The organism is Ligilactobacillus sp. 110_WCHN (genome assembly GCF_030518115.1).
GTDB classification, from domain to species: domain Bacteria; phylum Bacillota; class Bacilli; order Lactobacillales; family Lactobacillaceae; genus Ligilactobacillus; species Ligilactobacillus aviarius_C.
In genome coordinates this window covers 1-54,422 of the sequence record NZ_JAULLI010000011.1, presented here as the reverse complement: position 1 = coordinate 54,422, position 54,422 = coordinate 1, and the positions used below count along the sequence as shown (strand labels likewise).

At 41.1% G+C, this 54,422-nt stretch carries 51 protein-coding genes and 3 pseudogenes; 15 read left to right on the top strand and 39 right to left on the bottom strand.

Translation table 11 applies throughout. The features are described 5' to 3' along the window. Both Q3C15_RS05315 and Q3C15_RS05310 read right to left on the bottom strand, forming a co-directional pair. Window positions 1-219, bottom strand: a 219-nt coding sequence (locus tag Q3C15_RS05315; RefSeq protein ID WP_302704575.1) for a PTS sugar transporter subunit IIB, incomplete at its 3' end; no start/stop codon positions are given. Between the two features lie 206 nt (window positions 220-425). Continuing rightward, on the bottom strand, window positions 426-3,245 hold the full coding sequence (locus Q3C15_RS05310; RefSeq protein ID WP_302704574.1) for a sigma 54-interacting transcriptional regulator: 2,820 nt from the start codon (window positions 3,243-3,245) through the stop codon (window positions 426-428). Window positions 3,246-3,448: 203 nt separating this feature from the next. On the opposite strand from Q3C15_RS05310, the gene Q3C15_RS05305 reads away from it, so the two are divergent. From Q3C15_RS05305 to Q3C15_RS05295, 3 genes are all read left to right on the top strand, one after another. Continuing rightward, window positions 3,449-5,212: an AarF/ABC1/UbiB kinase family protein gene (locus Q3C15_RS05305; protein WP_283577466.1), complete on the top strand. Its 1,764-nt coding sequence runs from the start codon at window positions 3,449-3,451 to the stop codon at window positions 5,210-5,212. A gap of 88 nt (window positions 5,213-5,300) precedes the next feature. Beyond that, window positions 5,301-5,732 carry an Hsp20/alpha crystallin family protein gene (locus tag Q3C15_RS05300; RefSeq protein ID WP_064208584.1) on the top strand — a complete coding sequence of 144 codons (432 nt, stop codon included), beginning with the start codon at window positions 5,301-5,303 and terminating at the stop codon, window positions 5,730-5,732. Window positions 5,733-5,967: 235 nt separating this feature from the next. Further along, window positions 5,968-7,500 (top strand): MFS transporter, encoded by a 1,533-nt coding sequence (locus tag Q3C15_RS05295; RefSeq protein ID WP_302704573.1) that lies wholly within the window; start codon window positions 5,968-5,970, stop codon window positions 7,498-7,500. A gap of 150 nt (window positions 7,501-7,650) precedes the next feature. On the opposite strand, the gene Q3C15_RS05290 is transcribed toward Q3C15_RS05295, so the two are convergent. The 5 genes and pseudogenes from Q3C15_RS05290 to Q3C15_RS05270 form a co-directional block, all read right to left on the bottom strand. After that, on the bottom strand, window positions 7,651-9,264 hold the full coding sequence (locus Q3C15_RS05290; protein WP_302704572.1) for a malonate decarboxylase subunit alpha: 1,614 nt from the start codon (window positions 9,262-9,264) through the stop codon (window positions 7,651-7,653). 2 nt (window positions 9,265-9,266) lie between these two features. Beyond that, entirely contained in the window at window positions 9,267-9,815 is a 549-nt protein-coding gene (locus tag Q3C15_RS05285) for a DMT family transporter (protein ID WP_302704576.1), read from the bottom strand. Next, window positions 9,813-10,229 (bottom strand): annotated as a pseudogene (locus tag Q3C15_RS05280) (DMT family transporter); the annotation flags it as partial. The gene Q3C15_RS05285 and the pseudogene Q3C15_RS05280, both read right to left, overlap by 3 nt. A 418-nt stretch (window positions 10,230-10,647) precedes the next feature. Then, window positions 10,648-10,995 carry a DsrE family protein gene (locus tag Q3C15_RS05275; protein WP_283577469.1) on the bottom strand — a complete coding sequence of 116 codons (348 nt, stop codon included), beginning with the start codon at window positions 10,993-10,995 and terminating at the stop codon, window positions 10,648-10,650. A 16-nt stretch (window positions 10,996-11,011) separates the two neighbouring features. After that, entirely contained in the window at window positions 11,012-11,803 is a 792-nt protein-coding gene (locus tag Q3C15_RS05270) for a sulfite exporter TauE/SafE family protein (protein WP_064212623.1), read from the bottom strand. 175 nt (window positions 11,804-11,978) lie between these two features. On the opposite strand from Q3C15_RS05270, the gene Q3C15_RS05265 reads away from it, so the two are divergent. After that, window positions 11,979-12,977, top strand: a complete 999-nt coding sequence (locus Q3C15_RS05265; protein ID WP_283577471.1) for a D-2-hydroxyacid dehydrogenase — start codon at window positions 11,979-11,981, stop codon at window positions 12,975-12,977. Between the two features lie 46 nt (window positions 12,978-13,023). On the opposite strand, the gene Q3C15_RS05260 is transcribed toward Q3C15_RS05265, so the two are convergent. Next, complete coding sequence (locus Q3C15_RS05260; RefSeq protein ID WP_302704570.1) at window positions 13,024-13,908, bottom strand: hypothetical protein; 885 nt, start codon at window positions 13,906-13,908, stop codon at window positions 13,024-13,026. Between the two features lie 182 nt (window positions 13,909-14,090). On the opposite strand from Q3C15_RS05260, the gene Q3C15_RS05255 reads away from it, so the two are divergent. Further along, complete coding sequence (locus Q3C15_RS05255; protein ID WP_302704569.1) at window positions 14,091-15,662, top strand: S8 family serine peptidase; 1,572 nt, start codon at window positions 14,091-14,093, stop codon at window positions 15,660-15,662. Window positions 15,663-16,034: 372 nt separating this feature from the next. Here the strand turns inward: Q3C15_RS05255 and Q3C15_RS05250 are convergent, their stop codons facing one another. The 10 genes and pseudogenes from Q3C15_RS05250 to Q3C15_RS05205 form a co-directional block, all read right to left on the bottom strand. Continuing rightward, window positions 16,035-16,394, bottom strand: coding sequence for an iron-sulfur cluster biosynthesis family protein (locus Q3C15_RS05250; protein WP_302704568.1), 360 nt, complete (start codon window positions 16,392-16,394; stop codon window positions 16,035-16,037). Between the two features lie 61 nt (window positions 16,395-16,455). After that, window positions 16,456-17,819: pseudogene (locus Q3C15_RS05245) on the bottom strand (MFS transporter). Between the two features lie 107 nt (window positions 17,820-17,926). Next, on the bottom strand, window positions 17,927-18,607 hold the full coding sequence (locus tag Q3C15_RS05240; RefSeq protein WP_302704567.1) for a hypothetical protein: 681 nt from the start codon (window positions 18,605-18,607) through the stop codon (window positions 17,927-17,929). Window positions 18,608-18,655: 48 nt separating this feature from the next. Beyond that, window positions 18,656-19,360: a YoaK family protein gene (locus Q3C15_RS05235; protein WP_282458933.1), complete on the bottom strand. Its 705-nt coding sequence runs from the start codon at window positions 19,358-19,360 to the stop codon at window positions 18,656-18,658. 96 nt (window positions 19,361-19,456) lie between these two features. Continuing rightward, entirely contained in the window at window positions 19,457-20,038 is a 582-nt protein-coding gene (locus tag Q3C15_RS05230) for a DJ-1 family glyoxalase III (RefSeq protein ID WP_282458960.1), read from the bottom strand. Window positions 20,039-20,155: 117 nt separating this feature from the next. After that, window positions 20,156-20,548 (bottom strand): annotated as a pseudogene (locus Q3C15_RS05225) (DUF805 domain-containing protein); the annotation flags it as partial. A 20-nt stretch (window positions 20,549-20,568) separates the two neighbouring features. Then, window positions 20,569-21,054: a DUF805 domain-containing protein gene (locus Q3C15_RS05220; RefSeq protein ID WP_302704566.1), complete on the bottom strand. Its 486-nt coding sequence runs from the start codon at window positions 21,052-21,054 to the stop codon at window positions 20,569-20,571. Between the two features lie 116 nt (window positions 21,055-21,170). Continuing rightward, window positions 21,171-21,800 (bottom strand): DUF805 domain-containing protein, encoded by a 630-nt coding sequence (locus Q3C15_RS05215; RefSeq protein ID WP_302704565.1) that lies wholly within the window; start codon window positions 21,798-21,800, stop codon window positions 21,171-21,173. An 18-nt stretch (window positions 21,801-21,818) separates the two neighbouring features. Continuing rightward, window positions 21,819-22,982 (bottom strand): DUF805 domain-containing protein, encoded by a 1,164-nt coding sequence (locus Q3C15_RS05210; RefSeq protein WP_302704564.1) that lies wholly within the window; start codon window positions 22,980-22,982, stop codon window positions 21,819-21,821. An 80-nt stretch (window positions 22,983-23,062) separates the two neighbouring features. After that, a complete protein-coding gene (locus tag Q3C15_RS05205; protein WP_302704563.1) occupies window positions 23,063-24,400 on the bottom strand; it encodes an MATE family efflux transporter in 1,338 nt (445 codons plus the stop codon). A 105-nt stretch (window positions 24,401-24,505) separates the two neighbouring features. On the opposite strand from Q3C15_RS05205, the gene Q3C15_RS05200 reads away from it, so the two are divergent. Together Q3C15_RS05200 and greA are read left to right on the top strand one after the other, a co-directional pair. Continuing rightward, window positions 24,506-24,886 carry a type II toxin-antitoxin system RelE/ParE family toxin gene (locus Q3C15_RS05200; protein WP_283602319.1) on the top strand — a complete coding sequence of 127 codons (381 nt, stop codon included), beginning with the start codon at window positions 24,506-24,508 and terminating at the stop codon, window positions 24,884-24,886. A 5-nt stretch (window positions 24,887-24,891) separates the two neighbouring features. Next, window positions 24,892-25,368, top strand: coding sequence for a transcription elongation factor GreA (gene greA, locus Q3C15_RS05195; RefSeq protein ID WP_302704557.1), 477 nt, complete (start codon window positions 24,892-24,894; stop codon window positions 25,366-25,368). A gap of 21 nt (window positions 25,369-25,389) precedes the next feature. Here the strand turns inward: greA and Q3C15_RS05190 are convergent, their stop codons facing one another. Further along, the gene (locus Q3C15_RS05190; protein ID WP_064208438.1) at window positions 25,390-25,932 is read right to left on the bottom strand and encodes a TetR/AcrR family transcriptional regulator; all 543 of its coding nucleotides are present in this window, start codon (window positions 25,930-25,932) and stop codon (window positions 25,390-25,392) included. 219 nt (window positions 25,933-26,151) lie between these two features. On the opposite strand from Q3C15_RS05190, the gene Q3C15_RS05185 reads away from it, so the two are divergent. From Q3C15_RS05185 to Q3C15_RS05175, 3 genes are all read left to right on the top strand, one after another. Beyond that, window positions 26,152-27,648, top strand: a complete 1,497-nt coding sequence (locus tag Q3C15_RS05185) for an MDR family MFS transporter (RefSeq protein WP_057827575.1) — start codon at window positions 26,152-26,154, stop codon at window positions 27,646-27,648. Between the two features lie 3 nt (window positions 27,649-27,651). Further along, window positions 27,652-28,419, top strand: coding sequence for a DUF4811 domain-containing protein (locus tag Q3C15_RS05180; RefSeq protein ID WP_057827576.1), 768 nt, complete (start codon window positions 27,652-27,654; stop codon window positions 28,417-28,419). Between the two features lie 229 nt (window positions 28,420-28,648). Beyond that, a complete protein-coding gene (locus Q3C15_RS05175; protein ID WP_204779186.1) occupies window positions 28,649-28,897 on the top strand; it encodes a hypothetical protein in 249 nt (82 codons plus the stop codon). A 40-nt stretch (window positions 28,898-28,937) separates the two neighbouring features. On the opposite strand, the gene Q3C15_RS05170 is transcribed toward Q3C15_RS05175, so the two are convergent. Together Q3C15_RS05170 and Q3C15_RS05165 are read right to left on the bottom strand one after the other, a co-directional pair. Next, window positions 28,938-29,429: a hypothetical protein gene (locus Q3C15_RS05170; protein ID WP_057827578.1), complete on the bottom strand. Its 492-nt coding sequence runs from the start codon at window positions 29,427-29,429 to the stop codon at window positions 28,938-28,940. 60 nt (window positions 29,430-29,489) lie between these two features. Beyond that, window positions 29,490-29,732 (bottom strand): PspC domain-containing protein, encoded by a 243-nt coding sequence (locus tag Q3C15_RS05165; RefSeq protein WP_057827579.1) that lies wholly within the window; start codon window positions 29,730-29,732, stop codon window positions 29,490-29,492. A gap of 204 nt (window positions 29,733-29,936) precedes the next feature. Between Q3C15_RS05165 and Q3C15_RS05160 the strand changes: the two genes are divergently transcribed. After that, entirely contained in the window at window positions 29,937-30,191 is a 255-nt protein-coding gene (locus tag Q3C15_RS05160) for a hypothetical protein (RefSeq protein WP_057827580.1), read from the top strand. Window positions 30,192-30,222: 31 nt separating this feature from the next. On the opposite strand, the gene Q3C15_RS05155 is transcribed toward Q3C15_RS05160, so the two are convergent. From Q3C15_RS05155 to pnuC, 6 genes are all read right to left on the bottom strand, one after another. Then, a complete protein-coding gene (locus Q3C15_RS05155; RefSeq protein ID WP_057827581.1) occupies window positions 30,223-30,687 on the bottom strand; it encodes a MarR family winged helix-turn-helix transcriptional regulator in 465 nt (154 codons plus the stop codon). Window positions 30,688-30,739: 52 nt separating this feature from the next. Then, window positions 30,740-31,486: an RNA-binding cell elongation regulator Jag/EloR gene (gene jag / locus Q3C15_RS05150; RefSeq protein ID WP_278852370.1), complete on the bottom strand. Its 747-nt coding sequence runs from the start codon at window positions 31,484-31,486 to the stop codon at window positions 30,740-30,742. Window positions 31,487-32,070: 584 nt separating this feature from the next. Then, window positions 32,071-33,462 carry a replicative DNA helicase gene (gene dnaB / locus Q3C15_RS05145; protein WP_302704550.1) on the bottom strand — a complete coding sequence of 464 codons (1,392 nt, stop codon included), beginning with the start codon at window positions 33,460-33,462 and terminating at the stop codon, window positions 32,071-32,073. A gap of 137 nt (window positions 33,463-33,599) precedes the next feature. Further along, window positions 33,600-34,049, bottom strand: a complete 450-nt coding sequence (gene rplI, locus Q3C15_RS05140; RefSeq protein WP_057827584.1) for a 50S ribosomal protein L9 — start codon at window positions 34,047-34,049, stop codon at window positions 33,600-33,602. Window positions 34,050-34,060: 11 nt separating this feature from the next. After that, window positions 34,061-36,085 (bottom strand): DHH family phosphoesterase, encoded by a 2,025-nt coding sequence (locus Q3C15_RS05135; RefSeq protein WP_057827585.1) that lies wholly within the window; start codon window positions 36,083-36,085, stop codon window positions 34,061-34,063. Between the two features lie 220 nt (window positions 36,086-36,305). Continuing rightward, entirely contained in the window at window positions 36,306-37,076 is a 771-nt protein-coding gene (gene pnuC, locus Q3C15_RS05130) for a nicotinamide riboside transporter PnuC (RefSeq protein ID WP_204779189.1), read from the bottom strand. A gap of 200 nt (window positions 37,077-37,276) precedes the next feature. Here pnuC and Q3C15_RS05125 point away from each other — a divergent pair, with 200 nt between their 5' ends. Continuing rightward, window positions 37,277-38,320: a DUF1002 domain-containing protein gene (locus Q3C15_RS05125; RefSeq protein ID WP_283613842.1), complete on the top strand. Its 1,044-nt coding sequence runs from the start codon at window positions 37,277-37,279 to the stop codon at window positions 38,318-38,320. A gap of 145 nt (window positions 38,321-38,465) precedes the next feature. Here the strand turns inward: Q3C15_RS05125 and Q3C15_RS05120 are convergent, their stop codons facing one another. The 4 genes from Q3C15_RS05120 to Q3C15_RS05105 form a co-directional block, all read right to left on the bottom strand. Then, window positions 38,466-40,430, bottom strand: a complete 1,965-nt coding sequence (locus Q3C15_RS05120) for a fructose-specific PTS transporter subunit EIIC (protein ID WP_057827588.1) — start codon at window positions 40,428-40,430, stop codon at window positions 38,466-38,468. Window positions 40,431-40,449: 19 nt separating this feature from the next. Then, window positions 40,450-41,361, bottom strand: a complete 912-nt coding sequence (pfkB, locus tag Q3C15_RS05115; protein ID WP_057827589.1) for a 1-phosphofructokinase — start codon at window positions 41,359-41,361, stop codon at window positions 40,450-40,452. Next, window positions 41,358-42,110, bottom strand: coding sequence for a DeoR/GlpR family DNA-binding transcription regulator (locus Q3C15_RS05110; RefSeq protein ID WP_204779192.1), 753 nt, complete (start codon window positions 42,108-42,110; stop codon window positions 41,358-41,360). Before Q3C15_RS05110 ends, pfkB begins: the two co-directional genes overlap by 4 nt. A gap of 272 nt (window positions 42,111-42,382) precedes the next feature. Further along, the gene (locus Q3C15_RS05105) at window positions 42,383-43,198 is read right to left on the bottom strand and encodes a Cof-type HAD-IIB family hydrolase (protein WP_235803895.1); all 816 of its coding nucleotides are present in this window, start codon (window positions 43,196-43,198) and stop codon (window positions 42,383-42,385) included. Between the two features lie 121 nt (window positions 43,199-43,319). On the opposite strand from Q3C15_RS05105, the gene Q3C15_RS05100 reads away from it, so the two are divergent. Both Q3C15_RS05100 and Q3C15_RS05095 read left to right on the top strand, forming a co-directional pair. Then, window positions 43,320-43,661, top strand: coding sequence for a hypothetical protein (locus tag Q3C15_RS05100; protein ID WP_064213185.1), 342 nt, complete (start codon window positions 43,320-43,322; stop codon window positions 43,659-43,661). A gap of 15 nt (window positions 43,662-43,676) precedes the next feature. Continuing rightward, window positions 43,677-43,916, top strand: coding sequence for a hypothetical protein (locus Q3C15_RS05095; RefSeq protein WP_057827592.1), 240 nt, complete (start codon window positions 43,677-43,679; stop codon window positions 43,914-43,916). 52 nt (window positions 43,917-43,968) lie between these two features. On the opposite strand, the gene yjeM is transcribed toward Q3C15_RS05095, so the two are convergent. The 3 genes from yjeM to Q3C15_RS05080 all read right to left on the bottom strand — a co-directional run bounded on the left by yjeM (window position 43,969) and on the right by Q3C15_RS05080 (window position 47,144). Next, a complete protein-coding gene (yjeM, locus tag Q3C15_RS05090; RefSeq protein ID WP_278852374.1) occupies window positions 43,969-45,471 on the bottom strand; it encodes a glutamate/gamma-aminobutyrate family transporter YjeM in 1,503 nt (500 codons plus the stop codon). A gap of 156 nt (window positions 45,472-45,627) precedes the next feature. After that, a complete protein-coding gene (locus Q3C15_RS05085; protein ID WP_302704536.1) occupies window positions 45,628-46,134 on the bottom strand; it encodes a universal stress protein in 507 nt (168 codons plus the stop codon). 266 nt (window positions 46,135-46,400) lie between these two features. After that, window positions 46,401-47,144, bottom strand: coding sequence for a deoxynucleoside kinase (locus Q3C15_RS05080; RefSeq protein WP_302704535.1), 744 nt, complete (start codon window positions 47,142-47,144; stop codon window positions 46,401-46,403). Window positions 47,145-47,432: 288 nt separating this feature from the next. On the opposite strand from Q3C15_RS05080, the gene Q3C15_RS05075 reads away from it, so the two are divergent. After that, window positions 47,433-48,098, top strand: coding sequence for an NAD(P)H-dependent oxidoreductase (locus tag Q3C15_RS05075; RefSeq protein WP_302704533.1), 666 nt, complete (start codon window positions 47,433-47,435; stop codon window positions 48,096-48,098). 52 nt (window positions 48,099-48,150) lie between these two features. On the opposite strand, the gene Q3C15_RS05070 is transcribed toward Q3C15_RS05075, so the two are convergent. The 5 genes from Q3C15_RS05070 to Q3C15_RS05050 all read right to left on the bottom strand — a co-directional run bounded on the left by Q3C15_RS05070 (window position 48,151) and on the right by Q3C15_RS05050 (window position 54,207). Then, complete coding sequence (locus Q3C15_RS05070; RefSeq protein ID WP_302704532.1) at window positions 48,151-49,926, bottom strand: DUF2207 domain-containing protein; 1,776 nt, start codon at window positions 49,924-49,926, stop codon at window positions 48,151-48,153. A 24-nt stretch (window positions 49,927-49,950) separates the two neighbouring features. Beyond that, window positions 49,951-50,385, bottom strand: a complete 435-nt coding sequence (locus Q3C15_RS05065) for a hypothetical protein (RefSeq protein WP_302704530.1) — start codon at window positions 50,383-50,385, stop codon at window positions 49,951-49,953. Next, complete coding sequence (locus Q3C15_RS05060; RefSeq protein WP_302704528.1) at window positions 50,375-51,556, bottom strand: DUF998 domain-containing protein; 1,182 nt, start codon at window positions 51,554-51,556, stop codon at window positions 50,375-50,377. Before Q3C15_RS05060 ends, Q3C15_RS05065 begins: the two co-directional genes overlap by 11 nt. Window positions 51,557-51,668: 112 nt before the next feature. Further along, window positions 51,669-53,840: an AAA family ATPase gene (locus tag Q3C15_RS05055; RefSeq protein ID WP_302704526.1), complete on the bottom strand. Its 2,172-nt coding sequence runs from the start codon at window positions 53,838-53,840 to the stop codon at window positions 51,669-51,671. Window positions 53,841-53,964: 124 nt separating this feature from the next. Then, the gene (locus tag Q3C15_RS05050) at window positions 53,965-54,207 is read right to left on the bottom strand and encodes a hypothetical protein (protein ID WP_057827599.1); all 243 of its coding nucleotides are present in this window, start codon (window positions 54,205-54,207) and stop codon (window positions 53,965-53,967) included. Window positions 54,208-54,422 lie beyond the last annotated feature (215 nt).

Genomic DNA, 54,422 nt, shown 5'->3' with positions numbered 1-54,422 from the left:
TGAGTCCTGATTAATCCGAATCACCTTCTGAATCGGAACGATATGGGTTCGCAGTCCAGGCGGTGAAGCCTGCTTAATCAGCGTTTTTCGAATCGCATCCTGAGCCACGCTATCAGACGCAACGATGATTCTGTCAATTTTCAGAACCCGTGCCCAATTCGTTGCAACCTGACCATGCAGCAACCGGCTATCAATTCGAAGCAATTGAACTTGAAGCATAAGGATCACACTTTCGTTATTGGAAACTGGCTTAATAATGAGTAAAATAATTGCTAATAATCAGCCATTCACCAAATTGTTTTGCCTTACACTAAACAATAAGCAAAAAGCGTGCCAACTTTGTGTATCTTTTGAAAACGCTTTTATATCAATGATAAAAAACGCTTGATACACTTCGGGTTGTGTATCAAGCAATTCATTAATCATTATTGTTTTTGTGTATCAATCAATTTGACAACATAATACACTTCTTCTTCAGGCAAAGTAATATTCAAACTTTCCGCTAGCATTTGGTTAGCCTTGACTACCATTGGATAAACCGGATCACCCCGAACCTCTTCAATTTGAATATCCTGTTGAACCGTCAATTCACTTTGAGTTAAAATCCGTTCGATTACCCCGGCCAAATGCATACTCAAATTAACCTTTAATGAATTTTTCAGTTTCACTGGGCCTTTTTCAACTACCTTACAGTATTCCCACAGAACCGCGGTAACTTTTTCCGGATTAAGAAAAGTAAAATACTGTCCCAAATAATGCTGAATTCTTTCCTTTGCCATTTCCTCCGAAGTTTCTAATTGATTTTCAGCTTCAATGTTATTCGTAAAATTCTCAATTGCGGTAATAAACTGTTCGCCGCCGCCTTGAAGCAGTTTTTCAAGCGAAACAAACGGAACGCTAAGGTGTGGCCGGGCAATTCCCGTAACCGCCACAATCCGGTAGTCCTTTTGGATCTTCGCAATCTGCTGCTCCATATCAACAACGGAAATCGGCAAGACAACAATATCATCAATCAAATGATCCACTAAAATACTATCCAGCATCTTTTTGATCTTGACTGCCGTCCCCTGACCAGTTGAACAAATTGCCAAAATGGCCTTCGGTTGTTGGTCAGTCATCACATCGGTCTGCTTTGGTAAATGTTGAACCCCAGTTTTTTCCCGTTCCGTCGTCCGTGAGTAACCACTGAATTCTGAAATTTCCCGATAAACGTTTTCCAAGTCACTATCGATCAGCGAAGTTTTTCGGGCCGTTTCTAAAACTAACGCCGTCGTTACCATATCAACAGATTTAACTTTGATCCCGGTATGCTCGCTGATTTTTTCGTCAAAGGTACTCAGCGACCCCATATCAACCAGCAAAATCACACCATTCCCCGAATCCACCTGGCGAACCTTCTCTTCGATTCCCTTTAACGCTTCTTGCGGACTCATATCAAGCGACATATCAAACGCCGTTAAGTTATCCGGATTCAGTAACTGGTCGACAACCTGAACCATTGAAGAAGCCGTGCTGTTTCCATGAGCGGCAACCACGACCCCGACTTTCCCGTTTTGCTTTTCAGCCTGAAGGGAAATCAGTAAAACTGCTAAATAGTACAGCTCCGAATCTGGAACCGGCAAATGATAATGGTTCTCAATTTCATCCTTGACAAGCTTGGCATATTCAAATTCTTGCGGATAGTCCTGAACCATCGAAATCATATTCGGGGCAACTTTCCGCAATGGCTTTCCTGATTCGACCCGCTTGATAAATGAACTGATATGCAGACTCATTGCATAAAGGAAATTCGTTGAAATCTGATAACCGGCATCCTTTAAAATCTGCTTTAACCGATTCGTCAAATCGACAACATCCTGATCCACGATTTCATACAGGTCATCTTGATCCCGCTCCAAATGCTTATCAGAATAGAACCCTTTAAGGTGAACATTGATGTCCGTCATAATGAAATTATTGATTGCCTCTTGGTCAAGCCCCTCTTTACTCAACAATGCTGCTTTATCGCCAATGATTTCGTACAGATTATATGGTAATTCATAGTTATCTTCATCATTGATCAACGCAGTCGAATCATCCGGCGCAACCGCCATTTGCGGATCCATCATTTTGGCCAAGTCGCCAAATTGTTCCCGATCATTTGCCAGGCGCGAAAGGCCATCTTTAATATTTGGCGGAAGCTGCTCAAAGTGCAGGTAAATGGCATCCTTTTCCTGAATATTATTCAAGAATCCTTGCGCACAAACTAATTGAACATTTGATTTTAATTGACCAACGTTCCCATAAGTTACACTGCCAATCAATGACCGGGCAACGTCTTCGTCAAAGTAAATTTTCTTATGGATTCGGTTAGCTTCAATCAACAACATTTGTTTCAACAAACCAAACCGTTCCCGCATTGTCCGGGAATTAAAGCTCGGCATTTGAACAACGATTGGAATCCGACGAACAAACGTCGCTAACAGTGAGCTTTCAGGATCTTCCGTCGTTGCACAGATCAGCCGCAAATTAGCGTGGTGGGCCTTGTCCGTTTCTCCTAAACGTGAATATGTTCCATGATCCATTAAATAAAAAATCATTTCTTGGCCTTCCGGTGGCAACCGGTGAACTTCATCTAAGAATAAAATTCCGCCATCGGCCTTTTGGATCAATCCTTCTTGATCCTCATTTGCCCCGGTAAATGCTCCCTTAACATACCCAAACAAATGTGACATTAAAAGTTGCGGGTTATGGGCGTAATCAGCACAGTTAAACGTTGTTAAGCGCGGATTACTGATCACTCCCTGGTTACATGCAAACTGGTTCATTGCATTCGCAAAGTACGTTTTCCCCGATCCAGTCGGCCCCGTAATCAACACATTCAAGCCATGTGGCGGGTATAAAATGGCTGCCTTCGCCTGTTCGATTTGATTTTTAAGACTGCTCGTTCTTCCAATTAAATGGTCAAAAATATCATCTTGATGATCTTTTTGATCTTTGTTCGCAATTTTCGGCGCCTGATCCTTGGCCTTCTTTTCTTTTGAAGTTGAAGCAATTGCCGGTTGAGCCTGATCAGCAAAAAAGTATTTGACCGGCCGGGTTGCCGTTTTCGCAAGTTTTCCTTCCTTTACCAAAACATTCAGTTCTTTACTGGCATTTGTCCGAACCAGATCTAAATCCATTGCGACCTTTGAAGTCGTTACTCCTTGAGGTGCATTCGGCAAGACGGTTTTCAAATACTCCCAAACCTTTTCTTTGCGTTTCAAAATTTTACCTCCTCATGACTCCTTTTTGTGTATTAAATTCATCGTTCTTTGCTATGATAGCGTTTACTATTTCAGTGTATCATCTTCATTATCAAAATTAAAGAACCGTTTTCATCTTTGTGTATCAAGCGTTTGCCTTTTCGCGGCTCTCAATTAAATGGTAAAATTAGTTTAACAAAATCGATCTTAAAGGGGTTTTAACAATGACCGAAACGGCAGTTACAATTACGCGCAAAGATAAACGGACCCGGCTTCTTCATATTATCCGGATCATGCGCAATTACAATATGCTTCATAACTTTGTCCATCAGACTCATCCGGCTGAATTTCGCGAAGCGCTTGAAGAACTTGGACCAACCTTTATCAAGGCCGGCCAGTTGCTTTCAACCCGGCCAGATTTAATTTCACCCGAATATATTCAAGAATTGCGGAAATTGCAGGATAACGTCCAAGTCGACGATTTTCAAACGGTTGCTGCAACCTTTAAAAAGCAAACTGGAAAATCGATTGCCGATACGTTTGCCTCATTTGATCAAAAGCCGTTTGCTTCCGCATCAATCGGCCAAACCCACCATGCAACCCTTAAAGATGGAACCGAAGTGGTGGTGAAGATCCAACATCCCGCCGTTGAAGAATTAGTTCGAACGGACCTGGCTCTTTTCCGCAAGGCCCTTTCGATTTTAAAATTCGTCCCCGATATTGAAGTCATTGACGTTCATGAAACCCTTGATGAAATTCGAATGGCATTACTGAATGAGATCAATACGCAGGTTGAAATCCAAAACGGAATTGAATTTTATAAGCTTAACAACCGGGATGGAATCATCCGCGTTCCAAAAGTGTATCAACAATATTCAACTTCAAAAATTCTGGTCAACGAAGCAATGCGCGGAAAAAGCATTAAGTATCTCATTCAACAAACGGCTGAACCCGAGACCCAGGCAGCAAAAGAACTGACAGCAACGAAAAAGTACGTTGCGAAAACGCTCGTTCAAAACTTTATTAAACAGGTTTTCGTTGATAATTTCTTTCATGCCGATCCACATCCCGGCAACATTCTTTTTCATCGTTTAAGTTATCGTGAAGAAATCAATGAAAAACAAAATTTCGAACCGCAGCACCACTATGCGAAGAAAATTGGTAAAAACGAAATTCAAGTTGAAACCGGCGAATCTCTTCCGCCATATCGGTTAACCTACCTTGATTTTGGAATGATGGGGCGGCTGACTCCAGCTCTAGTGGACGGAATCGCCAACATTATTTTGGCGTTGAATACTAAAAACTCGCGTAAAATCGGCGAAGCGGTTTTAAATGTTTGCAATCGGGTCGGCGACGTGGACGAAGAAAGCTTCTATGAAGACTTAGGGAACTTTATCACACCGTATTTGAAAATGGGCGTGGGGGAAATTGATTTTGCAACGACCCTGTACCAGATCATTACCCTTTGTCACCAAAATAACCTCCAAATGAAACCGGAAGTTACCCTTTTGTTCAAAGCCTTTGGAACCCTTGAAGGAATCGTTGCCCAACTTGATCCTGAATTATCGATCATGGATATTGCCCGGCCGTTTGGAGTCAAATATTTAAAACAAAAATTCAACCTTAAAAACTCCGTTGAAGACCTTGCATGGCAGACCCTGCAAACGGCTAAGGAACTTCCAACCGTTCCCCAAAAGTTAAACCAACTGCTTGACATTATGAATGCTAATCAAGCCCGGCTAACCCTTAAACTGAAAGATCAAAATAAAATTCTTTACCGGCTGGACCAAATCGTTAACCGCATCATGGTGACAATTATTCTTGCGGCCGTTATCCTCGGCTCATCAATGCTTGTTCAGGGAAGCCACGGAAACACCCCCGTCTATAACCTTGGAGTGACCGGTTTTATCGTCTCGCTGATCGTTATTATTCTAATGACCCTTGGGGGAATTCATCGGCATTTAAAAGATAAAAAGAAATTGAAGTAAAATAAATTGTGCCAGGCTGATTAATTGTATTCGCTTACGTTCCGCGGTATGATAAAGATGTAAGGGATATAGGAAAGGATGTAATCATATGAGTAATGATTTAATGAATCGGTTTAATCGGTTAGCAAACAGTGATGATTTCTTCAATAATTTCGGTCGTTCATTCTTTAACAGCTGGAACAATGAAATGAAATCATTAAAGAGTGATATTAAAGAAACAGATAAAGAATACATCGTTAAAATCGATATGCCAGGGGTTGACAAGAAAGACATCGCATTGAACTTTAAGGATGATGTCTTAACGGTTGATGCCAAACGTGACTCATTCAGTGATGAAAGTGATCCAAAAGGCAACATCATCACCAGTGAACGCGATTATGGAACTTACAGCCGTTCATACCGGTTGCCGCAAGTTGACGGCAAGGCAATCTCTGCCAAATATGAAGACGGTGTTTTGACGGTTACATTACCAAAAACCAAGGAAGAAATTGACAAGAATCACAACATTCAAATTGACTAGGTGGTTTGAAAATCCTCTAAGTTAGAATTAATCTACTAATAAGAAGGCTGGATCAAAATCCAGTCTTTTTATTTTTATCCATTTTTGTTGACAAGCAACATAATTAAAAATATAATAAGTTGCGTCAAATGTGATTCGATAACGTGAGCATTCTTCCATTTTGAAGAACGTTTCACTTATTAAAAATAAGGGCTATAATAACTTAGTCAAATTCATTATAGAAAGTGGGTAAAAGATGGCTGTAAAACAAAAACAAGAGAAGCAAACAAGTTGGCTTGTTTTGATCGCAATCGGCATGGGGATCTTAATGGCGATGCTTGATATTACGATCGTCAACGTTGCGCTTCCAACAATTCAACACGAATTTCACACAAGTTACGTTTCAACCCAATGGATCGTGAATGCCTATACTGCAACGTATGCCATTTCGATTCTTTTGATCAGTAAACTCGGCGATATGTATGGGAAGAAACTTTTCTTCCTGCTCTCAATGGGAATCTTTACCGCCGGATCATTATTATGCGCAATTGCCCCGAATAGTTTATTCTTAAATATTTCCCGGGGAATCGAAGGCGTCGGCGGTGCCGGAATCTTAGGGTTATCGATGGCGCTGATCGGTGATAACTATGAAGGAAAACAACGAGCATTTATCCTTGGAATCTGGGGAAGTATCGTTGGTTTCGGAACATCGATCGGGCCGCTTGTCGGCGGCTTGCTCGTTCAATATATCAACTGGCGTTCGATTTTCCTGATCAACGTTCCGATCGGAATCATTGCCATTGGGATCGGCATCAAGTTCATTACCGAAAAGCACCATGAAGTTGACCGCCACCTTGATCTACTAGGAATGGTCTTAAGTACCGCAATGGTCTTTTGCTTAGTTCTTGGATTATTAAATAAGGAAAATAACATTACTACAAGTTGGATGACCCCGAATATTATCGGATGGATCATCGCCGGAATCATTTTACTAATCGTCTTTATCTTATGGGAAAAACATGTTCCGCATCCAATGATGAACCTTGAACTTTTCAAAAACCCTTCATTCGTTGGATCATGCATTGCTGGGTTCACGATTGCGATCGGATTATTCTCATTCTTCACATACTTAACAATCTTGATGCAAGACTACATGGGATACTCTCCGCTTGAAGTTGGTCTCCAACGGTTGATCATCAGTGCGTTCCCGCTCGTTTTAGGAGCATTTGTCGGTTATGCAGTCGGCCAGATTGGAAGCCGGTTATTTGCCAGCGGATCATTGTTAATTGAAGCCGTCGGGGTTCTTACAATGAACTTAATGCTCGGCTATCATCTTAAGTGGACATTCTTAATTCCCGCATTCATCTTTATGGGATTAGGGAACGCCGGGATCAACCCTGCAATTTCAAACGCTGCCCTTCTTGGGGTTAAACCGCAAAATATGGGAATGGCATCTGGGATTAATAATGTTTGCCGGCAGTTCGGGAATTGCCTTGGTGTCGTTATTCTTGGCTTGGTAGTCGGTGATGGTTACCAACGCAGTTTAACTGCTCATCTTGGAAACACTGAAGCTGCCCGGATCATCATTAAAGCCGGCCCGTTTTCAGGAATGACAATGGTTCAAAAATTTCATCAGATTCCTCACATCACGACCATCATCAGACATGCATACTATAACGGAATTCACGAATTGCTCTGGTTAACATTTGGAATCTTCATTATTTCAGGAATTTTATGCTGGTTCTTAATTAAAAACGCACCAAAAAAAGATATTAATTCAGAAAATTAACCAAAAAAAAAGAGGTTGTGACCAAGTCGCAACCTCTTTGCTATATCCGCGTAATCGGGTTCCAAAACAAACGAGCTGCGTGGAAGGACGCAAACCTCCGAATCTATGCTCCGCGATTCGTTCGCTTTTCTACTTCCACCACGCTCGTTTTTACTGTTTTGTCACACCTTCTTTTTTCACCGGCCGGTAAAGCCCATGAGAAATTTTAACTAACTCATCAATCGATTGGGCCGCAAGTAAATCCCGGGTCGCTTCTTGACGATGAATTCCAAGATCTTGTGGTGTTTGAACAATCCCTCGTTCCCGCAGAACTTGCCGTTCCTCTTCGGAACATTTCTGACCAACCGTTGTATCCCCGGCAATTGCCGCGATTGCTTGCCGTCTTTCAGTCGGGCTGTCGGTTTTATACAGATTTGCAATTCCATTTTCAGAAACGATATGCGTTGTGTCTTCACTGTAAATCATAATTGGATCAATCGCTAACCGATTCTTTAATTTCCACGCATCCAACTGATCGACAATAACCGGCTCATGATTCCACCGGCGGGAAGTCGTTAATTGAACTACCAGTTTTCTTCCTTGCTTATGAGAACTTCCAATTTGTTGGTATGAATCAGTCAGGTGCCGCCGTCCGTGCGGATCAGATCCCATGTTCGGCGCTCCGCCAAATCCGCTTAAGCGTTTGGCCGTAATCGTTGAGGCATTCCCATTCGCATCGGTTTGCAGAGTTGCACCCACAAACATATCGATCGCATACTGTCCCGCAATTTGTGCATATACCCGGTTGGATTTTAAATTTTGGCAATGATCAACCGCAAAGATATCCGGACGTTGCTGAATATACTTTTCCATTCCGGCTTCCCCGCCAAAGCAATAAATTGACTTGACCCATCCGGCTTCGATTGCAGGAATCAAAGTCGGCGTTGGATTATTGACCCAGTTCGTCGCAACTTTGCCTTTCAATCCTAGCTGTTCGCCAAACGTCGGTAATAACAACTCGATTGCCGCTGTATTATACCCGATTCCGTGATTCAGCGTTTTTACCTGATATTTGCCATAGATTCCCTTGATTGCTAACATTCCTGCCATGATTTGGTTTTCAGTGATCTTTTGCGGATCCCGGGTAAACAACGGAAACGGCTTTTCTGCCTTCGGCACCTTTACGATCAAATCGACCTGTTCCGCCGGAATATCGATCCGCGGCACCCGATCAACGATTTCATTGACCTGGGCAACGACGATCCCCGATTTAACCGCGGTCGCTTCAACCAAAATCGGCGTTTCTTCTGTGTTTTGAGCCAAATATAAATTTCCGGCAGCATCTGCCTGTGCAGCCGTAATCAATGCAACATCTGGAATTAAATCGACAAACAACCGACCATAAAGTTCAATGTAGGTATGAATATTATTGACCGTGATCTTTCCCTGATCGATCAATTCAACCAGCGCATGGCTTTGCGGCCCAGCAAATGAAAAATCAATCGACGTTGCAATACCGCGTTTAAAAAGTTCAATTTGATTTTGATCTTCAATACTTGGGATCACCATCGCCAAATCATGAACCCACCGAACATCGACCATTCCTAACGCCTGAGCTAAAAAGTGCGCTTGCTTTTGATTATCGCCTTCAAGGATCACCCGGTTCCCCGGAGATAAAATTTGTTCAAGAACATCCACGATTTCGTCCGCAGCAACCTGTTTCCCATGACGTTTAATTCTGCTTAACCTACTATTTTTATTTTCTCTTCGTTGATTCCAATTCATTTTCAAGCCCCCTTCTTTTTAAAGACAAACGGCAATGCAAGGCCGATGATCACCAAAATAGTCCCAATAATCACCGTTAGTTTCATCTGCTCATGCAAAATAATAGTTGCCAAAATCGGTGCCAAAATTGATTTGATGAAAAACGATGACGAAGCCGGAAACGATCCGGCATTTTCAACGGCGTAAAAATAACAACCGTAGCCGACCGCGGTAATTACGATTCCAATAAACAGTAAGATTCCAACATTGGCTGGGGTCAAATTTCTAATCACCGGAACACTTGAAAACATTTGAAGACTTGGAATTGCCTTAAAGAAATTACTGATCACCGAAATATGAGTAAGACCAATCACGATCCACAGCTCTACTAAACCGCACAAGAAACTCATTCCTGAAATAATAAAGCCATTGGCCCCTGGATTTTCATTCAAATACCGTTTTGAAAGAACAGTATACAATCCAAATAATGCCGAACCACTAATTGAAATTAAGATTCCCTGCCAGTTATTCAACTGGGATAGCAATTCATGCGGGCTGACAACCAGAACCATCCCGGTCAACGCAAAAAACAGGGTCCCCTTTTCAATCCCGGTTAAACGCTTATGTAAAATTAATTTTGAAAACAGTAAAACAAAAACCGGATTGCAACTGAAGATAATGGCGGCAATTGCTGCCGGCTCTAACTTTCACGAAATTTGATACATTGACATGCAACAAACAACAAAAACAAATCCAAGAAGAATAAAGTTACGCCAATCCTTCCCCGTGAATGAAATTTTTTGTCGTTTGATTTGCCGCATCATAAACGGCAAAAAGCACGCAACGGCAATCACAAACCGCCAAAAGCTAATTTGAATCCCGTTTAATCCAGTTACCTGATTGCTTGCCAACTTCAACACGATCTCCATTAAACTGAAAACCAATGCAGTTGTTAAAATACAAACATATGAAATTCTCTTTTTCATAAAATCTCTCCTATCATTGTTAACTAAAATAAGATTTATTGTTAACAATGATATTAAACCTGATTTTATTTTGATTGTCAAAATATATTTTAAAAATAATTGGAAATTTATCAATTAAAGTATTGATATTATCGCTTTTGCTTTAACCAATTTATCAAACAATCATTTACTTATCAAAGCAAAAAAATAAACTGTGATTTTCTCACAGTTTAAAAAAAGATTAATTTAATGGTTGACAAATATTTCCGAATCCGATACACTCATTGCGTGGAAATACACTAACCCTTTTTTCCACAACACTTACACATGACCAAAAGCAAACCCTCTTTTGGTCCCATATAGTTATCTTACTCACTAAGACGCTTACCAGCTTCCACAATTTTAACGGTAAGCGTCTTCTTCGAGCAATCATTTCTGTTTACGGTTTAACGTATGCAAATCCTTCATTTTCCTTTTCAGCAACTTCAATCAATCCGGCAGGAACGACCCGGACAAATGAAAACAGATCTTCAGGAGCAATCTTAAACCGGTTCAACGAATTATTGCAGCCGGCAATCACAAAGCCCGCATCCGTTGCCTTCTTTAATGTTTCTTTCAACGCACGGTTATCATCGTTATCAATCAATTGTTGAATTGCTTCTCCAGTAACCACCACTTCAATGTCCAAATCTGGCCGCAAATTTTGCTTGGCGTTGGCTAAATTCGTTAAGTTTCCTTGAACGGCACCCCACCGTTCAGTTTGATCAATATGAAGTAAAATCTTCATAACTAAATCCTTCTTTCTAAATTACACCTGCATAGTGGAACGTATTAAACAGCGTTACCCCCACTAATGCACATAATAAAACATTGTAAATTTGATTAAGAACCTTACATGACGCATGCCGGTTGATCCATGTTCCCAAAAAGCCTCCGGTAACTGCTGCAACTACAACGACAGCAGCAACTATCAGGCTAATCGTCGGCTTAACCGGACTGACCGCAATCGTGACCATCTTGGTTAATTGGGAGAAGAAAATAATTCCCACCGAGTAAACGGCCGCTTCACGCAAACTAAATGAGAACAACAACATCGTCAAGGCCACGTTGATTGGGCCCCCGCCGATCCCCAAAAAGACTGAAAAAGTTCCTAATCCAATTCCAACAATCAAAATCACAAGAATGTTTTTCAAATGGAAGCTGACCAGTCGTTTTTTAACAAAGTTATAAATTAAAACCGAAACCAGCATGATAAAAAGCATCGCTGATTGCAAAACTTTCACGTGAGCTGCCGGCATGACCGTAACGGTTAGCCGCAGTAAGCGTTGACCAATAAATCCGCCGATCACTGAACCAACTGAAATCGTCAGTAATGATTTGACATCAAATTTAAACCGTTGCCGTAATTGTTTTCCCAACGCTACGATTGCCATAACAAAAACTGCCAACGACGAATAGAAATTAATCGTTGCAGTCGGTGCATTGCTGACAATATCAAACAGCGGTTTAATTACCACTCCGCCGCCTAAGCCGGTTGATGATCCTGAAGCGGTCGCCAACAGAACCACTAACGCGTAAATCAATAAATCTCCCATTTGAAACCCTTCTTTCACTATCAGTATACTTTTTCAAATTTGATTCTTCCTAATAATCTGCTTGACTTTATGTAAAAAAATTTATTCTTCATTTTACTAATTTCCATTTTCCAAAAAGTGTATAATTAAGCTACATGGAAATCCATGAATCATAACTATTTTGGAGGATTTACTTATGGCAAAAATTTTTGCATATAGTATTCGGAAAGATGAAGCTCCTTACGTTGAAGAATGGAAAAAAGCTCATCCCGATGTTGAAGTTGAATACACTGATGCCTTATTAACTCCCGAAAATGCTAACCTTGCAAAGGGAGCTGATGGAGTCGTTACTTACCAACAATTACCATACAAGGCTGACACCATTGAAGCTTTGCATGAAGCCGGCATCAGCAAATGGTCACTCCGGAACATCGGAATTGATAACATTGATTTAAAGAAAGCAAAAGAATTAGGATTTACATTAACAAACGTTCCGGTATATTCACCAAACGCAATTGCTGAACACGCAATCGTTCAAGCTGCACGGATCTTGCGGCAAGACAAGCGGATGGATGACAAGATGGCCCGGGGCGATATGCGGTGGGCTCCAACCATCGGCCGTGAAGTCCGTGACCAAACATTCGGAATCATCGGAACAGGCCACATCGGCCGCGTGTTCATGAACTTAGTTGAAGCCTTCGGAGCAAAGATCGTTGCTTACGACAAGTTCCACAACGATGAAGTTGAAAAGAAGGGTTACTACGTTGACTCATTAGATGAATTATATGCACAAGCAGATGTCATCTCATTGCATGTTCCATCTCTTCCAGAAAACATTCACATGATCAACGACGAATCAATCGCTAAAATGAAAGACGACGTTGTGATCATGAACGTTTCACGGGGCGATTTGATCGATACCGACGCTCTTCTTCGTGGATTAGACAGCGGCAAGGTCTTTGGGGCTGTTCTTGATACTTACGAAGATGAAGTTGGAATTTTCAACGCTAACTGGGATCGGAAAGGTGTTCCGGATGCTCGCTTAGATGATTTGATTCACCGGGACAATGTTTTGGTAACCCCACACACTGCCTTCTATACAACCCACGCTGTTCGTGAAATGGTGATGCAAGCATTTGACAACAACTTGTTGATGATTCAAGGCAAAGAACCAAATACACCAGTTAAATTATAAATTTGATACTCAAAAGGCTGCGGTTTTAAAATCGCAGCCTTTTTAATTATCCTTTTACATCCAGGTCATATTTTAAAATGATCTGATCTAAATACTGTTTTAAATTTTGATGATAGTCTTTCGCATTCAGAATCGATAATACTTCGAGCGCTTGCCTAACCTTAGTCATTCCAATCGAAATCCTTTGATTGATCAAATCCAAAATTCCGGTAAAGTAAAGACGCAGTGTTTCTTCAAACAACATATCTTCGTTTAGCTGATAATTGTTGATCAACCCCATCATAATACGAATATCCCGATGGCTTCGACTTTCAATAAAAACCATCAACATATTGATCAGTACCCGAAAACTTTCACTGCCATAAACTCTCAAATTCTGGTATTTTTCAAGGTTATGGATCACCTTTTCCCGAAACATGCGAATCTGATCAAGCGAAAAAGCAAACATTGCATTGTTAAACATCATCAGCTCATAATGAGTCCAAGTTTCGCATCTGATCAAATAGTTGGTAACCACTTGGCGCGCATTTTCATCAAGCTGATTGCCCTTCATCTTATCGATCGTTAACTGGGTTATGCATGCTAAATGACGGTACTTCTCATCATTTTTATAAATCGCACAGTAATTAAGCGTTCGCTGTAAAAGAGCATCCAACCGTTTAAGATTTCCCTGAGCGATCGCCTTTTGCAAATCAATTACAAACCGCTGTTCATAATCCGTTTCAAACCCATTCGCAATGTATTTGAACTCCGTGTAACTTACATGCAGCTTAGCAAGAAGCCGCATAAAATTATCGACCGACGTTCCCGTCTGGTTCATCACAAAATTCCGGTAAGCTGTTCGACTGCAAACGCCAGAGATCAGTTTACCGATCGGCACGCCCTTCGCAGTCCGAATATTTGAAACAATTTTGCCATAATTTTCTTCCAAAAAGCATCCTCCCTATGCACACAAAAGTGTCAAAATTCACTTTTTTGTGTGAATTTTTCCTTTCGCTAACCCTCAACCCTTAAATTAAGGTTAAGGGAGAAATCCATAAAAAGGAAGTGATTTTGGATGTTATTTTTACTTTTCTTCCTTTAATCAACTAATAATTTCAAAGAGAGGGTCATATGAAAAAAATCAAACTGTTTAACTTATTATCAACATCACTTGTTTGTTCATCACTCTTGATGACGGCGCCAGTTTCAGCAGCCGAAGCTCACCGTGGTCACCTTTCACCAAATTCGCAAATGCCAATTGAAAAGAAAGAATCGGTAATCCCGAATACAACGACCAGTTTTGTTTTGACGAAAAATAATCAAAAACAAACGGTCGATGACACGGTGAAATACATTGAAAACCAAGGAATCAAGGTCAAATCCGTGGTTCCTGAAATCGGCTGGATCGAAACTGATCGGACAAATCAACATCAAGAAAAGAAAATTAAAAAAGATACCCATGCTGATGTGCAAACGCCTGATAATCAAGCAAACAACTCGTATACCCCGACGGCCATTCCATCGCGATCAACCTTTAACAGTCCAGTAAATAAGTATTTCTGGAACCGGCAATGGAACATGCACATGATGACCAAAAATCCTGATAATTATGTCAATGATACTCAATCCCATGTCAAAATTGGAATCATTGACAGTGGCATTACTGATGAATACCGTCATCAGTTAGGTTCCCGAATCAGATATGCCGAAAATTTCGTTCCGCGCGGCGGATTCAATTATCAGGATTATGATGAATCCGGTAATCCGAGTGATACCAATGATCGAATCGGTCATGGAACATCTGTTACCAGTTTGATCGCCGGGACCGATAAGATGGTCGGCGTGAACTCCAATGCAACAATTGACGAATACCGGGTCTTCTCCCAGAAAGGCTGCAGCTCCTCATGGGTCTTAAAAGCACTAATCAAAGCTGTTAATAATGGTGACGATGTAATCAATTTAAGTTTAGGACGCTACGGTCTTTTAACAGGCGGTTACATGAATGGCCGGGCCAATAACGATATGCCTGAATACCAAGCATGGACCCGGGCCGTTCAATATGCTAAGCAACATGGGAGTACCGTCGTAGTCGCTGCGGGAAATGAAAGTATTAATTTAAACAATCCGCAAGCAATGACGGATTACATTAATAAAAATAATTCAAAATTACATGCCGTCGGCCAAGGAGTCAGTTTACCAGCAAGCGTTCCGGGAATTATCCAAGTAGCTGCCACTGGTAATCAAGGTGAACGGGCTGAATATTCATGCTACTCAAAAGATTCGGTATATGCACCCGGCGGCGATTCCAACCGAACAGGAATCCATAATCCAAATCAAGCCTTTATTCCAACAGATTGGTTATTAACATATGGCGGTCATGGAACCCAATATAACTTTGGAATCGGAACTTCTTTCGCGGCTCCTGAAGTAACCGGAATGATTGCCCATGAAATTTCAAAGAATAATTTATATGGTCAATCAGACGCAGTGATCGCTAAGTTACGCCAATCATTAGAAACCAACAATCACGGATTGCCATGCGTGATCTTAGATAAGTTGATCAACGATGACCATGCTCCGGCAACCAATGATCGCAGTCGGCATTCATCAAGTTCCAACGATAGTTCATCATCTTCAAGGAGTTTCGAACAACAAAAACAGCATGATTGGCAGCAACAGATCCAACAACAAATTGCTGAATAACAAAAATGAGGTTGCAAAGTTCAACCTCATTTTTTATGGAGCATTAACTGTGAAATTAACCTTTAGTCATTTTCGGGTAACAATCAGCGCAACGATTGGGCTGACTTCCATTTTTGCAATTTCAATTACTAAAATTACATGATTACCGGCTTTCATCCCACCGTTGAACATTTAAAAAATTGAAACTACCATACGATTAGAATAGTATTTAGTAATTAAGCTTTTCAATGGTGCTCAAGCGCGAATTAATCCAGCATCAACCTGAGCGGCGCGATTTATAACCCAATTGCTATTTTGGAGATCTCGATTCTTAATGAAAAATGGAAAAAACTAAAAAGAGATTGCGATTCTCCGTCACAATCTCTTTTTAATCTACTCATTTCTCAAATCAAGAACATTCAATGCCGGTGTCAATTGTCCCCGGTATTTGCCCTTTAACGTTAATTGCTGATATGAGTTAACCGCAATTGTCATTTCCTCATCCATAAACGATTTTGAGTAATCCTTGTAGTAAAAATCGCCTAAGACCGTTGACAATTTGGCATTATATTCATGATAATCACTGTCTTTGCGCACGACCAACAACCGAAATTCTTGGTTTAACGTGCATGAAATTGCTTCTTCTGGCCGGTAGCCAACGCCGTCATCAAAGTCTAATAAGACGACCGCGTTTGAATCTTCAAAATATGGTTTTAACTTTGCTTGAGCTTCATCTGTAATTTTTAATTCCATTATTCTTCCTCCTCACCACCTCTATTTTATCCTATCTTTTAGTAAGTGAGAAGATTTTTGACTATGCCCGTTTCTTCACATTTAAGTAGCGGACAAATAAAATTAAAACGAGCACCGTTAAAATCAATGTAACCCACATTGAACACCGCATTCCAATCACAAATGAATGCGGAATTTCACTGATTACAATCAATAATGTAACTGAAACCGAGCCAAATACTTGCCGAAGAGCATTATTCAAGGCCGTTGCATGGCTAACTTCTAACGATGCCAGATCCTTGAACGCTTCTGACATGACCGGTGTTCCCAATCATTCGAACGGCATACGCGGTCGTTATCAGCCAAACCGGCATCGTTGCCTTGATCATTACAAACGGAAAGGTTCCGAAAAGCATTAAAATCGTTCCGCCAAGGACTAACTGCTTCGGGCCAAATTCATCATATAAACGACCAACAATTGCCGCCGTGATTGCATTTAACGCGGCACCAGGAAGAAATACCATTCCGGCTTGCATACTTGTCAAATGCGTAACTCCTGGACAAAAATTGAAACCATTTGCTCCGTTCCTAACAGAACCATAAAGGCTGCAATTCCGATCAACGTCATTAACCGAAATGACTGAACTTTAAAAATCGAAACTTTCAGCATCGAATCAGCCAAGTGCAGTTGCCGCCGGACAAATAATGCGACTAAGATGCCACCCACAACGAGCATTCCGATTCCCATTGCGAATTGGGTCTGCATGACCATCAAACTTGCAAGGGCCAATCCCGAACCTAATAACGACATGGTAACTGATAACATGTCGATCTTAATTTCCCGCGGCTGTGAATAATTTGGAAAGACAAATGCGCCAATTCCAAGGATAATTACCATTACCGGAAGAATTAAGATAAATAAGTAACGCCAGCCAAGCCCGCTAAGAATGAACCCAGCTAACGTAGGACCAATTGCCGGGCCAAAAGCAACGACTAAGCTTGAAATTCCCATAATCGTTCCCCGTTTTTCAGGCGGGAAAATCGTCACCATCGTTGTCATTTGAAACGACATTAAAATTCCACCGGCAGCAGCTTGATCAGTCGGGCTAATAAAAGCATCCAGAAGTTCTGCGCCACACAGCCTAAAAGCGTTCCGACCGTAAAAATTCCAATCGTCCCTAAAAATACTTGCCGGTTAGTAAATTTTTCGTATAAGTTAGCTGCTAACGGGGTTACGATTCCGATCAAAAGAGTGTATCCGGTCGTTAACCACTGAACCGTCGTCATCGCTTGATGCATGTCTGATTGAATTACCGGTAATGCAGTCACCATCATCGTTTGACTCATCAAGCAAATAAAATCTGAAATTAGTAAAATTGCTGAAATTACAATCCGTTTTCGGGGATCAATCGTATGGGCAATATCGTTTGCGTTGTCCACATTCATTCCTCCTTCATTAAAATAGACTATTTGACCATTGTACATCTTTTCAGAAAATGTTTCATATAGAACGAAAAAAAGGTTGTGACCTTGGTCACAACCTCTACCCTAAATTATTCATTCTTACCAGCATTAACCGCCTTTGCGATTACATCACTTGGGCTGCTGCCGCTGACACTGTAAACCTTATTATTCTTTTGCCATGTTAACGTGTACGTGTTCGTTGCAATATCGAACGTTCCAACCCCGTGATTTTGCGGTGCTGGAAGGTAAACGGTTTGTAATTCATTCACGATCTGTTTAGCCGTTGGTGTCGGATCTTGCCCTTGAACAGCCGAAGCCCGTACCGTAAATGACCAGTTACCTTCATTCCATTGAAGCATCTGTTGCCCGGCACCAGAATTCAACGTTCCCGTAATGCCGTCCCCAAGGTTAACGGTTGGCAACCCTTGTTGATTGCCAGTCGTATAACCCGGTTGATTGGTAACATAGCTTGCTGCCTGGGCTTGGTTATTAAATTCTTTTGTTTGGGCGTTATTGGCATTCTGATTATTTTGCGCTGCTGCCTGTTGATTTGACTGCGAATTATTATCGGTTGCCGGCGTGTTGGCATTCGTCGTTGATTGATCATCAGCAGTTTGCGTTTGATCATTCTGACTGCGTTTAACTGCCTCCGTTTTCGGTGTGTTGTCCGTTTTCTTGCTATTCGTTGAAGTTGCTTGATTGCTGCATCCTGCAAGCAAAACCGCCATTCCAACAACGACTAATAAACTTGATTTCTTAATTTTCATCATTATCACCTCACGGCCTTTGATTACACCTTTATTATACCATTTTCCGGGTTAGAGTTTCTCTCCCGGATAAAAATTATCCCGGTGATAAACCATTAATCCATAGCAGAAATTAATGATTACTAACAATGAAGCCGCGATCCAAATCGTGTGAATTCCAAAGTAATTATCAAGCAACGCCGAAACGATTGCCCCGCAAATAAAACTAATTACCAGTAACAGGTAATTCGAAGCCGCTCGCGTTTGACTGCTGTCATGATTAACAAAATACTTCGTCCAGGCAATTACCGCTTTTTGTAAGTTTCCCGTTGAAACCGTGTTCCGGTAACCGAGGCCTTCGATCTTATTAAATGCGATCGTCTGCATTGCGATACCAAACGCCAGAAACGGAACAACAAAAACGTTTGGAACACTCGTTGGAACAAAGCCAACGACCAATGAAATAAACATGATCGGTAAAATGCAAAAAATCCGTTTATACTTCGACTTTACCTTCAACGCAATCGTCGTTACCACGATCAGTCCCAGAATATACGCCAAAAACGTTGCAACTTTGGTCGTTAATCCCGGGAGATTGTGCTTGGCAATATCCGTTCCAAAAAAGATAATGTTTCCGGTTTGCCCGGCAGCCAACGTGCCGCCGCGCTCCGTAAAAGTATATGCATCGATAAAACCGCCACAAAAGGTAAATGCTAATGCCAATTCTCGTAATTGATAAAGGTGCGGCCGCTTGATCTTTTCGCGATATGCGCGCAAAATCCTCTTCCTTTCTTAAAAAATGATACTTTCCATTATAATCCAAAAACGAGGTTATGACCCTTGCATAACCTCGTAATTATCAAAATTTAATTTTTATTTCCGCATTTCATCGCGTAAGTAGTTGTAAAGCATTGCTTCTTCTTGCGGAGCCGGATCAACGCCTAAGATTTCAGCAATCTTAAATGCGTAAGCCATTGCGGTTGCCGGGCCGCGGCTGGTAATAATTTTTCCCGCTTCGTCAACAACAACGATTTCATCTGAATGCGTGGCATTCTTAATGTCATTTTCAAATTGCTTTTCAACTCCTGGAAAACACGTATACGTGCAGTTATCCAGCAAGCCGTAACGGGCAAACGCAACCGGACCTGAACACATCGCAGCGTTCCATTTCCCAGCGGCGTGGCGTTGTTGGATCAAGTCCATTAATTGGTCACTGTCCCGTAAGTTATCAGCACCCTTTGAACCGCCTGGGAAAATAACGATGTCATAGTCCAATAAGCTTTCGTCCATTACCTTATCACAGGTCAGTTTGATGCCATGTGCTCCCATTACATCGGTGCTTTCCAAACCAACCATGTCAACTTCAACTCCTAACCGGCGCAAAGCATCGACTGGCGTTAACGCTTCGATTTCTTCACACCCCGGAGCAATCATTACTGCTGCTGTTTTTGTCATTTTATCGCTTCCTTGTAAATCTTCGTTTTCCTTTGCACGGGTAATCCAATTAGCTTTTTGACGAGCAAAATAATCCGTCGGCAAGCAACACAAAATTAATTGAATTGCTAACACTGCCAGTAAAATAATTCCAAATGGCATGCCAAAAAGTTTAACCATCAAGGCTGCCATCCACCGTAAAATGATCCAAACTACCACGGGAAAAGTTTGAAAACCAATGTCCCGCAGCCGCCGAGCCAAAATGGCGTATTCAGCAATGTATAGCATCAAGCCGCCAACTGAAACGACCAGGCTGCCGACCGCAATGATCGATTGATGGCCCGATGCCATTGACGATTCAAGGCTCCCATAAAAAATGGTATATAAGGCAAGGGCAAAAATCAGGCACACAACCTGTCCCCACCAATAACCTGCACGGGTCGACCGGCCGCCGTAACTTAAGATTCCCCGGCAATAATCGTGAAAAGCCTCTTCAAATGAAACCTTTCCCTTTTCATTAATTCGCCGCATCTTAAAATCCTTCTTTAGCCTTATTTTTCACGAAATACTTTCGTTTCCTTATCAACTGCCATTGCATCCGTTGGAATGCAGAATAATAAAATTAAGAATGCCTGACAAACCACTAATGCTGCAACGGCGATCGTTGAAGTAAACAAAACGTTCAATACCGCCAAAACAGCGTTAATAATTACCAAAATCGTAATCGGCAACGTTTTTAACCCTGCATCACGTAACCGGCGAAATGCAAGCGCCGTCAATGGAATCAACATTGCCAACAAGAAAATTGCCCGGACAACCAAAACGACGATTCCGCTTGTCCCGCCAGCATAGGCCGATGCAAAGTATCCTAAGACTAGTTGATCGATCACGATCATAATTGCCAAGTATTCAACGATGCCGATCCAAAATGACTTTCGAACCGAACGGCCGTTATAGCTGATAAATCCTTTCCAAAAGTTTAATAAGCTGTCTTTTAACGTGACATCTTGAGTTTCATTAACTTGTTTAAGCTTCATGTTCTCTTTCCTTTCAGTTCAATCCTCTTTATCTATTAATGATACCCCACTTAAAATGGAATGGTCAAAAAAAGAAGGTTGCGATGTAAATCACAGCCTTCTCATCTTCATTTTAACTATTTAATTTCTTGTTCCCGACCGTCTGGATAAAAGACAACGGTTGGAAGTGATGTGCTTGTCGTGGTTGCAGCTGGAGCCGCCTTTGCTAATTGCGGTTGGGCAGCTGCTGTTGGTTGCGTTTCATCAACGCTATCTTTGCCCCGCACTAACCAGTTTTCCTTTTCGGCAACGAATTGGTCAGTTGGAAGTAAGGTGAAAATAAAAACAATAATACTTAGTACCAACCCAGTTAAAGTACTTACATTAGCTAATGCAAGTGCTGAAACATGCATTTCGATTACTCCAATTATAAGTAAGGCGTAAATAAGAACGGTTAAAATAACAATTGGTGCCGTTTTTAATCCAACATCACGTAACCGTCGAAAAAGAACTGCCAAATTCCCAATTAGCATTGCAATCATACATCCAGTTAATCCGAGTACTACAATCATCAACGCTGCCCCAAAAGAAAGGCCGGTTAATAAAACCGCAGCTAACGCAAGAAAATAAATTGTCGCAAAGTAATTAAAAACTGACCACCAGTATCCCGAACGGGTTGACCGCCCACCAAAACTAAATAATCCATGCCAGTAATCTGATACGGCATCTTCAAACATTACTCTTCCTTTTTCTTCAATCTTTTTCATTTATAGTCCCTTTCTCATTTAAAATGTTGTTTTGTTTTCAAAGAATATTGAACTTTCTTTTTGAGTTGCCATCGCTCCGGTTGGAAGGCATAGGAAAACGATTTGAATAATTAAATCAATTCCAAATTCCCAAAGTAAAGCCCATAACATTCCTTGAGAGGAACCGTAACCTACCATAAAAATACCCCAAACGATACTATCCAGGATAGCCATGATTCCCCAACCAATAAACATCGTCTTCAATTTTAGACCGACATCCCTTAACCGCCGAACCATCACTGACCAGTTAGCAACTCCAATTGGAATCATTAACCCAGCAATCAAAAGTCCAGGTCCTAAAAACACAAGTAACACTATAAACATGATATACAAAAAGGCACCTAAGCCGTCACCAAAAGATAGATCAGGCATTGTCGTTAGTACATGACTAATCGTATTAAAAGTGAAAACTGTTAATGCGATGACGATCCCCATTACAACAATATTAATTGGAATAATTAATATCTGAGACTTCCAGTATCCTGCTCGGGTTGAACGACCGCCGAAACTCAACATTCCATGGAAAAAGTCATGAACTGCTTGTTTAAAACTAACTTTTCCGCGTTCCATAATTCGGCCCTTCACAACGGTTTCTTCTGTTCCGTCAGGTTCGAATTTAATAACTTGAAGGTCATCATGGAATTCAAAAGTATCCGGACTTTCAAAAAGGAATTTCATAAAACCATTTTGATATCCTTTGACGAAATGACCTGTTGGAACGGATAAAGCGTAAAGCAGCCATATATCAATTATCCGAATAACAAATCCTAAAAAAGGAACCCACAAAAATAATACTGTAATAACGATCCAAATTACTAATGGTGCGGTTTTAAAGCCCACATCCCGCATTCTCCGGAAGAATAAAGCAGTACTGCCAATCGATATTGTAATATATACAATTGTTTCAATTAGCAACGAAATAATTAAAAACGATCCTACTACTTTATTTAAAGTCATCGCTAAAATAATATTTAACGTTACAATTCCGCCAGTTACAACCATTAAGATCATTAATGGCATCATCAAAACTCCATACCAATAGCCCGTCCGCGTTGACCGGCCGCCAAAACTAAAAAGTCCGCGCCAAAAATCAACAAAAGCTTGCTTGAATGAAATTTCCCCAGATTCTTCGATCCGTTTCACCTATATCACCTTTCCAAACATTAATTCTTTTTTATTACGCACGAACAATATCTTAACATAAATTAGCCGGTTTCTCGAACTTATTTTTCATTTTGTTGCATCCATTTATGAAAATCACCACGATATAGCAGCAAACCGATTGCAAACGTAATGACATCGGCAACTGGTTGCGCCCAAACAACCCCGTGGAAGCCAAAGAATGCTGAACATGCAAGCATCGTGATCAGGTAAACAACTCCTTGCCGCGCAAACGACATTGTAAATGCACTCCAAGCCTTTCCAGCTGATTGGAAAACCGTTGTAAATACTAAGATTGCGCCGATAAATGGCGTGGTTGTCAAACATGCCCGCAACATGTAAGCTCCAAGGCTGACAATGATTGGCTTATTCATGAAAATCTTGATCAAAAATGGAGCAATGATCATCAAAATAATTGAGAAGATAATTGCGTAACCGACTTCGATCAGTAAATCAAAATCAAGAGCTTCCTTGAACCGTTTAACATTCTTAGCCCCGTAGTTATATCCGATCAACGGTTGGGCTCCAAAGGCAAAGCCGACCATTACTAAGGTAATGATCGATGCAATTTTTTGCGTAATCCCCATTGCAGCCACCTGATCTGCCCCGTAAGCTGCCAGGAAGTTGTTTAATAACGCAATTCCGAAACTTTGCATAAGGTTTGTAATTGAGCCTGGAATTCCGATTGCTAACACTTCGCGAAATTCTTTCCAATTAATATGCGCCTGCTTAATGTCAACGTTAATGTACTTGCAGTCGCGAACGGTGTAGTAAATCAATAACACCAATTCAAGGGCGTATCCAAGAAAATTTGATAAAGCAACACCGGCAGCGCCCCACTTTAATCCGAAAATGAAAATCGGATCAAGGATCAGGGAAACAACGATGCCATAAACCGTTGCTAACATACTTTGCTTGGCTAATCCTTCTGTCCGGATCAGGTTCGTTGGCGTCAATGAGGTGATGATAATTGGCGCACCGAAAACGTAGACCCGGTAAAAGGCAGCCGCATACTGATACGTTGCTGCCGTTGCCCCTAACATATGTAACAACGGTTTTTCAAAAATCAGCAATAAAACCGTTACGACAATTCCCAAGCCAATTGAATAGTAGAAACATGCACTGCTGGTCCGCGCACTGCGATCATGCTCCTTTTGACCAAACAACCGCGAAATCACGGAACTGCCGCCGATCCCAAAAATATCGCCTAAAGCTAACATAAACATGAACAGCGGAGTACAAACCGTAATTCCCGCAACTAGGTCCGTATTTCCCGTTTGCGCAACGAAAAAGGTGTCCGCCAAGTTATATACCATACTGGCGAGCATCCCCATTACGACCGGTAACGAGATCTTGAAATAGACCTGTTTAATTGGTGCTTTTTCAAATAGTTCTTCCACGATATTCTTCCCTTTCCGCGTCGTTTTCATTATTTTTCAACGACCATGATATAATTAAAATATATCATGCTATGTCAAGTTTCAATTTTAGAGAGGATCTTTGAAATGGCAATCTACCTGTATGAAGATAATCGCGGAAAAGTCCTATTTTTAGACTGGTATCGCAAAATTCGCGAAAAGGACCAAAGTATTTACCGCAAAGTCAATGACATGCTGACTCAAATGAACAAACAAACCTTGCCGCTTACCCGGCCAACGGTTAAGCGGATGATTTTACGGCTTCCTTACCGGCATTTATACAAAATTCGATTAGGCAAATACCGGTTGATGTTCATTGCCCAAGACGGGGATTACTTTATCATGCACGCTTTCCGGAAAACGACCCAGAAAACGCCGGATAAGGAGATCCACAAGGTCGATCGCGAAATCAAACAGCACCATTACATTCCGCTGAAGCGTAAAATGCTTGAAGAAAGTGAAGGTTAAAGTTTATGGCTGACGTATATTTTCAAAAAATGACGCCGGAAGGCCACCAGCAAATCGTTGATGAAATTGAAACCTTAAAAGCTGACCGGCCGGCTAAAATCAAACAATTACAAGAAGCCCGGGCACTTGGCGATCTATCTGAAAACGCCGAGTACAGTGCTGCTAAACGTGATTTACGCCACCTTGAAAGCCGGTTGCGTTATCTCAATAAGCAATTGCAATACGCTCAAGTAATTGAACCCGAAGATAACGGTGAAGTTGACATTGGAACTGACGTTGAACTTCGTTTTGAAGATGACAACGAGACCGAAACATATCATATTGTCGGTAAACAGGAAGCCAACGTTGACGAGCAAAAAATTTCATTCGATTCGCCGATTGGACGCGCAATCATGCATCAAAAAGCCGGCACGACCGTCGATGTCGTTGCTCCGGCTTCGTCATACCAAGTTACGATCATTAAAGTGAGTGTAAACAAATAGTGGATGAGTATTGCTCATCCACTATTTGTTTAAATTCTTCTTTAAATACTTTTTGGCTTGAACAACCATCCATGCCATGTCAGCGGCAATCTGTTCATCGCTGCCCTCAATCTCACCGTTAATGTATGATTCAAAAACGCCTCCGATCCCGGCCGCAATAAAATGCTGAATTGCCGGGTCAACGTCTGTTCCATACTCTAATTGCAATCGTTGCAAAACATAATATTGAATTCTCTTCCGAATTAATGCCGAGGCTTGACCATTATAAACGCGTTTAAAAAATTTCCGATGTCTCCCAAGCATTGCCAACGCTTCCCGGTAAAAGTCAATCGGTTTTGCGTCTGGAATCTGACGGACATTTTCACGAAACGCCTCAAAATGTTCCTTTAAAATTGCATCTAATAAGTCATACTTATCCTTGAAATGCAGGTAAAATGTCTTCCGTTCAACATCTGCTGCATCGCAGATCATCTTGACCGTAATGTCAGCAAACGCCTTTTCCTGAATCAATTCACCAAATACTTTTTTGATTCGTCCAGTTGTGCGTGCAACCCTTCGATCCATCTTATCCTTTTCTCCTTTTCAATTATTTTCATACCCTAATAATATCTTTTCAAAAATGTTGCAATTCTAATTTTCATGTTCTATTATATATAAGTGTAATAAGAAACACAAGTGTAATTATATACATGTGTTAATTAATTTTAAAGAATTTCGTTTTTTAACAAATTCTTCTTTAATTTAATAGATAATAAAAATATTAATCATATAGGAGGTCATTTTATGAGCAACGCAAAAAACAAGCGTGCCTTGGATATAAATGGCAAACCTTATAGCCGTGGTTTACTCATGTTGGTAATCATCATCGGGCTATTCGGAACATTCTTAGCCGGAACAATGCTTGCGACGGCATATCCAACTTTAATGCACGACTTTAACATTAAAGCCAGCACCGTTCAATGGTTATCAACCGGATTTATGCTGGTTACCGGAGTTATGATTCCAATCACTGCATGGATGATGAACCGGTTTAGTTCAAAGAAACTTTACATTATTGGAATGGGACTGTTCTTTATCGGAAATATTATTTGCTTCTGTGCAAACAGCTTCGCCATGCTTTTAACGGGCCGGATCGTTTCAGCCCTTGGAGGTGGAATTTTAACTCCATTAGGACAGTCAATTGCGATGTCAATTTTCCCACCTGAAAAACGGGGGACCATCATGGGAATGGTCGGAATCGCCATTGGGGTTGCCCCTGCAATTGGGCCGACCCTTTCAGGATGGATCATCGATAACGCTAACTGGCGGATGATTTTCGGGGTTACCCTTCCATTCATCGGATTAGACTTGTTATTAAGTTTCTTCTTTATGAAGAAGGTTTTGCCAACCAAGAAACTTAAACTGGATGTCCTTTCAGCAATTATGGCCGTAATTGGCTTTGGTTCATTGCTTTACGGAACATCTGAAGCCGGCAATGATGGTTGGGGATCAATGGTCGTTATTGTTTCGATCATCATTGGTGTAATCTTCATTGCATTATTCAGCTGGCGGCAATTTAAACTCGAAACGCCATTCTTGGATCTGCGTTTATTGAAGAACTGGCACTTCTCATTGGCTTCATTATTAGGTTCAATTGCCCGGATCGCCTTAGTTGGGGTTGAATTAGTTCTTCCGCTTTACATTCAAATCGTCCGGGGCGAATCAGCATTCCATTCAGGATTAATGCTTCTTCCCGGGGCCTTGTTAATGGGATTGATGAGCCCAATTTCAGGGATCTTATTCGATAAATTAGGTGCCCGGACATTAGCCATTACCGGATTGACCTTATTAACATTGGGAACATTCAATTTCACCACGTTAACAACTTCAACGCCAATTATTGAAATCGTTGTGTTATACGCCGTTCGGGTAATGGGAATTACCTTAGTGTTAATGCCATCAACAACGGCTGGTTTGAACTCATTGCCACTCAATAAGATGAATGACGGAACGGCCATCAACAACACGTTACGGCAGACTCTTGGGGCAATTGGAACGGCGATCTTTACAACGGTTTACTCAAATATTCAAAGTGCGCAAATGCCTGGCAAGTCATTGCTTCACAGTGCACCGCTTGAATACAAGCACCAAGCAATTACCGCTGCTTTAAATGGATATCACGGAGCATTCTTTACCGCCGTTGTCTTTGGGTTAATTGGATTAATCCTTGCATTCTGCCTTGAAAAGAACGCCGGATTAGTAAAAAAAGACGTTAATCAAAAAGTAACAAAGGAGGCTTAGAAAATGGTTTTATGGATATTACTTATCAGTATGGTGCTTTTTGCCGCAACCTTTATCGGATTAGTTAAAAAGCCAAAACTTCGTTATCCAATTTCGATTTTCTTCTTACTCCTTGCAGGTGCATGTTCAGTTTCATTGATGTTGAATGATTCGCATCACCTTGGAATGAAGAATATCACTGAAACGCAAACAAAAACTTTAGTTTCAACGACGGGTAACAACAGTCCGTTAAAACTGACCGTTTATAAAGCTCTTGGAAATGGCAAAGAAAAGGTCTTTGTTTATCGGACAGCTGATCAGCCAAATAAGAATCAAAAGACCAAGATCGATTACGATGTTACGACTAAGGTTGAACACAGCAATGTTCAAACCCCGCAAGTCGTCATCCAACGGAGTCGTTACACATATAAGAACGATTTTTGGAAGACCCTGTTTGCCGGCTTAGGCCTGAATAAGGAAACCCACCATTACACTTACATCTTTAAGGTTCCGCAAAATTGGCTTGTTTTGAGCACCAGTCAATTGCAGGCAATGAAAAGTCAGGAAACCACTGCAAAAGCCCAAATCAAAGATCAAGTGAAGGCGCAATTACCAAATCTGGTTAAAGCCCAAATGATGCAGGAATTGCAAAAGAATCCAACAATGAACGCTCAACAAAAAGCTCAATTGGAAAAACAAGTCACTGCGCAACAAGAAAAGCAACTCGTTGCTAAACTTGAACAGCAGATGATGGGCAAGTTGATGCCGCAGTTGGAAAAAGAATCATTATAAGATTAAAGGAAGTCGTGAATTGATCACGGTTTCCTTTTAATTTTATATTCGTTTACTCATTTTCATTTAACATCATTTTAATAATCAAATTCGAAACGTTACGAATGTTTAAAGTTATTAATATTTTTCTTAATATCGTCCTTTTAAAGGTGTTTAAAATAGTTTTATCTATATCTTTTTTGTACAATGGGAAAGTTGTTTAAATACTTACTGTCAAAGGGAGTTTACAATGTACGTTTTACTTGATGATCAAAGAAACGTTCTCATTGACGAAATTGATTATGTAACGGGAGAACATCATCAACTTTTCGTCGCACCTGAACGAATTGATGCGATCAATTCATACCGCAATAAGAAAGCGCGCATCAAGAAATTTTTCCCATGGTACTCATTTGAGGGCGATTATCATTTAGTAAAAAAGAGTAAGTGGCTTCGAAATTTAAACCATCGTTTATCTTTACATAAAAATGCGATTTAAAAAACGGCTGTGACTCACATCACAGCCGTTTTTGTTATATTTACATCGGCCGGTATGTCTTAACGACCGGCGTGGCATTGCCATCATGGCCAAATTGATTCATTTGATTTGAACGTTCATTATTCCATACCATAAAGGTATTTTCATCTTCCCATGCATTGATCAATAAAAATTCGAAATTATCTTTTTCAGAATGAACCATGACACTTGAATTCAAACCGGTTGGCCGTTTAGCTTCTGAAACCCATGACTTGAAAATTGATTTGAAGACCTTTTGTTCATCTTCGTTAAGGGTCACGTAACGGCATTCAATGTAGCCGCTTGGTTCATTTTGATCGCCAACGACCCCTTCGATCGTATAGTTTAATCCTGAATGGAAAATCGTCTTCTTGCCAGAATAATCAAGCAACATATATTCTGAATTACTGTCCGTTTCTAAAAACAATTTAAACTGCCGGTCCGGATGATCAGCGATGATCTTTTTTAATTCTTCCAATGGTCCAAATGTTAGACTAATTTCTTGTGTCATCATTTCTCAAGCTTCCTTTCACAAACCATTCGTTTTCATTATAGCATTCCTGCCAATTAAAATTTATCGATCTTTTTCACGAAATTCGCCCTCGATAATATTCGGGTCATTCGGACTAGGCATTACAAGCGCCGCAATTAAATACAGTAATGTTCCTGCAAATACCGTTCCCGGAAAAATAATCAAGAATGCGCCGATGATCCGCGTAATTGCCTTATCCCAGTTGAAGTATTCAGCAATTCCGCCAAAAACTCCAAGAAAAACCTTATCGTTTGATTTTGTTAGCCGTTTCCGTTTCTTTCGCATAACCTCTCCTCCTTGCTTCCATTATATGATTTTTGAAATTTAAAACTCAAATCTTTTTAGTCCTTCTTATTTTTCAAACAATCATAACTAATAATGGAGAATTTTTAATACATAACGCATATGTTCTTCACATCTTTTGAATACGATAAAAGTGTCGCAAAGGCGACCAGTTACTCATGGATTAAATAGAATTGAGATGTTAATATGGACAATCAAATGAATATTGAACACAACCAGGACATCGTATCAGCTCAAATCACTAAAATCTTAAAATCACGAATCTTTTTGAAGACCGAACACGGAAAAACGATCGTTGTTGAATATCCGCGGAAACAACGTAAAAATCATCAAACAAAACAGCTTTTTACCCAGATTTTAAAAGATATCTGGCATCACCACTTATGGATTCCGGTCAACCAGCGGACAAACCAAATTTTACAGTATGACTGGTTAAGCTAAATAAAAGGCTAGGACAACTCGTCCTAGCCTTTTATTTATGGTCTTCTAATGTATTATTCAAATCATCAAGTTTAGCCGCAATGCGGTGTAAAAGCCCCACACTGGTCGTATATTCATCCGAATCCATATCAATCAATCGGAATGAATACGAAACAGCTTCCTTGACGCTTTTTTCCTTTTCCTTTGCCATTGGAGTTAATTCCAAGTAGACCCGCCGGCCATCAACCCCTGACCGGGTCCGTGTTATCCACCCGTTATGTTCCAACCGTTTTAATAAGGGCGTCAGCGTCCCCGTATCAAGATTTAATCGTTTACCGATCTCCTTGATCATCATCGGCCGCCGTTCTTCCCACAAAACCAGCATCGTAATGTATTGCGGGTAAGTCAAACCGAATTGTCGTAACGCTTCGCTATAAAACTTATTGTAACTTTTCTGAGCTGAATAAATTGCAAAACACAATTCATCTTCAAGGTGATATGGTTTATGGTCTAACATGATAAATCCTCCAAATTATCCTCCAATATTTGAATTAATCCCTATAAATCATCTATTTAAATTTGGGTGCGATCACAATGTAACGGTATGGATCGTTTCCATGCGATTTCGCCTTAACATGTTTATTTGAAGCAAGCGTTTTGTGCACGATCTTGCGTTCCATTGCCGGCATCGGGCCTAACTTAAACGCCCGCCGTTCAACGATTGCCCGTTCTGCTAAATCGGCCGCGATCCGTTGCAATTCTTCGCGCCGCCGCTCACGGTAATCACCGACATCAAGGATCAACCGGTAACGTCGTTTGACCTGCTTATCAAAACAGGCTTGGGCCAAAATTTGCAAAGCATTCAATGTCCGCCCATGCTTGCCGATCAGCAATCCTTGCTGATCGGTATCAAAGTCAAAGTACACGTTGCGCCGGTCAACTGTCACTGAGATCTCAGTGTCGATTCCTAACTGACTGATAATGTCATCCAGGTAATTACCAACGGCTTGAACGGCATCGTCAACTGATTCGTCTTCCGTGGCAGTTTCATCCTTAGGTGAATCTTTTACCGGTTCATCTTCACTTTCATGAATCTCCGCCGTAATTTCATCTTCTAATTGATTTGAATATTGATCATCAATCTGATCATCGGATTCAAGAACCGTGATCTCAACTTCCGCTGGCTTTCTTCCAATTCCTAAAAAGCCCTTGCGTCCTTCGCTGATAACAGTCACTTCAACTTGATCACGGCCAACCTCTAAATCTGCTAAGCCTTTGCTTAAAGCTGCATCAACGGTTTCACCAGAGTATCTCATTGCGTTCCCTCCGTATGTAAATCTAATTCCATATTATAACCTAATCACGGGATTGTGCAAAATCATGGTCCGGTATTTTTTGATTGCTGAGGGTACAAAAAAAGGACCGTCATCCGTCCAGTCCTTGCCGCTATTTTTCCGTCAACTGTAATAGAATTGAGATTGCTTCTTGGTAGCTGACTTGGTTTTGGTTCATAACTTCCTTCACTAATTCTTCCGTTGACATTTTACTTGAAATCGTCACTTTCAAAGCCCCCACACTACGAACATTTGTTTGTTTTGATCACTACTTGATTTATTTTAGCGCGGTTTTTTCTAAAAAAAAAGCCCTAAAATTATTTAAAAAATTTTACTTGACAGGATTATCAGCGTAATTCTGCCCGTTTGCCCCTGGTAAAAAAATTTTTGCCAAAATAAATTTCTTAGTTTTTATTAATATTTGGTAAAATGCCGGTCTATCAACATTCAGCATTCAATTTATCTCAAAATTATTCATTTGAAAATCAGCGCGAAAACATAAAAAGCCTATCATTCAATAATCAATGATAAGCTTTAAGTTTGATTATAATTAAGATATTAATTAACTATGCCATTTCCTGCCGGGCGGAAAGGTTCGCAAATTTGTTGTGCGACTTAATGAACAGCAACTTAACCGTTCCCCGCGCTCCAGCCCGGTTCTTTTCAATGATCAATTCAACTTCACCTGCATCTGGATCATTATCTTCTGCCGGTGAATCAGCTTCATCGTCGTCGCCGGCATCCGCCCGTTCATAATAGTCATCCCGGTACAAGAACGCAACGATATCCGCATCCTGTTCAATTGAACCTGATTCCCGAATATCTGACAATACTGGCCGTTTATCCTGCCGTTGTTCAACCCCCCGGGAAAGTTGTGACAACGCTAAAATCGGCACATTTAATTCCTTTGCCAGCTTTTTCAACTGCCGGGAAATTTCAGAAACTTCCTGTTGCCGGCTTTCTTTATTCGAACCTTCGATCAGCTGCAGGTAGTCGACAACAATAAAGCCGATTCCGCCTTGTTCCTTGGCTAATCGCCGACATTTTGCCCGAATCTCTGACATTTTGATTCCGGGAGTATCGTCAATGAAAATGTTGGTGTTCGCTAACGTTCCAATTGCGACCGTCAAATCATTCCATTCATTGCCTTCAAGATTTCCATCCCGTAAATGGTTGGCATTGATTCCGCCTTCCGCACAAATCATCCGGTTAACCAACGATTCGGCACTCATTTCAAGGGAGAAGATCGCAACGTTGGTATTTGATGCCTTCCCGACATTTTGCGCAATATTTAACGCAAACGCCGTTTTCCCGACGGCTGGACGGGCAGCAAGAATAATCAAATTATCCGGTTGCAAGCCGGAGATCATCTTATCAAAGTCATGGTACCCCGTTGAAAGGCCCGTAATTTCATCATCGCTTTGGGCAAGATCCTGAACCTTGACTAACGCTTGGTCTAAAACTTGACTGATTGGTTTAAAGCCGGCACTATTCCGATTTTCAGAAACATCCATGATCTGCCGTTCAGCACTTGCTAAAATATCGTCGACTTCTTCATCGCCGTTTTGGGCTTCATTTTTAATGTTATTAGCCGTATTGATCAACCGCCGTAAAGCCGCTTTGCCTTGAACGATTTTCGCGTATTCCCGCACGTGACTGCTTGATGGAATGTTGCTTAATAATTCATCAAGGTAAACTGCTCCGCCGGCATCCTCAAATTGATTTGACCGTTTCAATTCGTTTGAGACCGTCAACGGATCGATCTTATCGCCGGCATCATCCACGGCGATCATTGCTTTAAAAATCACTTGGTTTGCACGGTTATAGAAGTCATCGGGAGTCACAAACTCAATTGCTTCAGCCAACGCATTTTCATCAAGAAAAATTGACCCTAAAACCGCTTGTTCTGCCTGAGCATCGTGCGGCATCACATTTTCGATTTCTGAATTATTATCCACCGAACTGTTTCCTTTCTTTTTAAGTCGTTATCAAAATCATAACGCAAATTTGATTTCGCGCCAATCCATTTCATTCAAATAAAAAAGAAGGCGTGACCCACGTCACAACCTCCTCATAATCCAATTTCAAAGCCTTTTTACTGTTCGGCAATGTGAACCCGAATCTTAGCTGAAACTTCATTATGAAGCTTAACTGGAACATTAACGTAACCCATTGAACGAATTGGTTGAGCAAGTTCCATTTTGCGCTTATCAATTTTAATATCATATTGCTTTTGCAATGCTTGAGAGATTTGCTTTGAAGTTACTGAACCGAATAAGCGGCCGTCTTCACCGGCTTTGGCCTTCAATTCAACAACGTATTTTCCTGATTCAAGCTTTTCTTTCAATGCCTTTGCTTCGGCTAAAATTTCAGCTTCCTTTTTAGCTTCGGCTTTTTGTTGTGCGCGTAGTTGACTCATTGCAGCTGCATCAGCCTGTTTAGCCTTTCCGCTCTTAATTAAGAAGTTGGCGTAACCGTCTGCCATGTTTTTAACTTCACCGCGTTTTCCTTTACCGCGAACATCTTGTGTAAAAATTACCTTCATTGTGATTCCTCCTAGTCTTCCGTTTCAGGTTGAGGTTCTTCGTCTTTATTTAAAATTTCAAGCACCTTTTCACGCGCGTCAAGCACACTAATGTCTTTGATCTGGGTCGCAGCGTTCGCAAGGTGCCCGCCGCCGCCCAGTTCTTCCATGATGACCTGGACATTGATCGTCCCGTCACTGCGGGCTGAAATTCCAACGGTGTGTTCATCGCGCCGGGTAATCGCAAACGTTGCTTGAATCCCGCTGACTTGTAAAAGCGAATCGGCAGCTTGGGCAGCAATTACTGAATCGTAGATCTTGTCATCTTCACCAACACATAACGCAACATTATCAATAAATTCAGTCCGATCGATCAAATGGTTCCGTTGCATGTAGCTTGATTCGCTTTCCTTCATGAAGTGCCGGGCCATTGTCAGGTCAGCCCCCATTGACCGCAAATAACTTGCGGCATCAAAGGTTCGGGTCCCGGTTCCTTGAGAGAACGATTGTGTATCAACAATGATTCCCGTCAGCATCGCCGTTGCTTCCAACGAATTGATTGGTTCACTATCCCGTGACTGATATTCAAACATTTCAGCGATCAACTCGCACGTTGAACTGGCATACGGTTCAATGTATACCAAGATCGGATTTTCAGGGAATTCTTCCCCCCGCCGGTGATGGTCAATGATTACGACCCGGTTTGAAAGCCGATCATACAGTTCTTGACTGATTGAAATCGACGGCTTTGAATGATCCGCCAAAACAAGCAAGCTGCTTGGCGTGATCTTTTCCAACGCCTCAGCCGGTGAGATAATACTTTCCTTAATTTCAGGATACTTTCCAAGTTCATCGACCAGCCGCTGAACATCTGAATGAATGTTATCTTGATTCAAAATGATCCAGCATTTCTTGCCATTCATCGCTGCGATCCGGCGAATTCCGAGACAAGCCCCAATCGCATCCATATCCGGCCGTTTGTGGCCCATTACAAAGACTTGATCAGACTGCTTCAACAATTCGCTCAAGGCTTGGGAAATCACCCGCGCCCGAACCCGCGTCCGTTTAGCCATCGGGTTCGTCTTTCCGCCATAGAACCGGGCTTCGCCATCCGATTCCCGGACAACAACCTGGTCACCACCCCGTCCAAGGGCAAGGTCCAAGTTGGATTGCGATAATTCGGTCAATTCGTTTAAGTCGTCTTCACCATATGCAATCCCGATACTCAACGTAATCGGCGAATTACTCTTAAAAGTCCGTTCCCGAATCTTATCAAGAATCGAGAATTTTTGATGCTCAAGTTTTCGCAATGTTCCCGTATAACCGATCATAACGTAATGATCTTCATCAACGCGTTTCAAAAACATTCCAAACTTTTTGGCCCAGTCTGAAAGCGCACTGGTAACAAAGTTGCTCAGGTTTGAAATATCCTTATCGCTCATCGCCTTTGAAATTTCGTCGTAGTTATCCAGGAAAATCTGCCCGATCATAACGTGTGAATCGTCATACCGGCGCTGAATCTCAGCGTAATGGGTAATATCCATCATATAAGCCACGCCAATGTCTTTTTGAATCAATAAATCAAAATCATGGTCATGCCAGTGAATCCGGTGGCGTTCCTTATCATCATAGTGATCCTGTAAAATCGTAGCAAGAGCTTCATCCAGGTCACTGATCTTCTTGCCCAAAACATCTTCTTTGCCGAAATACCGTTGCATGTACGGATTGATCCATTCGATCTCATACTTATCATTAAAGAAAATCGTTCCGATCGGCATCCGGATCAAACTGTCTTGGCCACCACGTTTTAAACGATAAGACAGATCTGAAATATATTCACTTGTTTCTTCCTGTAAGTGTTGCAACATTGTATATGCAACTGCCATCGCAGCAATTGCTAAAACTAAAACAATTATCCCAACGATTGGACTTATAAAAAATGCCAGTCCATCACTTACAATTGCTAGTCCGAGAATAAAGAGTGCAATCAGCCGCATCCGTCTGTCTTGCATAAATCCCGGGATTCGCCAAAGTTTTTTTGACTTTCGCTTTTCCATAATTTCCCTCGTTTTAATTCATAATCAAAAATTAGCAATAAACTTCCATTAAGTATTTTACCACATTCTGGAATTCCATCAGAATCTCCCGGCCAAAAGCCTTAAACTACAAGAAAAAGCCCCGAATAGTCGGAGCTTCTTCTTGGTTATGAGTTATTTGATTGTTCTTAGTATACAATTCATTAATTCGTTTGTCATTGAATTTAATAAATTTTTATGATTAATTTTCATGCGCCTTTTCTGTCCGGAACCAGCCTTTGCGACTAAAGAAAGCATACATGTCATTCAAGAAGAAAATTGAATAACTGAAGATCAACGCAAAATTGCCGGCGCCTTGAAGCATCGTTTGGATCCACAATGCAATCGTGATCACCGATGATAACGTCCAAACAAAATATTGTTCCCGCTTCCGGTTAAGTTCAAGCAGGGATCCAGTAACCGACATTGCTAAACTCATACTATCAAGGAAGACCCGCGGATCATTGGTTAAACTGAAAATATAATGCAAAACCGCCCACGCAATCAAGAAGAAGATGCCATACTTGATCCAGTCAAACCAACTATCAAATTTTTCAGCTTTAATATCATCATTCCATTTCGGATCTAAGATACAAAAAATATCAAGGAATAAAATGTAACCGATCTGTTCCCACGCATTAGCATAGTTATGTGCAATGAAGGCGGTCGTTGCAATGCAGATCGCACTTGTTAATCCCGCCCAGCCTTGAATTCCTGAACGGTTTGAAATTCCGATAACACATGCAACTGAAAGGTTCCCGCCAATAAACGCAATGATTGAAGTTACTGGGTGGGCACTAAATGACTGAACCATTGACCATACTTGTAAAATAAAGTTAAAGATCAAAAGACCGTAACTGAACCAGCCCCAACCACGGCACTGATCGATCAACCATTTAAAATAACCTTTCCGAAAAATATTTTTTGAATACTCTGGTAAGTGCGTTAGCACATCTTTATAACGACTAAACATCGAATCAACTTCCTTTCCGTTTTTAAACAACGTTCCCCATTATACATACATGTTGTGGTTTAATCAACTAAAAATTCTATATATTGTGTTAATCATTCTTCGGCTCTTTCCCAATTTTTATTCTTGAAATGGCCTTCAAAATTCGTCCGTTCAATGTCAAAAAGTGATAAAATCAAACTATATTTGAAAGGAGAAGCGCAATGAAAAAGAAAACAATCTGGAAAACAATTGTAACTGCCAGTGCGGCAATTACCTTAATGGGGACTGCGCCAACGGTTCTTAACCAAATTCAAGCTGCGCAAACCGAACAAACCGACTCAAACACGAACACTAACAGTCAATCAAATAATGATAAAACTTTAAGCTCAGCATACGTTGTTTATGGGGCCGGAACTTCAAGTGAAGTCCGCTCACAATTAAATAAGATTTTTGGCGTTGACTCGTCATTTAAACAATTGACCGCAACGGCTGCCGACTACAACAAATACATTGCTAACGGAACATCTGACACGACGAACGCCGCAATGATCAGTTCCGTTGCGATTGCGCCAAGTGATCCTGGTTCAGGGGTCAAAGTCAATATCAAAAATTATCAAGGTGATAACAACATCACTGAAGTAACGGCCCAACAATATGCCATGGTTGCTCAAATGGCCGGGGTAACTGACGTAACAATCGTCGTAACTGCCAACCGGCCCGTTTCTGGGGAATCAGCTTTGACTGGGGTTTACGAAGCCCTTGCCGCTAACGGAATTCAATTGAATACCCAAAACACTGCCAGTGCCAATCAAATGCTGAACGCGACCCAATCAGCGATCGATGCCAACAAGAATAATACTAAGTACCCTGGCCAGTTAATGGCTGCCGTTGGTGAAGTTTCAAAACAAATTTCACAACAAAAACAACAAAATAACGGTCAAGATCTTGCAACTAAGCAGGATATTCAAGCCATGTTAAATAAGGCTTTAGCTGAACATGGAATCGCAAATGAAACAACGAATAACCAAAAGGACCAGATCACCAATGCGTTGATCAATTTCCAAAATTCACCAATTTCAGCTGACAAATCGTACACCAAGAACGTTGATAACACGATTCAAAACGTTAAAAATTCAACCGGGAACTTGATGAATAAAGCTAAAAATTGGATGAACAGTAAGCAAGGTCAAGCTGCTGCCCAAGAAGCCAAGAACTGGTTTGAACGGTTCATTGACTGGATCAAGAGTTTGTTTGGTTGGAATTAATGTATTCATTTAATTAAACACAAAAAGAGGATGTGGCCATCAAGTCACATCCTCTTTTTATTCGCTTTTCATATCATCGGGTTCCAAAACAAACGAGTTACTTGCGATACGAAGCTCGCCTTGAGCGTTTTGTCACCCTTTCTTTTTATTCATACGGATCTTCTGAAACTTTCTTCTTGATCAAGCCCATAATGATTCCGGCAACAATTGAACCGATTACGGTTGCTAAGATGTATGCCCACCAGTTAGTTGCTAATGGAGTTACCCATAAACCACCGTGCGGAGCCGGAACACCGATCTTCATCCAGCCGACAATTGCGCCGCCGACTGCTGAACCGACAATACATGATGGGATAACATGCAATGGATCAGCCGTTGCGAATGGAATTGCCCCTTCAGTAATGAATGAGAATCCAAGAACCCAGTTGGTTACCCCAGCTTGACGTTCTTGCTTAGTGAACTTGTTCTTGAACAAGACCGTTCCGATTGCAGTTGCAAATGGCGGAACCATTCCCCCAACCATAACGGCAGCCATTAAAATGGCAGCAGTTGTTGAGTGCGGGTCGTTAGCAAACGCACCTGAAGCAAACACATAAGCAGCCTTGTTGAATGGGCCACCCATATCGATCGACATCATTCCTGCAAGGATCATCGTCAATAGAACAAGGTTCCCGGTCCCCATGCTGTTCAAGAAGTGCGTAATTACCAAGTTAATGCCTGAGAAGATTGGGTTGATGATGAAGAACATGATCAAAGCAATCAACAGTAACCCAAGAATTGGGTAAATCAGCATTGGTTTCATTCCTTCAACTGATTTTGGTAATTTGGCAAATAACTTCTTCAAGCCAACCATGATGTATCCAGCAATGAAGCCGGCTGCGATTCCGCCTAAGAATCCAGCACATGCGCCGGCGTTGGCATGGAAGTTAGCCTGGTAAACGCCACCAAATGAGCCCTTGTAGACCATTGCCATGAAACCACCGACAAACCCTGGCATCAAGGCTGGTTGATCGCCGATTGCTTCAGCAATGTATCCGGCAAGAACCGGAACCATGAAGGCAAAGGCCATGTTTCCGGCATTGTTCAAGAACTTGAATGCCAAACTGTGGCTTCCGCCCATGTAGTTTTCAACAACAAATGAAAGGGCCATTAAGATCCCACCGCCGATAACGAACGGTAACATGTGTGAAATCCCGTTCATTAACTGCTTGTAAATGTTAGCCCATACGCCGCCATTTGATGATTCTTCGGCAGTTTCACCTTCATCACCAGTTGCATGGAAGACCGGAGCTTTTTCATCCAAGATTTCTTGAATCAATGCTTCCGGTTCTTTAATTCCGGCAGTAACTGGCTTGTTAACTAAGTGCTTGCCATCAAACCGGGCCATCTTAACCTTCTTGTCGGCTGCAATGATAACCCCCTTGGCACGCTTGATTTCATCAGCGGTTAATTCATGCTTAACCCCTTCTGAACCATTTGTTTCAATCTTGATGTCAACGCCCATCTTCTTGGCCGTTTTCTTCAAGTTTTCTTCAGCCATGTAAGTGTGGGCAATTCCGTTTGGACATGCTGTTACCCCAACGATGTATGGCTTATCGCTTGAAGCCGGAGCTTGTTTTTCAGCCTCTTCTTCCGCTTTGTTTTCAGCTTCCTTTTCGGCAACGGCCTTAGCAAAGATGTCTTGAACTTTGTCCGGCGTATCAGCTTTCTTCAAGGCTGCAACAACGTCCGGATTCATCAAAACTTGGGATAATGCAGCTAAAGCTTGCAAGTGAGTGTTGTCGCCGCCTTCAGGAGCAGCAATCATGAAGAAGAGGTGGGCAGGTTGACCATCCATTGAGTCATAGTCGACCCCTTCAACACTGCGCGCAAACATTACGGCTGGTTTATTAACTGCTTTATCGTGAGCGTGCGGAATGGCAATTCCATCGCCCATTCCGGTTGAGCCTTCTTCTTCACGCTTTAAAATATCTTTTTTGTAAAGTTCTTCATCATTGATGATTCCCTTTTCGTAGTAGTGATGAACCATTTCATCAATGACCCCGGCCTTCGTTGTGGCTTTCAGGTTCATGATCATGATGTCCTTCATCAATAACTTGCGAATATCCATGATGTTTTCCCTCCTTTAATTAGTATTCTGTAATTTTGATTTGTGGCAAAATTTCATCAATTTTGGCACGGGTTGCTAAATCTTCAGAGAATGCAGTGGCTGATCCGCTTGCAAGGCCATACCGAAATGCTTCAACCGGATCCTTGGTTTCAGCAAACGTCCCGGTGAAACCAGCAAGCATTGAATCGCCGGCTCCAACAGAATTAATGACCGTTCCCTTGGGTGCCAATGAGCGGTAAACCTTGTCCTTCGTAACCATTAAGCCGCCATCGCCCGCCATTGAGATCAATACGTGTTGGGCACCCATTTCAAGCAACTTCTTAGCATATTTAACAATGTCATCCATGCCGTTGAATTTCACGTGAAACATTTCAGCTAATTCATGGTTATTCGGTTTAACAACTAATGGGTGTTCCGGTAAGGTCTTCAACAAGCTGTCACCCGTTGTATCAATTACAAATTGAGCGCCCTTTGACCGGATGATCTTGATCAAATCAAAGTAAAAATCATCACCCAATCCTGGAAGCAAACTTCCGGCAAAAACAACCGTGTCATCCGCCGTTAAATTATCAAACTTTGCCTTGAACTGGTCAAGTTCGTCAGCTGATAATTGCGGCCCCTTACCGTTAATTTCGGTTTCTTCTTGGGCCTTGATCTTAACGTTGATCCGGGTATTGCCCTTAATTGAAGTGAAGTCAGACTTTAAGCCCACCTTCTTTAACGCGTCTTCAACAAAGTTCCCCGTAAAGCCGCCTAAGAAGCCCCAGGCAACACTTTCGTGACCTAGTTCTTGAAGAATCCGCGAAACATTGATTCCCTTACCGCCAGGAAGCATGTTGTCATAATCCATCCGGTTGACTTCGCCAAGCGTTAAATTTTGTAACTGAACGATGTAATCAATTGACGGATTGACCGTAACTGTGTAAATCATTCTTGAACCTCCTCAACTCTCGTTTGACTCTTAAAAGAATGAAGCAGCTTTGCGGGAAGCTTTTCAACAATGATCGTTGCGGCATTTAATGGGGCAACGTTCACAAAGGATACCTTGTTAAACTTCGATGAATCAGCAAGGACAAACGTTGCCTGCGATTTGGTCAATGCGTATTCCTTGATTGCGGCTTCATCTGGATCCGGTGTTGTATAACCATCCTGATCAATGCCGTTAATTCCAAGGAATGCTTTATTGAACCGTAATTTGCTTAACTGATTCAGTGCATCGACCCCCACAATCGCTTTGGTCGTCTCTTTCAAAAGGCCGCCCACCATGATCGTTTTAATGTGCCGTTCCGCTAAGGCTGAAGCATGCAAGATTCCGTTCGTTACCACCGTGATTCCTTGATTCTGCGGTAAATAATCGACCATTGCAAGGGTCGTTGTCCCGGCATCAAGGAAAATCACGTCTTCAGGTTTAACATGCTGCGCTGCTTGTTTACCAATCAGTTCCTTCGCATGCGGATGTTGGGACGCCTTGCCAAACATATCAGGTTCATTTTGCAAGGTATAATTGATCTTTGCGCCGCCGTGGACCCGTTCTAACAATCCCTTTTCTTCAAGCGTTTGTAAGTCACGCCGGACTGATGATTCTGACCCATGGGTTTGGTCGCAAATTTCCTGAACCTTAACAAATTGATTGGTTTTCAGCATCTCCAAAATCATTTGTTGCCGTTCTTCTGCAAGCATTTTCATTCCCTCCACGTCAATAGTTTAGCATTATTAATGGTCAAATTCAATCACATTCGATCAAATTCAATCATTTTTATTCAAAAGATGAGCAAAAGTGAGCAAAAAAAGAGAAGGTGTGACAAAACGTTCAAAACGAGCGTGGTGGAAGCAGAAAAGCGAACGAATCGCGCAGCATAGATTCGGAGGTTTTCGAACTTCCACTCAGCTCGTTTGTTTTGGAACCCGATTATGCGAAGATAGCAAAAAGGTTGCGACTTATATCACACCTTCTAACTCAACACATACTTTTCAACCGCTAATCCCAAGCCATCATGGTTGTTATCTTCCGTAATCACTGAAGAAACTTCCTTAACATGCGGGTTTCCATTTCCCATTGCAACGCTGAACGGAATCTGTTCAAGCATTGAAAGGTCGTTGTTTTCGTCCCCCGCAACCATGATTTCATCTGGTTTGATTCCAAGATGGGCTGCCAGTTCCAACACCGCGTGTCCCTTTGTCGCGTTCACGTTGTTAAATTCCAAGAACCACGGTGCACTTCTGACGATTGCATACTTTTGATAAAGCTCTTCCGGAATCTGATCAAGTTGCGCCGCAATCTTTTCCGCCTGGTCGACCCACATAAATTTCGCGGCATCCATTCCCGTCGGTAAATCTTCAAGCCGCCGGTATCTCAATGGCATGTGAGTATAAAAGGCATCTTCAACTGAATACTTGCTGATGTCTTGATTCGTAACGTAAATTTCAGAGTTCAGCGTCACGACTTGACTTTTGATTCCGCAATCATCCGCCATTTTAATGAAATCAATGCATTCTAAATCAGTTAACCCATTTTCAAATACAACTTCGTGCTTTCCAACATTCATTGCTTGGGCTCCGTTGAACGTGATCGCATAATCATCATTTCCGGTTAATCCTAATTCTTCCAGGTAATCTTGAATTCCTGAAACCGGCCGGCCGCTGCATAATACAACATAAATTCCACGCTTCCGGGCTTCTTTAAGAGCAGCAACGGTCCGCGGCATGATCCGCTTATCATCTGTCACCAGTGTTCCGTCAATATCCGTCGCAATCATTTTAATTTTCATCAGAAAGCCTCCCTGCGATTTTTGAAATCGTTTTCTAATTAATTTTAGCTTACCATATAATCTTTCACTCTTTAAGATTTTTTTGTAAAATGAAAACAGATATTCTAGAGGAGGGATATTTATGTTTACAATGATTCCTGACGATTATCCTGAAGCAATTGCCAAGTTATCTTGGCTTAAAGCTCACGGATATCCAGATGCAACTGAAGAAGGCGTTTTACGCGATACGGTTCTTTTAGGAACGCAAGATCTTTTTAACGAAGCTCTTGAAGAATCCTACTGGACTGTTTTGTGGGATGTTCAAGACAAAAAAATGTGGGTGCGCGGCGTTCAAAGTGAACGGGTCGGTGAACTCGTTCCCCGGAAGGGATTTGAAACCTTTGAAGATGACTTTAAAGATGATGCATATCAATTCTGGGAAAATCTTGGAACCCAAGTCCGTAGCATCGTCGGCAGCGAATAAAAAGCAGGTGCAATAATGAAACATCTTAAACGTAATTTAATCCTGGTTTTCATTGCTGATACCCTGTTATTGATTGCTTGCCTCGCATTTACGGTTCAAAAATTCATTCACCATCCGCAAATGTCGCTGGAACTGATCATTTTACTGATCTTTGATTTTATCGTGTTAAGTACGTTCTGCTCGTTGTTAACGATTGCTGTTCAGTACATTATTCGCAAAATCAAAGCACGGAAAAAGCAAAAAGAAGAACAATAGAAAAAAACGGTTATGGTTTGAAAGCCATAACCGTTTTTCTTTCATTTATTTTCTAATTTTTCTTTTCCCTTTTCCGGCTTGAAACTTCATAGAAGATCAACGCAACGGCCCCGAAGAAGATCGGCCCGATTGCTGTCCAGAACGCTGTACTGTACTGATGAACAAGGATTGGCTGAATAATCGTAAACAAGATTCCACCTGAAAGAACGATCAAGCACAATGCAACGATCAGATTTGTCCAGAACTTATTCTTAAAGAATTCAAATGGACGGTCAATGTCCTTCAACTTCTTAAAGAATGGAAAAGCCCCAACTAAGAACAAGTATGGGAACGTTGTTGAGACGTTTGACATGTTTGTCAAAATCGTAAAGAACTTGCTTGCAGCTGAACCCCCAAATGAAATGAAGAAGATAAAGACGCAAACAACGATTGCTTGAATCCACATTGCAAATGCCGGCATTCCTGCTTTGTTCAACTTCGTAACCTTTTCAGGCCATAAATCTGGGTCTGAACCCATAATGAATGACTTGATCGGTGAGTAAGTCATAATGAAGAAACTTCCGATAACGGCAAGTAAAATACTGAAACCAGTAAACCGAGTCATTAAGCTTCCGAATAACAATGCGGTGTGATGTGAAACGCCGATCGCATTTCCGAATGCAACCCCTAAGTTCCCCATCAAAACATATGTAACATTTCCAAGGGTTACTTGGCCACCACCAAAGACGTGCCGCCAGTTTGTACTAAAGCCCCACATGAAGATCGTTAAGGCGTAACCAACTGCAATGATTGCCGTTGCAAACAAGATTCCGCGTGGGAATGTCTTTTCCGGTTCATCCAAACTATCCATGATTCCGCCCATGGTTTCCATTCCGCCGTATGCAAAAATCGCATAAACGATGAATGAAATCATCGCGATTGGCGTTGTAAATTGGGCGTTTGGTGAGTGAATGAATGAACTCATTCCGCTAACCGGTTGTGCTAAGTGGCCGTGGTTGAAGACCAAAATTAAAATACTAATGATCAAAAACAGACCGTTAACAGCAAGGTTAAAGGCGCCGCCGACCGTTGAGACCTTGGCGATCGCATCCATTCCGCGTGATGAGAAGAACGTTACGATCAAGACCCCAACAATTCCGATTACCCCTAAAGTTTCAACTGAAGATAAGCCGAATAAGTGCCATGATGAAGTTGTATCTTTCCCAAAGATCACTGATGACAATGGGATACAGAAACTTGAAGCCGTTTGAACAAGCCAAACAATCCAGGCTGCCAACCAAATGAAAGTCCCAACAAAGGCCCATTTTTCACCGATTGACCCTTCAAGCCATGAATAAATTCCACCTTTTGCTTCTTTAAAAGATGATCCGTATTCGGCTAACATCAAGCTAACTGGTAAGAAGAATACCAACGCCGCTAAAATATACCAAATAATACTTGCATACCCCATTTGCATAAATGCCCGGGGCGTGTTTGCGAACCCGTAGATTGATGAAATGATCATCATTACCAGGGTCGCCAAACCAATTTTTTTCGTTTTCGATGATGATTCCACGAATTAAAATTCCCTTCAAATTAAAATATACAGTTAAAATTATAGCACTCTAAGAAAAGATGACAAAATTCATTGACAATTTTAATTTTTATTGATAAAAAAGCGAGGCTGGAGCTTATGATCCAGTCTCGCTTAAATGTTTATTATTCTTTAATGTTATTCGTCTTCAATGTCTTCCATATCTTCTTGGATTTCTTTAGCCGTCGATTCTGGCGTCCGGGCGATCATGATATCGCACTTCGCGGTCCGCATTACGTATGATGCAACGGAGCCAACGATGATCCGCTTAAAGAAGTTCTTTCCGGTTTCACCAACGATGATCAAATCGTTTTTATATTCCGGTTGGAAATCTTCAACAATAACGGTTTTCGGATTTCCGAACCGCAAGTGAACGGAAACTTTATCCTTTGGCAACCCTTCTTCAATCAGGTGCTCTTTCAAATCATTGATGTATTGTTCACATTCTTGTTCCTCTTTATAGATGCGTTCGCCATCAAGGGTAATTCCTGCATTGCCGTATTCCAGCGAATTCATATCAAGCACCCATAAAACATCAAGGTGAGCATCATTCCGCTTAGCAATGTTTAACGCATCCATCAATGCAACCTCTGATCCCTTTGAGCCGTCGATTCCAACTAAAATATTTTTGTAGCCTAATGCCATGACCAACACTCCCATCCACTTATCTATTTTTATGATAACTTTATCATATTGAGTTTTCAAGTAAAGGTTTTCATTTATTTAAATATAGTAAAAGAGGTTGAGTAAATGCTCAACCTCTTTATCATAATCGGGTTCCAAAACAAACGAGCTGCGACGCGGAGCTAGGGTGACGCGCAGCTAAGCCGCAAACCTCCGAATCTATGCTGGCGCGATTCGTTCATTTTTCTACTTCCACCACGTTCGTTTTTGGTGTTTTGTCACACCTTCTATTCTTCATCCAACAAAATCTTGTGCTTTTCCTTTAATTTAGCAGCCTTTTCCGCTGTTAAATTACCAAGTTCAACTAACTTGTCTTCGATCATTTCTAAGACTTCTACCCGGTCTTCCATGTTCGTAACAAAGTCATACTTGTCACCGTCGATCACTAACATTGGTGATGCATCATATTCATCACGCCAAATATCGTATTGCTTAAGCAACCGGTGATAGTAGTCAACCAATGACGGATCGTTTTCAACCAATTCATATTCCCGGCCGCGCTTTTCGATTCGTTTGAGCATCGTATCATATGAAACCTTGATCGTAATCATCAAGTCCGGTGATTTTTTGTGCGAAGCAAATGGAAGTTCTTCCATCATGTTTGCAAGCAAGCTCTTATAAATATCATATTCAACTTCCGTTGCGTTACCCATTTCGGTGTTCATCCGCATGAAGATTTCGTCCTCATAGATCGAACGGTCAAGAATGTTGTTGTCTTCTTGCATTGCCTGCTTGATCATTGCAAACCGCCGATTCAAGAAGAACGTTTGCAACAAGTATGCATATGGGTTAGTTGCTTCTTCATCGCCGGCTGCCCGTTTCTTAGCGGCAATTTCGTTTCCTTTATAAAAAAGCGGTAATACCGGATTGTCCTTTACCGGTTCATAAAATGCCTTGGTTCCTAATTCATCTGATAAAATTTCCGTTAAACTTGATTTACCAGACCCAATAATTCCTGAAAGTGTAATCAAAATGATAGATGCATCCTTTCTTCCGGGTTCATTGTCTCCCTTGATTTTCTTGTTTGCGATTCATAATTCCGTTAACAAGCACTCTTAATCATACGCCGATTCCCCCGAAAAATAAAGCTACATTTTGGGGATCATGATTTACCCAATCACTAGATATGGTAAGTAAGAAAGCGGATTTTTCGGAAATCCCGTTAGCAAATTTTAAAAATTTATTCGCAGTTTTTTTGCATTCATTGCTGATTCAATATGGTAAAATAACTCTAATAAAAAGTAAGTGAGGTAATTATTATGAGTATACAAGAAGAACGTCAACACATTCTTGATGTTTTTCACCGGCGGTATGCAACCAAAAAATTCGACCCGAATAAAAAAATCAGTGACGCTGATTGGCAAACGATTATTGAGGCCGGCCGGTTATCCCCAAGTTCCTTTGGCTATGAACCATGGAAGTTTCTTTTAATTGAAAATCCTGAAATCAAGGAAGACTTGAAAAAAATCTGCTGGGGCGCAGTTAATAGTCTGAACGGGGCAAACCACTTCGTAATCATCCTTGCTCGAAAGAACGTTACGATCACCAGCCCGCATGTTAAACACATGGTTGAAGATGTAATGGGCGTTGATTTCGACGTTCACTCACCCCGCAGTGAAAAATTCAAAAGTTTCCAGGAAAACGACTTTGACTTAAACAGCGACCGGGCATTATTTGACTGGGCAAGCAAACAAACTTACATTCCACTGACCAACATGATGACGGTCGCCGCTGAACTTGGAATTGACAGTTGTCCAATTGAAGGCTTCAACCGGGCAAAGGTCGATAAGTATTTAGCTGATAAAGGAATCATTGATCCAAATGAATTCGGCGTTTCCGTGATGCTTGGCCTGGGCTACCGTGATCAGGAACAGCCAAAGAAGACCCGGCAACCGTTAGATAAAGTGTTGGAAGTTATTAAATAGTTTTATTGATAAAAAAAGATTGGGTTTCGTTTTGAAATCCAATCTTTTTTCGTTAAAACGCTCCGCCGCCAGAGCCACCACCGAAGCCGCCGGAACTTCCGGAAGAATTTAAAGTTGATGATATTGTAGATGCTGCACTTAGGTCAAGAGATTCATAAAAAGTAACATTGAAATTATCACAAAAATCTAACGCCAATAATTCTTGTTCCATATATCCTTTTTCAAAATTCGTCCCTAACTTTTTAGCAACTTGCTTTGCACAGCCAAATGAAACAGCATATGGTAAAACATCTTCCCATATACTCATTGAATCTACATCTGCTGTATTTAAATTACTAATATCCTTAAGCATTTTCTTAAAACCTACAATTTTCTTATATTGTTCAATCCCGGTCGATGTTAATTCATGCTTAAAGAAATGGAAATAACAATAATATCCTAATAAAACTGGGATTGGCGTCAATACCAATTCCCATTCAGGCAAAGTATTGAAGCAAAAAATTCCGATTATAAAATCACATGCTAAGTAAAAAATCATTAGCCATAAGAAAATTTGTTCGATTATCGCCTTATTTTTATCAAAAATACCTAAATCCTTTACTTGTTTCATAATTACATGTTTCCATTTCCTAAATTCCCAGTTCAACATCTGATCTTCACCAGCTGTTTTTCGAATTTCTGAAACATTAACTTCGTTATTTTTACCAACTATAAGAATTATATTCTTTAAAAATAAATCCTCTTCTCGCGGATTATTAAACCAATTTTGATCTTCAACCTTTAACTTATAATCTTCATTTTCTGTTTTGGAAATTGATATTTTCTTATCTCTAACTAAAGAAAGAATATATCCTGTAAATGCCTCAACATTTGGCAAACTCCCCTTTCTTGAAATTGACTGAACTATCGGAACAGATAATTTCGGAATATCAAAATTATGTTCAATGTCTTTAGGATATCTGAAGTATTTCTTTCCCTTATACATTAACTGGACGACGATTATAAGAATAATAACAACCATCCACATAATAACAGATACAACAATTGACGCTGTATTAATTCCTAATTTTCTTTTTAAAGCAATCCATCTTTCTTGTGATAATACTTTCTTTACAATATTTTCATCAACTTTATTCGTATTATTCTTAGTTATAGATGTAGGAAAAAGGGTATCTACCTCTACAAAGTTACCCTTAGATACCTTAGGAATGTGAATCTTTATTGATTTTAAAGCTGGGTCGAATGTCAATTTGTAATTTTCTGAACTATGACACCAAGTATATTTTCTTAAATTTGATATCTTATCTGGAAAAGATATTTTTATATTTACATTATGTAAATCTTGCTGCCATTGCGTCCCAATTAATTGCCAATTCAATCGTGCTGCATCTTTATAATTCGTAACACCTGCATGAATTATATAACGATAGTTAAATGTTGCTTTTGAATCTTCTGGAGCGTAAACTTTAAATTTTAACTCTCCAAAATTCTTTGTTACTTTACACGTTCCATCTTCTTTTGAATTATTTATTGGGATCGAATTTGAATTATAATAACCATCTTTTATCCCTACACCAACAACTGATGCACCTTCTCCTGGCAATTCCTGAGTATAGTAAACACCATTATGATATGCATCAGTAAAGTCATACGTAATAGTCCGTTTAACGTATAAATCTCCATCTGACAAAACTTTAACGTCAACGTCCATCTGATCGATTTTATAATCATCATCGTCGTCGGCATGAATATGTCCAAAATTCAATCCGATTATTCCTAAAAAGGCCACGATCAAAATCGTGAACCATCGCCTACTCTTCTTTTTCAACTAACTTACTCCTTGCTTTCCAAGTTACTTTCGAACCTTTTTAACTATTAACACGATTACTAACAGCGGCGCATAGCCAATCAAAATAATTGGCAGCAGCACCGCAAAAATGGCGGGTAAGATTGCAATCCATAATGCTCGCTGCCACATTTTTTGGTTAGCCTTTATCAACGTTTCCTGATCATTTCCCGGGTGATGTTGAACGACCGTTTGCCATTCTGTTTGATGGCAATGCGGGCATTTGCACTGATATGCTAGCTGGTTATCAACTAACTGGTATTGGAACTTTTCAATCTCTTTTTTCGTTTTTGAAAATTCTTGACCGCAGTGCTTGCACTTCAGCCACACCTTGACAGCCTTTGATTGGGCGTTCATTACGACTCCTAAATACAGCATCCAGCCAAAAAGGTTAATAAACGCAATGATCCTTAAAACACTGGCGATTTGATTAATCAGCATTCTTCTTCACCTGCTCATCAATTTCAATTTTGACGTCATACTTATCATCTTCGTCTTCAACGATCCCGATCATCGTATCAAAAAGGATTAAGATCCAGCCAAATGCCAGGATAAACGCAATTAATTCAAAGGCGGTCAACGAAATGATATGCAGCGGTTTGAACATTAAATCAATAATTACCAGACCAACGCACATTCCATATGACAACGCCAAGAACCGTTTACCAACTTCCGGCAATAACCAGCGGATTCCAACAATTAAAATAATAATCAAGTAAACTAGATACCCCGCAACTTTGTCGTGTAAAACGTGGAAGTTTGCGTTGTTGGGGAATAATCCGACTGCACCAACATCAAGGGCAGTAACGGTCAAAATGATCCGTAAAGTGATCGTCCGCCATGTATTTTTCACAACCGCCCGCAACGAAACAAAAATATAATCAACCAGTGCAACCATCAATAATGATGAGAAGACCAGCGTTAAGTTAAATTGCCAGCTGTTATTAGCGTGTTTGGTTCCTAAAAAACTGAGGTTGTGCTGCCACCAATTCCGGCCATTTGACGCCATTGACATGACCGCGCCACTAGTAATTACTAAAATCATGATCGTTGTCAGCATGCCATAATTAACTGCCAACCCGATCCGAACCATGATGTAATTGATTGCCGTTACAAAGACAAAAAACAGCATCATTGCGACCACGTGGCCAAAGGTGATCCCGGTAAATAACCGGCTTAAGCCCCACGCAATTCCCATTAATGCCAAGGATAAAATCAACACAAATGAAATTACAATGACCGGGAACGTCCGCCAAAAGGTCTTTGCCGAATACGCGACCGTGATTTTCTTCCGGTTGGAAATGAAATACGCACTAAATAAAATCATTCCTGACAGTCCACCAAAAACGATCAGCCCACTGGCAATTGAATTCGTTCCAACCAACGGAACCTGGTGCAAATGCACCGCGTTAATGAAGATCCAAAAAGCAATGCTTGTTAAAATCGAAGCAATTAAGATCCAAATCACATTAAATTGCCGCTTGTTACTGTCATGATTTTTCTTTTTTAACCGAATTTCGCCATTTCGCGCCGTAATTTTAAAATCATCATCGTTATGCAAGTCATATTTCTTTACCAATTCATCAGGCACTGAAATCTTGATTTTCGCCATTTTAAGGTTTCCTTTCTGAAATGTATCTGTTTTTCATTATAACAGATTCATTTTGAGAATTCGGGACAAAAAATAGCAGTGCCAGAAATGACACTGCTATTCTCATTCTTAATTATTTAGTTTCTTTATCATCGTTCTTTGATGATTCTACCTTTGAATCCCTTGCTTTTGAATCATCGGCTTTTTCAGCTGACCGTTCGCTGATTACTAATTGACCATCCTGCATGTCAGCAGCCAAGTGTTTAACATCGGGGTTGTCTAAGTAGAAATCAGTTACCTTGTCACGAATCTGTTGTTCAATTACGCGCCGTAATGGACGTGCGCCCATCGCTTCATCGTAACCTTGTTCGATCAGGTAATCCTTTGCCTTGTCTGAAACCGTTAAGTCAATGTTCTTCTTGGCTAATGTTTGGTTAACTTCGTCAAGCATTAAGTTAACGATCTTCTTCAAGTCGTCCTTTGTCAAATGTGAGAATTCGATAACGGCGTTGAACCGGTTCAAAAATTCTGGACGGAAGTATGGAGCGATCCGTTTCATAATGTCTTCGTCCTTCTTTTCATCGCCGTTTGGTTCTTCGTTTCCGAATCCAGCATTTGAAGTTGCAATAATTACGGTATTCTTGAAGTTAACGGTGTTCCCTTGACCGTCTGTCAACCGACCATCGTCTAACACTTGAAGTAATAACGTAATTACTTGCGGATCAGCCTTTTCAATTTCATCAAGCAAGATGATTGAGTATGGGTTCCGCCGTACGCGTTCGGTTAAAGTGTTGTTATTATCATCATAGCCAACGTATCCGGCAGATGTTCCGATCAATTTCGATACCGCTGTCCGGTCTGAATATTCTGACATATCCAACCGAATGATGGCATCTTTTGAACCGAACATATCCAAGGCTAATTGTTTAGCCAATTCTGTCTTTCCGACCCCCGTTGGTCCAACGAACAAGAAACTTCCGATTGGACGGTTGCCTTCGTCAAAGCCGGCCCGGTTCCGCCGAATTGCCCGTGCAACTGCATCGACGGCTTCGTCTTGGCCAATGACCTTGCCTTTCAACCGCGTTCCGATTTCCTTTAAGCGTTCAATGTCGCTTGCCCCCATCTTTGAAACCGGAATTCCGGTCAACCGTTCAACTGCTTCGGCCACATCATTGACCGTTGCCGTTACCTTTTGTTCTTCAGCGTGATTATCGATTTGTTTTTGCAACTCTTTGATCTTGGTCTTGGCATTCAAAGCTGCTTCGTAATCTTCTTTTTCAGCAGCTTTTTCTTGCTTTTCTTTTTGAGCGGCAATTTCCTTTTCAATCTCCTTCACGTCAGTTACCGGATGTTGAGCTGCCAAGTGTGCAGCGGTCATATCGATCAAATCGATTGCCTTATCTGGCAAGCTGCGTTGCGGAATGTATTGAATTGAGTAATCCACGGCAGCCTTTAAAACCTTATCTGGTAATTCGACGTTGTGGTGTTTTTCATATAACGGCCGGATTCCTTGCAAAATCTTGAATGTATCTTCAGCAGATGGCGCGTTCACCGTTACTTCGTTGAATCGCCGTGCCAATGCTGCATTCTTCATGATCGTGTTATGGTATTCATCTTGAGTCGTTGCCCCAATGACCGTGATTTCACCACGTGACAATGCTGGTTTCAAGATGTCAGCCATTCCCTTTGAACCGCTGCCGTCACCCATTCCACCGGCACCTAAGATTTGGTGGATTTCGTCAAAGAATAAGATCACGTTGCCACGTTCCTTAACTTCCTTGATCAAGTTTTGAATGTTTTCTTCAAAACTGCCCCGGAATTGTGTTCCGGCTTCAAGGCCTGAAATATCAATACTGATAATTTCCTTGTTCTTGATTGCTGCGGGAACATCGCCATTAACGATTGCTTGAGCTAAGCCTTCAACAACGGCAGTCTTCCCAACACCCGCATCACCGACTAAAACAGGGTTATTCTTTGTCCGCCGTGATAAAATTTCAGCGGTTTCTTGAATTTCCTTATTTCTGCCGATTACCGGATCAAGTTTACCGTCACGTGCTTCTTGCGTTAAGTTCCGGCCTAATTTTTCAAGAATGCCATCTTTTTTACCTTTACCAGCCATTTTACCTTGTTGAGCATTGACGCCCTTTGGTAACTTGCCAGTCTTCCGGTATTCTGCAAATTCTTCAGGGGTAACTTCCCGGCCGTTAATTAAATAACGTTTATTTTCTGAGTTAAATCCGTTCATGCCACCCATTAATTCATTAAAAATATCATCCATATTATCAAATGGTCCCATGTTAGCCATAGTCTATCCCTCCAAAAATTCTTTCTTAACATATTCTGTCAGTGAGATTTTCCAACAAAAAAGTCCGACTGATACACAAACCTAAAGTGACTCAACCAAGACTTTCCGCGGTTACAAAACCTTACTATTCGTCATTTTCTTCGTCATTCAGTAAGTAGCCTTCTTCCAGCTCCTTGAGAACCTCCCACATCATCTTGTGCTGCGCCTGTGCCAACGCATCCAAGTCGCGAAGATTCATCGACGTTGCCTTCGACTGCTCCTTATTGAATGACTTGTGTAGAGTTGTGTAACCGTAGCCCGATATTTTAGCTACGCGGTAGATCGTCAAATCTTGGTGATCGAGGTAACTTTTAATATCGATTTTCATCTCTATCACATCCCTACGTTTATTAGTATATCACATATGTAATATATTACAAGTGTGGAACTCTACAAAAGTGAAATATTTTTGATTTTATTTTTTCTTCCTATATATAGACGATGGTCCAAATTTATTTTCAAGATTCAAAGCGTTTTTCTTTTTAAATTTTTTAACAAAGAGTTATAATTAAAAACGTGTTAAGGATGATGTTTACATCATTC

What these genes read in the sequence shown, in the direction of transcription:
- Q3C15_RS05240 (WP_302704567.1), bottom strand. Translation starts at nt 18,607, where the DNA reads ATGATGAAAATTAAGAAATCAAGTTTATTAGTCGTTGTTGGAATGGCG.
- Q3C15_RS05055 (WP_302704526.1), bottom strand. Translation starts at nt 53,840, where the DNA reads ATGGCTAACATGGGACCATTTGATAATATGGATGATATTTTTAATGAA.
- Q3C15_RS05275 (WP_283577469.1), bottom strand. Translation starts at nt 10,995, where the DNA reads ATGAAGATTTTACTTCATATTGATCAAACTGAACGGTGGGGTGCCGTT.
- rplI (WP_057827584.1), bottom strand. Translation starts at nt 34,049, where the DNA reads ATGAAGGTAATTTTTACACAAGATGTTCGCGGTAAAGGAAAACGCGGT.
- Q3C15_RS05060 (WP_302704528.1), bottom strand. Translation starts at nt 51,556, where the DNA reads ATGGCGAAAATCAAGATTTCAGTGCCTGATGAATTGGTAAAGAAATAT.
- Q3C15_RS05255 (WP_302704569.1), top strand. Translation starts at nt 14,091, where the DNA reads ATGAAAAAAATCAAACTGTTTAACTTATTATCAACATCACTTGTTTGT.
- Q3C15_RS05100 (WP_064213185.1), top strand. Translation starts at nt 43,320, where the DNA reads ATGTTTACAATGATTCCTGACGATTATCCTGAAGCAATTGCCAAGTTA.
- Q3C15_RS05215 (WP_302704565.1), bottom strand. Translation starts at nt 21,800, where the DNA reads ATGAAAAAGATTGAAGAAAAAGGAAGAGTAATGTTTGAAGATGCCGTA.
- Q3C15_RS05105 (WP_235803895.1), bottom strand. Translation starts at nt 43,198, where the DNA reads ATGAAAATTAAAATGATTGCGACGGATATTGACGGAACACTGGTGACA.
- Q3C15_RS05185 (WP_057827575.1), top strand. Translation starts at nt 26,152, where the DNA reads ATGAGCAACGCAAAAAACAAGCGTGCCTTGGATATAAATGGCAAACCT.
- Q3C15_RS05265 (WP_283577471.1), top strand. Translation starts at nt 11,979, where the DNA reads ATGGCAAAAATTTTTGCATATAGTATTCGGAAAGATGAAGCTCCTTAC.
- pfkB (WP_057827589.1), bottom strand. Translation starts at nt 41,361, where the DNA reads ATGATTTACACAGTTACGGTCAATCCGTCAATTGATTACATCGTTCAG.
- Q3C15_RS05085 (WP_302704536.1), bottom strand. Translation starts at nt 46,134, where the DNA reads ATGGCATTAGGCTACAAAAATATTTTAGTTGGAATCGACGGCTCAAAG.
- Q3C15_RS05295 (WP_302704573.1), top strand. Translation starts at nt 5,968, where the DNA reads ATGGCTGTAAAACAAAAACAAGAGAAGCAAACAAGTTGGCTTGTTTTG.
- Q3C15_RS05065 (WP_302704530.1), bottom strand. Translation starts at nt 50,385, where the DNA reads ATGCTGATTAATCAAATCGCCAGTGTTTTAAGGATCATTGCGTTTATT.
- pnuC (WP_204779189.1), bottom strand. Translation starts at nt 37,076, where the DNA reads ATGTTTAGTCGTTATAAAGATGTGCTAACGCACTTACCAGAGTATTCA.
- Q3C15_RS05170 (WP_057827578.1), bottom strand. Translation starts at nt 29,429, where the DNA reads ATGATGACACAAGAAATTAGTCTAACATTTGGACCATTGGAAGAATTA.
- Q3C15_RS05155 (WP_057827581.1), bottom strand. Translation starts at nt 30,687, where the DNA reads ATGTTAGACCATAAACCATATCACCTTGAAGATGAATTGTGTTTTGCA.
- Q3C15_RS05230 (WP_282458960.1), bottom strand. Translation starts at nt 20,038, where the DNA reads ATGACAAAAACAGCAGCAGTAATGATTGCTCCGGGGTGTGAAGAAATC.
- Q3C15_RS05110 (WP_204779192.1), bottom strand. Translation starts at nt 42,110, where the DNA reads ATGCTTGCAGAAGAACGGCAACAAATGATTTTGGAGATGCTGAAAACC.
- Q3C15_RS05190 (WP_064208438.1), bottom strand. Translation starts at nt 25,932, where the DNA reads ATGGATCGAAGGGTTGCACGCACAACTGGACGAATCAAAAAAGTATTT.
- Q3C15_RS05180 (WP_057827576.1), top strand. Translation starts at nt 27,652, where the DNA reads ATGGTTTTATGGATATTACTTATCAGTATGGTGCTTTTTGCCGCAACC.
- Q3C15_RS05120 (WP_057827588.1), bottom strand. Translation starts at nt 40,430, where the DNA reads ATGGATATTCGCAAGTTATTGATGAAGGACATCATGATCATGAACCTG.
- Q3C15_RS05095 (WP_057827592.1), top strand. Translation starts at nt 43,677, where the DNA reads ATGAAACATCTTAAACGTAATTTAATCCTGGTTTTCATTGCTGATACC.
- Q3C15_RS05270 (WP_064212623.1), bottom strand. Translation starts at nt 11,803, where the DNA reads ATGGGAGATTTATTGATTTACGCGTTAGTGGTTCTGTTGGCGACCGCT.
- Q3C15_RS05165 (WP_057827579.1), bottom strand. Translation starts at nt 29,732, where the DNA reads ATGCGAAAGAAACGGAAACGGCTAACAAAATCAAACGATAAGGTTTTT.
- Q3C15_RS05125 (WP_283613842.1), top strand. Translation starts at nt 37,277, where the DNA reads ATGAAAAAGAAAACAATCTGGAAAACAATTGTAACTGCCAGTGCGGCA.
- Q3C15_RS05050 (WP_057827599.1), bottom strand. Translation starts at nt 54,207, where the DNA reads ATGAAAATCGATATTAAAAGTTACCTCGATCACCAAGATTTGACGATC.
- Q3C15_RS05160 (WP_057827580.1), top strand. Translation starts at nt 29,937, where the DNA reads ATGGACAATCAAATGAATATTGAACACAACCAGGACATCGTATCAGCT.
- Q3C15_RS05290 (WP_302704572.1), bottom strand. Translation starts at nt 9,264, where the DNA reads ATGAATTGGAATCAACGAAGAGAAAATAAAAATAGTAGGTTAAGCAGA.
- Q3C15_RS05175 (WP_204779186.1), top strand. Translation starts at nt 28,649, where the DNA reads ATGTACGTTTTACTTGATGATCAAAGAAACGTTCTCATTGACGAAATT.
- Q3C15_RS05135 (WP_057827585.1), bottom strand. Translation starts at nt 36,085, where the DNA reads ATGGAAAAGCGAAAGTCAAAAAAACTTTGGCGAATCCCGGGATTTATG.
- Q3C15_RS05305 (WP_283577466.1), top strand. Translation starts at nt 3,449, where the DNA reads ATGACCGAAACGGCAGTTACAATTACGCGCAAAGATAAACGGACCCGG.
- Q3C15_RS05220 (WP_302704566.1), bottom strand. Translation starts at nt 21,054, where the DNA reads ATGAAGCTTAAACAAGTTAATGAAACTCAAGATGTCACGTTAAAAGAC.
- Q3C15_RS05250 (WP_302704568.1), bottom strand. Translation starts at nt 16,394, where the DNA reads ATGGAATTAAAAATTACAGATGAAGCTCAAGCAAAGTTAAAACCATAT.
- greA (WP_302704557.1), top strand. Translation starts at nt 24,892, where the DNA reads ATGGCTGACGTATATTTTCAAAAAATGACGCCGGAAGGCCACCAGCAA.
- Q3C15_RS05075 (WP_302704533.1), top strand. Translation starts at nt 47,433, where the DNA reads ATGAGTATACAAGAAGAACGTCAACACATTCTTGATGTTTTTCACCGG.
- jag (WP_278852370.1), bottom strand. Translation starts at nt 31,486, where the DNA reads ATGAGATACTCTGGTGAAACCGTTGATGCAGCTTTAAGCAAAGGCTTA.
- Q3C15_RS05200 (WP_283602319.1), top strand. Translation starts at nt 24,506, where the DNA reads ATGGCAATCTACCTGTATGAAGATAATCGCGGAAAAGTCCTATTTTTA.
- Q3C15_RS05285 (WP_302704576.1), bottom strand. Translation starts at nt 9,815, where the DNA reads ATGGTTCTGGTTGTCAGCCCGCATGAATTGCTATCCCAGTTGAATAAC.
- Q3C15_RS05300 (WP_064208584.1), top strand. Translation starts at nt 5,301, where the DNA reads ATGAGTAATGATTTAATGAATCGGTTTAATCGGTTAGCAAACAGTGAT.